The 57,671-nt window shown below is 34.4% G+C and carries 55 protein-coding genes (1 of these 55 running past the window's edge); 33 read left to right on the top strand and 22 right to left on the bottom strand.

Annotation, left to right across the window (positions count from 1 at the left end):
* Positions 1-2,548 carry the 5' portion of a glycoside hydrolase family 2 protein gene (locus ACIDC4_RS00275; protein ID WP_412043846.1) on the bottom strand. The gene continues 311 nt to the left of window position 1, outside the view, so the window shows 2,548 of its 2,859 coding nt (coding positions 1-2,548); the start codon lies at positions 2,546-2,548; the stop codon falls past the left edge of the window.
* Between the two features lie 28 nt (positions 2,549-2,576).
* Positions 2,577-3,872 carry a rhamnogalacturonan acetylesterase gene (locus tag ACIDC4_RS00270; protein WP_412043845.1) on the bottom strand — a complete coding sequence of 432 codons (1,296 nt, stop codon included), beginning with the start codon at positions 3,870-3,872 and terminating at the stop codon, positions 2,577-2,579.
* 617 nt (positions 3,873-4,489) lie between these two features.
* Between ACIDC4_RS00270 and ACIDC4_RS00265 the strand changes: the two genes are divergently transcribed.
* Both ACIDC4_RS00265 and ACIDC4_RS00260 read left to right on the top strand, forming a co-directional pair.
* Positions 4,490-5,860 (top strand): glycoside hydrolase family 28 protein, encoded by a 1,371-nt coding sequence (locus tag ACIDC4_RS00265; protein WP_412043844.1) that lies wholly within the window; start codon positions 4,490-4,492, stop codon positions 5,858-5,860.
* A 39-nt stretch (positions 5,861-5,899) separates the two neighbouring features.
* A complete protein-coding gene (locus ACIDC4_RS00260; protein ID WP_412043843.1) occupies positions 5,900-7,510 on the top strand; it encodes a family 43 glycosylhydrolase in 1,611 nt (536 codons plus the stop codon).
* Here ACIDC4_RS00260 and ACIDC4_RS00255 read toward each other — a convergent pair whose 3' ends face one another.
* The 3 genes from ACIDC4_RS00255 to ACIDC4_RS00245 all read right to left on the bottom strand — a co-directional run bounded on the left by ACIDC4_RS00255 (position 7,511) and on the right by ACIDC4_RS00245 (position 9,819).
* Positions 7,511-7,795: a hypothetical protein gene (locus ACIDC4_RS00255; RefSeq protein ID WP_412043842.1), complete on the bottom strand. Its 285-nt coding sequence runs from the start codon at positions 7,793-7,795 to the stop codon at positions 7,511-7,513.
* 19 nt (positions 7,796-7,814) lie between these two features.
* Positions 7,815-9,095: a M20 metallopeptidase family protein gene (locus ACIDC4_RS00250; RefSeq protein ID WP_412043841.1), complete on the bottom strand. Its 1,281-nt coding sequence runs from the start codon at positions 9,093-9,095 to the stop codon at positions 7,815-7,817.
* Between the two features lie 73 nt (positions 9,096-9,168).
* Positions 9,169-9,819, bottom strand: a complete 651-nt coding sequence (locus tag ACIDC4_RS00245) for a DUF1349 domain-containing protein (RefSeq protein WP_412043840.1) — start codon at positions 9,817-9,819, stop codon at positions 9,169-9,171.
* A 162-nt stretch (positions 9,820-9,981) separates the two neighbouring features.
* Between ACIDC4_RS00245 and ACIDC4_RS00240 the strand changes: the two genes are divergently transcribed.
* The 7 genes from ACIDC4_RS00240 to ACIDC4_RS00210 all read left to right on the top strand — a co-directional run bounded on the left by ACIDC4_RS00240 (position 9,982) and on the right by ACIDC4_RS00210 (position 15,220).
* The gene (locus ACIDC4_RS00240) at positions 9,982-10,749 is read left to right on the top strand and encodes a helix-turn-helix transcriptional regulator (RefSeq protein WP_412043839.1); all 768 of its coding nucleotides are present in this window, start codon (positions 9,982-9,984) and stop codon (positions 10,747-10,749) included.
* Between the two features lie 420 nt (positions 10,750-11,169).
* On the top strand, positions 11,170-12,150 hold the full coding sequence (locus ACIDC4_RS00235; RefSeq protein WP_412043838.1) for a helix-turn-helix domain-containing protein: 981 nt from the start codon (positions 11,170-11,172) through the stop codon (positions 12,148-12,150).
* Complete coding sequence (locus ACIDC4_RS00230; RefSeq protein ID WP_412043837.1) at positions 12,150-13,166, top strand: helix-turn-helix domain-containing protein; 1,017 nt, start codon at positions 12,150-12,152, stop codon at positions 13,164-13,166. The genes ACIDC4_RS00235 and ACIDC4_RS00230 overlap by 1 nt, the downstream gene beginning before the upstream one ends.
* A 254-nt stretch (positions 13,167-13,420) precedes the next feature.
* On the top strand, positions 13,421-13,759 hold the full coding sequence (locus ACIDC4_RS00225) for a hypothetical protein (RefSeq protein WP_208686621.1): 339 nt from the start codon (positions 13,421-13,423) through the stop codon (positions 13,757-13,759).
* A gap of 62 nt (positions 13,760-13,821) precedes the next feature.
* A complete protein-coding gene (locus ACIDC4_RS00220) occupies positions 13,822-14,607 on the top strand; it encodes a sensor histidine kinase (protein WP_412043835.1) in 786 nt (261 codons plus the stop codon).
* A 13-nt stretch (positions 14,608-14,620) separates the two neighbouring features.
* Complete coding sequence (locus ACIDC4_RS00215; protein WP_488381120.1) at positions 14,621-14,848, top strand: hypothetical protein; 228 nt, start codon at positions 14,621-14,623, stop codon at positions 14,846-14,848.
* 177 nt (positions 14,849-15,025) lie between these two features.
* The gene (locus ACIDC4_RS00210) at positions 15,026-15,220 is read left to right on the top strand and encodes a hypothetical protein (protein WP_065449850.1); all 195 of its coding nucleotides are present in this window, start codon (positions 15,026-15,028) and stop codon (positions 15,218-15,220) included.
* Between the two features lie 64 nt (positions 15,221-15,284).
* Here the strand turns inward: ACIDC4_RS00210 and ACIDC4_RS00205 are convergent, their stop codons facing one another.
* Positions 15,285-16,505: a DUF763 domain-containing protein gene (locus ACIDC4_RS00205; protein WP_412043834.1), complete on the bottom strand. Its 1,221-nt coding sequence runs from the start codon at positions 16,503-16,505 to the stop codon at positions 15,285-15,287.
* Positions 16,506-16,625: 120 nt separating this feature from the next.
* On the opposite strand from ACIDC4_RS00205, the gene ACIDC4_RS00200 reads away from it, so the two are divergent.
* Complete coding sequence (locus ACIDC4_RS00200) at positions 16,626-17,150, top strand: PPC domain-containing DNA-binding protein (protein ID WP_412043833.1); 525 nt, start codon at positions 16,626-16,628, stop codon at positions 17,148-17,150.
* 241 nt (positions 17,151-17,391) lie between these two features.
* Positions 17,392-17,997, top strand: a complete 606-nt coding sequence (locus tag ACIDC4_RS00195; RefSeq protein ID WP_412043832.1) for a hypothetical protein — start codon at positions 17,392-17,394, stop codon at positions 17,995-17,997.
* Here ACIDC4_RS00195 and ilvN read toward each other — a convergent pair.
* From ilvN to ACIDC4_RS00180, 3 genes are all read right to left on the bottom strand, one after another.
* Positions 17,994-18,500, bottom strand: coding sequence for an acetolactate synthase small subunit (gene ilvN / locus ACIDC4_RS00190; protein ID WP_412043831.1), 507 nt, complete (start codon positions 18,498-18,500; stop codon positions 17,994-17,996). The two genes, ACIDC4_RS00195 and ilvN, sit on opposite strands and share 4 nt — an antisense overlap.
* A 389-nt stretch (positions 18,501-18,889) precedes the next feature.
* The gene (locus ACIDC4_RS00185; RefSeq protein ID WP_412043830.1) at positions 18,890-19,657 is read right to left on the bottom strand and encodes a LytR/AlgR family response regulator transcription factor; all 768 of its coding nucleotides are present in this window, start codon (positions 19,655-19,657) and stop codon (positions 18,890-18,892) included.
* Entirely contained in the window at positions 19,654-20,757 is a 1,104-nt protein-coding gene (locus ACIDC4_RS00180; protein ID WP_412043829.1) for a sensor histidine kinase, read from the bottom strand. Before ACIDC4_RS00180 ends, ACIDC4_RS00185 begins: the two co-directional genes overlap by 4 nt.
* Positions 20,758-21,057: 300 nt before the next feature.
* Here ACIDC4_RS00180 and ACIDC4_RS00175 point away from each other — a divergent pair, with 300 nt between their 5' ends.
* From ACIDC4_RS00175 to ACIDC4_RS00150, 6 genes are all read left to right on the top strand, one after another.
* On the top strand, positions 21,058-21,816 hold the full coding sequence (locus tag ACIDC4_RS00175; protein WP_412043828.1) for a hypothetical protein: 759 nt from the start codon (positions 21,058-21,060) through the stop codon (positions 21,814-21,816).
* A gap of 95 nt (positions 21,817-21,911) precedes the next feature.
* Positions 21,912-22,478, top strand: coding sequence for a porin family protein (locus ACIDC4_RS00170; RefSeq protein ID WP_412043827.1), 567 nt, complete (start codon positions 21,912-21,914; stop codon positions 22,476-22,478).
* Between the two features lie 384 nt (positions 22,479-22,862).
* Complete coding sequence (locus ACIDC4_RS00165; RefSeq protein WP_412043826.1) at positions 22,863-23,498, top strand: hypothetical protein; 636 nt, start codon at positions 22,863-22,865, stop codon at positions 23,496-23,498.
* Between the two features lie 178 nt (positions 23,499-23,676).
* Positions 23,677-24,132, top strand: coding sequence for a hypothetical protein (locus ACIDC4_RS00160; protein ID WP_065449857.1), 456 nt, complete (start codon positions 23,677-23,679; stop codon positions 24,130-24,132).
* Positions 24,133-24,889: 757 nt separating this feature from the next.
* Complete coding sequence (locus ACIDC4_RS00155) at positions 24,890-28,084, top strand: SusC/RagA family TonB-linked outer membrane protein (RefSeq protein ID WP_412043825.1); 3,195 nt, start codon at positions 24,890-24,892, stop codon at positions 28,082-28,084.
* Between the two features lie 12 nt (positions 28,085-28,096).
* Complete coding sequence (locus tag ACIDC4_RS00150) at positions 28,097-29,521, top strand: SusD/RagB family nutrient-binding outer membrane lipoprotein (RefSeq protein ID WP_412043824.1); 1,425 nt, start codon at positions 28,097-28,099, stop codon at positions 29,519-29,521.
* A gap of 141 nt (positions 29,522-29,662) precedes the next feature.
* On the opposite strand, the gene ACIDC4_RS00145 is transcribed toward ACIDC4_RS00150, so the two are convergent.
* Positions 29,663-30,481, bottom strand: coding sequence for an alpha/beta fold hydrolase (locus ACIDC4_RS00145; protein ID WP_412043823.1), 819 nt, complete (start codon positions 30,479-30,481; stop codon positions 29,663-29,665).
* A gap of 372 nt (positions 30,482-30,853) precedes the next feature.
* Here ACIDC4_RS00145 and ACIDC4_RS00140 point away from each other — a divergent pair, with 372 nt between their 5' ends.
* On the top strand, positions 30,854-31,288 hold the full coding sequence (locus ACIDC4_RS00140; protein ID WP_412043822.1) for a hypothetical protein: 435 nt from the start codon (positions 30,854-30,856) through the stop codon (positions 31,286-31,288).
* 34 nt (positions 31,289-31,322) lie between these two features.
* Here ACIDC4_RS00140 and ACIDC4_RS00135 read toward each other — a convergent pair whose 3' ends face one another.
* Positions 31,323-31,664 carry a winged helix-turn-helix transcriptional regulator gene (locus tag ACIDC4_RS00135; protein WP_412043821.1) on the bottom strand — a complete coding sequence of 114 codons (342 nt, stop codon included), beginning with the start codon at positions 31,662-31,664 and terminating at the stop codon, positions 31,323-31,325.
* 123 nt (positions 31,665-31,787) lie between these two features.
* Between ACIDC4_RS00135 and ACIDC4_RS00130 the strand changes: the two genes are divergently transcribed.
* The 4 genes from ACIDC4_RS00130 to ACIDC4_RS00115 all read left to right on the top strand — a co-directional run bounded on the left by ACIDC4_RS00130 (position 31,788) and on the right by ACIDC4_RS00115 (position 34,446).
* Positions 31,788-32,327 (top strand): YceI family protein, encoded by a 540-nt coding sequence (locus ACIDC4_RS00130; RefSeq protein WP_412043820.1) that lies wholly within the window; start codon positions 31,788-31,790, stop codon positions 32,325-32,327.
* Between the two features lie 275 nt (positions 32,328-32,602).
* Positions 32,603-33,172, top strand: coding sequence for a Crp/Fnr family transcriptional regulator (locus ACIDC4_RS00125; RefSeq protein ID WP_412043819.1), 570 nt, complete (start codon positions 32,603-32,605; stop codon positions 33,170-33,172).
* A gap of 127 nt (positions 33,173-33,299) precedes the next feature.
* Positions 33,300-34,091: a type 1 glutamine amidotransferase domain-containing protein gene (locus ACIDC4_RS00120; protein WP_412043818.1), complete on the top strand. Its 792-nt coding sequence runs from the start codon at positions 33,300-33,302 to the stop codon at positions 34,089-34,091.
* A 49-nt stretch (positions 34,092-34,140) separates the two neighbouring features.
* The gene (locus ACIDC4_RS00115; RefSeq protein ID WP_412043817.1) at positions 34,141-34,446 is read left to right on the top strand and encodes a putative quinol monooxygenase; all 306 of its coding nucleotides are present in this window, start codon (positions 34,141-34,143) and stop codon (positions 34,444-34,446) included.
* 90 nt (positions 34,447-34,536) lie between these two features.
* On the opposite strand, the gene ACIDC4_RS00110 is transcribed toward ACIDC4_RS00115, so the two are convergent.
* Positions 34,537-35,010, bottom strand: coding sequence for a hypothetical protein (locus tag ACIDC4_RS00110; RefSeq protein WP_412043816.1), 474 nt, complete (start codon positions 35,008-35,010; stop codon positions 34,537-34,539).
* A gap of 212 nt (positions 35,011-35,222) precedes the next feature.
* On the opposite strand from ACIDC4_RS00110, the gene ACIDC4_RS00105 reads away from it, so the two are divergent.
* From ACIDC4_RS00105 to ACIDC4_RS00095, 3 genes are all read left to right on the top strand, one after another.
* Entirely contained in the window at positions 35,223-36,182 is a 960-nt protein-coding gene (locus tag ACIDC4_RS00105) for a YheT family hydrolase (protein WP_412043815.1), read from the top strand.
* A gap of 199 nt (positions 36,183-36,381) precedes the next feature.
* The gene (locus ACIDC4_RS00100; RefSeq protein WP_412043814.1) at positions 36,382-37,575 is read left to right on the top strand and encodes an outer membrane protein assembly factor BamB family protein; all 1,194 of its coding nucleotides are present in this window, start codon (positions 36,382-36,384) and stop codon (positions 37,573-37,575) included.
* Between the two features lie 245 nt (positions 37,576-37,820).
* Positions 37,821-38,012, top strand: a complete 192-nt coding sequence (locus ACIDC4_RS00095) for a cold-shock protein (RefSeq protein ID WP_194614810.1) — start codon at positions 37,821-37,823, stop codon at positions 38,010-38,012.
* Between the two features lie 279 nt (positions 38,013-38,291).
* Here the strand turns inward: ACIDC4_RS00095 and ACIDC4_RS00090 are convergent, their stop codons facing one another.
* Positions 38,292-38,516, bottom strand: a complete 225-nt coding sequence (locus ACIDC4_RS00090) for a hypothetical protein (RefSeq protein WP_412043813.1) — start codon at positions 38,514-38,516, stop codon at positions 38,292-38,294.
* Between the two features lie 242 nt (positions 38,517-38,758).
* Here ACIDC4_RS00090 and ACIDC4_RS00085 point away from each other — a divergent pair, with 242 nt between their 5' ends.
* Positions 38,759-39,133 (top strand): DUF4440 domain-containing protein, encoded by a 375-nt coding sequence (locus tag ACIDC4_RS00085; RefSeq protein ID WP_412043812.1) that lies wholly within the window; start codon positions 38,759-38,761, stop codon positions 39,131-39,133.
* 120 nt (positions 39,134-39,253) lie between these two features.
* Here ACIDC4_RS00085 and ACIDC4_RS00080 read toward each other — a convergent pair whose 3' ends face one another.
* Complete coding sequence (locus ACIDC4_RS00080; protein ID WP_412043811.1) at positions 39,254-39,466, bottom strand: hypothetical protein; 213 nt, start codon at positions 39,464-39,466, stop codon at positions 39,254-39,256.
* Between the two features lie 477 nt (positions 39,467-39,943).
* On the opposite strand from ACIDC4_RS00080, the gene ACIDC4_RS00075 reads away from it, so the two are divergent.
* The 4 genes from ACIDC4_RS00075 to ACIDC4_RS00060 all read left to right on the top strand — a co-directional run bounded on the left by ACIDC4_RS00075 (position 39,944) and on the right by ACIDC4_RS00060 (position 46,311).
* A complete protein-coding gene (locus ACIDC4_RS00075; protein ID WP_412043810.1) occupies positions 39,944-42,793 on the top strand; it encodes a TonB-dependent receptor in 2,850 nt (949 codons plus the stop codon).
* Between the two features lie 356 nt (positions 42,794-43,149).
* The gene (locus ACIDC4_RS00070) at positions 43,150-44,448 is read left to right on the top strand and encodes a DUF5690 family protein (protein ID WP_488381119.1); all 1,299 of its coding nucleotides are present in this window, start codon (positions 43,150-43,152) and stop codon (positions 44,446-44,448) included.
* 18 nt (positions 44,449-44,466) lie between these two features.
* Positions 44,467-45,627 (top strand): TIGR03364 family FAD-dependent oxidoreductase, encoded by a 1,161-nt coding sequence (locus ACIDC4_RS00065; RefSeq protein WP_412043808.1) that lies wholly within the window; start codon positions 44,467-44,469, stop codon positions 45,625-45,627.
* Positions 45,628-46,311, top strand: a complete 684-nt coding sequence (locus ACIDC4_RS00060) for a phosphonatase-like hydrolase (RefSeq protein ID WP_412043807.1) — start codon at positions 45,628-45,630, stop codon at positions 46,309-46,311.
* 38 nt (positions 46,312-46,349) lie between these two features.
* Here ACIDC4_RS00060 and ACIDC4_RS00055 read toward each other — a convergent pair whose 3' ends face one another.
* Entirely contained in the window at positions 46,350-46,928 is a 579-nt protein-coding gene (locus ACIDC4_RS00055) for a helix-turn-helix domain-containing protein (RefSeq protein WP_084074400.1), read from the bottom strand.
* Positions 46,929-47,029: 101 nt separating this feature from the next.
* Positions 47,030-47,596 carry a helix-turn-helix domain-containing protein gene (locus ACIDC4_RS00050; protein ID WP_412043806.1) on the bottom strand — a complete coding sequence of 189 codons (567 nt, stop codon included), beginning with the start codon at positions 47,594-47,596 and terminating at the stop codon, positions 47,030-47,032.
* A gap of 433 nt (positions 47,597-48,029) precedes the next feature.
* Between ACIDC4_RS00050 and ACIDC4_RS00045 the strand changes: the two genes are divergently transcribed.
* Positions 48,030-49,115, top strand: a complete 1,086-nt coding sequence (locus ACIDC4_RS00045) for a zinc-binding dehydrogenase (RefSeq protein ID WP_412043805.1) — start codon at positions 48,030-48,032, stop codon at positions 49,113-49,115.
* Between the two features lie 187 nt (positions 49,116-49,302).
* Positions 49,303-49,977 carry a carbonic anhydrase family protein gene (locus tag ACIDC4_RS00040; protein WP_412043804.1) on the top strand — a complete coding sequence of 225 codons (675 nt, stop codon included), beginning with the start codon at positions 49,303-49,305 and terminating at the stop codon, positions 49,975-49,977.
* Between the two features lie 356 nt (positions 49,978-50,333).
* On the opposite strand, the gene ACIDC4_RS00035 is transcribed toward ACIDC4_RS00040, so the two are convergent.
* From ACIDC4_RS00035 to ACIDC4_RS00015, 5 genes are all read right to left on the bottom strand, one after another.
* Positions 50,334-50,852, bottom strand: coding sequence for an SRPBCC family protein (locus tag ACIDC4_RS00035; RefSeq protein ID WP_412043803.1), 519 nt, complete (start codon positions 50,850-50,852; stop codon positions 50,334-50,336).
* A gap of 67 nt (positions 50,853-50,919) precedes the next feature.
* Positions 50,920-51,123, bottom strand: a complete 204-nt coding sequence (locus tag ACIDC4_RS00030; protein WP_412043802.1) for a hypothetical protein — start codon at positions 51,121-51,123, stop codon at positions 50,920-50,922.
* 291 nt (positions 51,124-51,414) lie between these two features.
* Positions 51,415-51,846, bottom strand: a complete 432-nt coding sequence (locus tag ACIDC4_RS00025) for a hypothetical protein (RefSeq protein ID WP_412043801.1) — start codon at positions 51,844-51,846, stop codon at positions 51,415-51,417.
* A gap of 19 nt (positions 51,847-51,865) precedes the next feature.
* Positions 51,866-52,564, bottom strand: a complete 699-nt coding sequence (locus tag ACIDC4_RS00020; RefSeq protein WP_412043800.1) for a response regulator transcription factor — start codon at positions 52,562-52,564, stop codon at positions 51,866-51,868.
* Entirely contained in the window at positions 52,561-53,886 is a 1,326-nt protein-coding gene (locus ACIDC4_RS00015; RefSeq protein WP_412043799.1) for a sensor histidine kinase, read from the bottom strand. Before ACIDC4_RS00015 ends, ACIDC4_RS00020 begins: the two co-directional genes overlap by 4 nt.
* Positions 53,887-54,172: 286 nt before the next feature.
* Here ACIDC4_RS00015 and ACIDC4_RS00010 point away from each other — a divergent pair, with 286 nt between their 5' ends.
* Positions 54,173-56,569: an outer membrane beta-barrel family protein gene (locus ACIDC4_RS00010; protein WP_412043798.1), complete on the top strand. Its 2,397-nt coding sequence runs from the start codon at positions 54,173-54,175 to the stop codon at positions 56,567-56,569.
* A gap of 93 nt (positions 56,570-56,662) precedes the next feature.
* Here ACIDC4_RS00010 and ACIDC4_RS00005 read toward each other — a convergent pair whose 3' ends face one another.
* Complete coding sequence (locus ACIDC4_RS00005) at positions 56,663-57,454, bottom strand: polysaccharide lyase (RefSeq protein WP_412043797.1); 792 nt, start codon at positions 57,452-57,454, stop codon at positions 56,663-56,665.
* Between the last annotated feature and the right edge of the window lie 217 nt (positions 57,455-57,671).

Below are 57,671 nucleotides of genomic sequence, written 5' to 3'. Positions count from 1 at the left end.
TGAATTCAGGATAAATGAGGTTCTCAAAACTTTCACCAGTAATGGTATTATTGTATTCTTTTTCCCAAATGCCGTAAGTCGTTCCTTTTATTCTGTTTTTCCAGACATGGTACGGACCTCTTCCAAACCATTTAATTCCTGTAACTTCTTTTTCAGGAAAACTGAAAGTGATTCCGAAAGAGTTGATTTTATCTTCAAAAAAAGCACCATCAAAACCTTCTCCGCCAGAAGCATTTTTTAAGGCAACCAATTCCATTTTGAATCTTCCGTCCGGTTCCATAATCCATTTTATAGAAGATAATCCGCCTGAATAGTTGACTTTACAAACAGCTTTGTCACCTTCCTGAGAGACCTGAATGTCTTTTAATTTCGCTTTCATGCCAATCGGGCGAGGACCATTGGTAAGCGGAATAGTTGCTGTTTTGTTTTTTATTGTTACAATTTCGCCCGTTGCAGCATCTATAGTAACCGTTATATCGTTTCCTTTTAAAGTAATTTCGTTTCCTGTTTTAATTCCGGATGCTTTGGTTTTGGTGTCTTGAACAGCTAAAAACTTATCCGCATAAAATTTTGCTTTATGAATTGGCCATGTCCAGGTATAAATTTCTTTATTGAACTGATCGTAAGCAGTTATTGATAAGATATCTCCTTCGGCAAAATTGTTAGGAACAGTAAATTGAATTTTACGTGTTTCTCCAGGATCAATACTCGGAATTTCAATTTTACCTGTACTAATTTCCTTCGCAACCCCATTTGTATAAAGTACGTCGTTATCTGATTTTAATACTTTAAATTCCATTTTGCAGGAATTCAGATTACTAAAAAGATAATCGTTTTTGATTAAAAAAGAACCGTCAAAAGTTGCTGTAACTTGTTTGGGCTGAAACTGAATAGGCGCCCAAACTTCTTTTACCGTATAATAACTTCCTTCTCTTTCACGATGCGGTCCCAAAATTCCATCAGCGGCAAGCGAACCTTTCGAATCAAATTTTACATCGCCCGTCCAGTCAGAGCGTTTTACTGCTTCATCGAGCATGGCCCACATAAATCCTCCGGCAAACAACGGACTTTCTTTATAACGATTCCAGAAGTCCTCTAGAGCGGCTCCGTGTCCGTTATCGTACGTTCCGTGCATGAATTCGGTAGGGAAAAATACATTTTCACCTGCATTAAAACGGTGCATTCCCGTTAAATAAGTCGGATAATGGTGTGTATCCCAACCATTAAAATCGGCCCACGGATGAATCACAATTCTTTTTTGAGGATCATTATCAGCAAAAACTTTATCTACATCGTAGTTCCAGCCGCCTTCGTTACCGTTATCCCATATAATTACCGATGCATGATTGACATCGCGCGTCACCATTTCCTTCACCAGTTTTGTTCCTGTCTCTGTATCATAAGAGTTTTGCCAGCCCGCCAATTCATTCAAAACAAAAAGTCCTAACGAATCGCAAACCGCCAGAAAGTGATCGTCCGGCGGATAATGGCCACGAACCGCATTCATATTCATATCTTTCAGTAATTTACCGTCTAATTCGCTGATACGCTTGCTGGTGCTTCGTCCGCCTTCTGGCCAGAAGGAATGACGATTGATCCCTTTCATGATAATTTTAGTGCCGTTTACATAAATCCCGTCCTGTTTTTTAAACTCTAAAGTTCTAAAACCAATTCGTTTGTTGTATTGATGCAGAACGGTTCCGTTTTGTTTTAAAACCAATTCCAGATTGTATAAATTAGGATTTTCAGGATCCCACGGTTTTACTTTATTCCATTGCGCGGTTATACTTTCTTTGGTACTTTTTGCTTTAACAGGAAAAGTAAAAGTTTGGAAACTTTCTCCGTTTAAACCTTTTAGCGAAGCTTCGAGAGTAGTGTTTTTTGGGATGTTTTTCAGGTTAAGATCAACTGTTATCGAACCGTCCATTTTTGGGTTTACGGCGATATTTTCGATATGGGATTTCGGGGAAACTTCCAGCCAAACCGGACGATAGATCCCTCCAAACAACCACCAATCGGCTCTTCTTTCGGCAGCATTTACGGATTTATTGGCAGAATGTTTCCAGACATGAACTTCTAATATATTTTTGGTACCAAATTTTAATAACGATGAAATATCATATTTAAATTCATAAAAACCGCCCTGATGAATGGCTCCGGCCAGTTTTCCGTTTACTTTTACTTCAGTATCTGTCATCGCGCCGCCAAAAGCAATTACAACGTCTTTATCTTTATAATTGGCAGGAACTTCAAATTCATATTTATACAAACCTTCTTCTTTGCTGGGTTCTTTTTGGTTCAGCTCCTTGTACCATCTTCCATAGGTATATTCGCCAAAACCTTCTAATTCCCATTGCGAAGGAACATTTATTTTAGACCAGACTTTACTGTTATTTCCGCCGGTACAATAAAAATCCCATTGTACGGGATGTTCGAAATCTTTTCCCGAAAGATAGATTTTATCGGTTTGCTGCGCCGTATTATTTTGGGATATAAAAAGCGTAAAAGCAATAATACTAAACTTTTGAATGGTGTTTTTGAGCATCATAATTGGTTTGAATTCTTTGGTCGGTTAGTTAGTTGCCATCTGGTTTCGCAATTTCGAAACGAGCACTCATAGGTAGTGTCCAGCTGGAAATAAAATTAGGTTTATTTGGATTGTAATCCGAAGTTTCTTTTTTAATTTGTTTTTGTAACGGAATATCAAGTTCGCGAATTCCTTTGACTACGCAAAGTGCAATTTCGTTGGCTCCAAAACTATTAAAATGAGTATTATCGTCCAATGCTTTTTCCTGTCCCGGAAAAGTATTCGCGGGATATTGTACAAAAGCTTTTCGTGAAACTTCGTCGCCCCAGGCTTCGTATAATACAGTTGTCATTTTGGTAATATCGATAAGGGCAATGTTGTTTTTTTGAGCCACAGCGCGCATTGCAACGGGAAATTCGCCGTGAGTTTCTTTTAAAGTGCCATTTTCATTAAAGAACCTTCTTTGCGTAGGCGTTACCAAAACAGGAATCGCTCCTTTGTCTTTGGCCGATTGAACAAATTCCTTCAATAATTCCGAATAAGATCCCCAGGCTCCATTTCCTTCGCCTTTGATTTTTTCGTCATTATGTCCGAATTCAACAAACAAATAGTCTCCTTTTTTAATTTGCAAAAGTATCTTTTTTAAACGATTTGCTCCTTTAAAAGAACTCAATGAAGATCCTGAATACGCATAATTGGCCACCACAACAGTATCATCAAAATAATTGGTAATAAATTGTCCCCACGATGCCCAGGGTTCAACATCCTGATCGGTAACCGTTGAATCTCCGGCCAGATAAACAACTGTGAGATTGTCTTTTGGAGTGATTTTTATACTTTGAATACTAACTTCGCCTAAAAATTCAAGAGTCAGTTTATCATCCCAATTAAAAATTTCTTTTTCTCTGTCTTTCAGACTGATATTTGTTTGATCATCGATTTTAATGCTTCTTACATTCACATTAAAAGTCTTGGTTATTTTTTGTCCTTTTTGTATCGGGAATTCCCTTAGCATTAATCTTCTTGATTCGGCTTTTATGGTGACATTCGATGGAGTTTCAGTGCTTCCTAAAACTATTTCTATCTGATAATTTCCTTCAGGAACTTTTACAGAAAAGTAGGTTGGTTTTGTGGTAGAAAAAGAATTTGGGTTGATGTTGACATTCGAAACTGAATTAGAATCAAAGCCATAACCTATATTAGAATCATATGCAATCGCACTCTTAACTATTGTTCCTTTTGAAGTTTTTGCGGCAGTGCCAAAATAAAACAACAAAGATTTTGCGTCCTTATCATTAGCTGTCGAATTTACTTTTGGCTGCATGGCAAATAAAAAAGCCGGCATACAAAAACAAAATAAAAGGGTTCTGATTTTTATCAATTTTTCAGGGTTTTAATTTATTTGATTTTCAAATCTAAAATTTCTGTTTCGATAAAGTATCCTGTACTATGATGTTAAAAAGAAAACGTATTTATTTTTTTGTTTGAAAGTTTATCAGAATTTTAAAATTATGAAATCGTTTGTTATATTGACTGTTCTTGAGATATACTTTTGCAATTTGATTGTTTATTTAATGAAATCTTTGATTTTTAATATAAAATTGATCAATAAGAAAGGATAGTACAGGATAGTTTTCTTTTTTTGATTGTATTATTTTACAAAAGCAAATTACAGAGCATAATTGCTACTGTATAAAATGCATTTGTTGAAAATGATATTGCCTGAAATTTGATAAGGCAATTAAAGATAGATTGTTTAAGTTTTTAAGTTTGTTTAAAGCAAAAGTGGTTTTTTGTGGTCTAATGCCCGATATCCTTCGGGCATTATATTTTTTAGCAAAGCGTTAAAAATTTTTTCTCGCAGATTTTGCAGATTAAGCAGATTTTACTTTTTAGTCCTTTATCTTGATAGTTTGTGTTTAGATAATAGCATGTTTCATTAAAAAAAAATAAAACTCCATCATGAAAAAAATAACGTTTTGCTGTTGCCTTTTAGTCTCGCTTATTTTTTTATCCTTCAAAAAAGATCCAACTTCTGTAACACAAACAGAAGTCGTAGTAAAAGCGCCTTTTGAAATGCCGGCAATAAAAATTCCTGATTTCAGTAAATGCAAAAAATTTTCGATTGCAGATTTTGGAGCCATTAAAGGCAATAAAGAAAAAACATCAGAAGCGATTAATAAAGCCATTGCAAAAGCCAATAAAGCAGGCGGAGGAATTGTGGTGATTCCGGAAGGGGAATGGCTTACAAAGAAAATCCATTTTAAAAGTAATGTCAATCTTCATCTCAAAAAAGGTGCGGTATTACTGTTTTCAGAGGATCCAAATGATTATTTGCCAGCCGTTCGCTCGACTTGGGAAGGATACCAATGTTACAATTATTCGCCTTTGATTTATGCGTACCAATGCAAGAATATTGCGATTACCGGCGAAGGCGAATTGAAAGCAAAAATGGACGTTTGGAAAGAATGGTTTGCCCGCCCAAAAGCGCATATGGAAAGCCTGAAGCGATTGTATTATCTGGCTTCGTACAACAAACCAATGAAGGAGAGACAGATGGTCAATGATTCGGCGCATTTTCGTCCGCAGTTTATTCAGTTCAATCGTTGCGAAAATATTTTGATGGATGGCGTTACGATTACCAATAGTCCGTTCTGGACGATTCATCCTTTTTTGTCGAAAGATGTGGTGCTTAGAAACCTAAAAGTCTACGCACACGGACATAACAACGACGGAGTTGATCCTGAAATGAGCCAAAATGTGTTGATAGAAAACTGTGTTTTTGATCAGGGAGATGATGCCATTGCCATAAAATCAGGAAGTAATCAGGATGCATGGCGATTGAATACGCCTTCTAAAAATATTGTAATGCGCAATTGTATCGTTAAAAACGGACATCAATTAGTAGCAATAGGAAGTGAACTTTCGGGCGGAATAGAAAATGTATTTATAGACAATTGCACGGTTGTGGATGGGGCAAAACTCAATCATTTGTTATTTATAAAAACCAATGAACGAAGAGGCGGTTACGTGAATAATATTTATATGAGTAACATAACATCGGGCAAAATCGACGAAGGAATTCTGGGAATCGAAACGGATGTTTTGTACCAATGGAGAGATTTAGTACCCACAATTGAACGCAGATTGACACCAATAAAAAACGTCTATCTCGAAAATATAAAAGCAACTAATGTCAAGTTTGTTTCCAGGATTTTGGCGCAAAAAGAACTTCCGGTAGAGAATGTCTTTCTTAAGAATGTTACTGCTGATAAGGTTTCGGGTGAAAAATCCATTCATGAAAATGTAGTAAATTTTGTCGCTAAAAATTAATTGGTTTAAAATTTCTATTTTAATAAAAAGCTTAAAAAAATGAAAATCAAAAGAAAATATTCCCTAAAAGTCATATTGATTTTTTTGTGTATGATCAATCTGTGCAGTATTTATACGGTTTCAGCGCAATTGTTGAATATTAAAAATGATGTTTTTAGGTACACCAAAGACGGACAACCTATTAATAGTCAGGGTGGAGGGATATTTAAATTTGCAGATCCTGTTACGGGAAAACAAAAATACTATTGGTACGGCGTTCATTATGTCGAGGCTGATACGTATCGTAATGATCCATCGGTAACTTTACCCAATGCGACTTTTCAGTCGGTTACGTGTTATAGTTCTAATGATTTAGTCAATTGGGTTTTTGAAGGAGATGTTTTATCGAAAGAAAAAGTCAATCAAAATGGCAAAACGTGGGTCGGCCGTTTGGGAGTGGCGTATATCAAAGAATGGAAAAAATATGCCATGTTTGTTCAGCATGATAAAGAGGTTTTAATTACTGTTTCAGATACTCCAACGGGTCAGTTCGAATGGCATCAGAAAATAAATATGGAGAAAATGATCGGGACGAGTAATACGGGCGATCAAACGGTTTTTACAGATGAAGATACCGGAAAATCGTACCTTATTTATTCTTACGGAAGAGGCAGAAATAAAATATACGTTTCGGAAATTGGCATTAAAGAAGGAAAAATTAATTTATTGGATTGTACCGAAGTTTTTAAAGGAGAAAGCCGTGAAGGAAATTGCCTGTTCAAGTACAACAATAAGTATTATATGTTTGCCTCTAATATTTATGGCTGGGATGGATCATTTGCTTATTACTTAGTGGCTGATGATATCAGAGGGCCTTATCTTCCAACAAATGATATGTTGGTGATGAATGGAGCTTCGGAGGATTTTGCGCATGTTTCGCAAACCGGATTTTTCTTTTCTGTAAAAGGAAACAAACAGGAAACCATCGTTTTCTGTGGTGACAGATGGGCCAATTTTGCCGGAAACGGATTAGGATATAATCAATGGTGTCCGCTTTCATTTGAGGGTACAACTCCTTATTTTAATTCATTAAGTTCGTGGAATCTGGAAGAAAAAACCGGTATCTGGAAAGTAGCCGATGATAACAATTATATCAAAAACGGAAGTTTCGAAGCGGATCGCAGGCATATTCCAAGCCCTGTAAAACCGGTGCAAATACAACTAACGGGCTGGGCAAGTGAAGTTATTGAAGGAAATTCGATAGGATTGGACAGTATTAACTCGCCGGTTTTAAATCATTTTAATACTCAAAACGAAAGAAAAGTAGTTATTGGCGAAAAAAGCTTGAATATCAGTGATAAAATTAATTTTAAAAGAAAAACATTTCAAACTATTACATCTTCGGCCTACGTAAAACTCGAAAATGGTTTGTATACCTTAACAGCCAAAATAAAAAACAGTGATGATTTCAGCAATCTGGAAATGTACGTTTTAAGTAACGGTAAAAAACTGCAATACAACATCAAAGAAAAAAATGAATCCTGGAAAACAATTACAATTGTAGATATTCCGATAGAAGGAGGAAAGGCGGAAGTTGGTTTTCTGGCAGAAGGTAAAGCAAAGGCTTTTTGTTATGTCGATGATGTTACTTTGGTCAGGATGAAAAAGTGATTACTTATTCGCTTTTTTAACCCGATTTTGACTTCTCATTAAACTGTAATCGCAAACTCCGTTTAAGGCATATTCTATTTTATGCTCAGCGAGAAGCTGTGTCACTATTTGCATAGTGGCATTTTCGTCAAGACCAATTTGCGCACCAAGATCTATAACATTATGGTGTCCGTTACTTTTTATTAAAGCGTTCAGGAACCGATCTTTATCTCTCATTGTTTTTATCTTTTTTTGAAATGCAGCTGTTATTTTTACAAAACGATACATTAGCGGTTTGCTTTTCATGTTAATTGTTTTATGCGTTTTAATTTCCATTCGCTTTTTCGAAAATTAAAGAAGAAAAACTTCGTACTCCGGTTTTAATACATTCTTCATCTACAGTAAAATTAGGCGCATGATTCATAGCAATAATTCCTTTTTTGAAATTAGAACCTCCAAGAAAAAAGTAAACACCCGGAATTTTTTGCTGGAAAAAAGCAAAGTCATCATTAAAATAAGGAACCTGACCATAATCTGTCACTACGAATCCTTTGCCGTAAATAGCGTCAAGTGTTTTTACTGCGCCGCTGGTTAATTTTTTATTATTAATAACGGTTGGATTTTCCTGTGTAAATGCAATCGAAAGCAATTTATCCTTAAGATTATTAGCTTCTATTACTTGTTTCACTTTAGGAATAATATTTTTTAAGTTTGAAGCATTCGTTTCATACAAATAAGCATCAAGAATCATTTCATTATTTTTAGAATGAATAGCAAATTTCTCGTCCATTATTAAGTAATCTTTAAAAATGGTATTTGCGTTTGAAAGCCCAATCTTTGGGTCGGTCATATTTTGTATTTCCCATGGTTTAGTTCCTGCTGCATATCGGGATAAAGCATCATAAATCTTTTTGGTAAGTGCTGTTGTCTGCTCTTTTGTGAGATCTTCTTTAAATTTAATTTGTATTCTTTTTTGGTACGCAAACATTTCATTTGGCTTGACCATTATTTGATCGAATGGCAAGGCGGTTATATGCAGTCCGTAAATTTCATCTAGGTGTATTGTAGCAAATGAACTGCTGCTGAGCATGTTTTTTGCCCCCACAAATGTTTCTTCTTCCGGTTGAAAAATAAAATAAACAGTTCCTTTAAGGTCTTTTTTATGCTTCGAAAGAACTTCGGCTATTCCTAATGCGATTGCCATATGTACATCATGTCCGCAACCATGCTGAATGCCTTTTGCTTTAGATTTAAAAGCAACATTATCAGCGAAGTCATTTGGGAGTGCATCCATGTCGGCACGCCAGGCGATATTTTTTCCTTTTTTGGCACCTTTTAAAATCCCTACAACGCCGTGACCATAAATGTTGGTTTCGACATCGAGTCCAAGATCAAGTAAATATTGTTTGATTTTTTGTTGTGTGCGAATTTCATTTCCGGCCAATTCCGGATTTTCATGTAAGTCTCTTCTAATGTCAACGAGTTTATTAAAAATATGATCTGTTTCGGTTTTTATCGATTCATGAATTACATTCTCCTGGCAAAAAGCCTTTTGGCAAAGCGCAAGAATGCTTAATATTATGTATACTATAAATTTTAAATTCATGATTTCGGTTTATTTTGGCTTGTTTAAGAGTACAATAGAAGAGACGACATTTTCTGAGAAATGTTACATTATTTTATTGATTGTTTTTCAGCCACTCTAAACGTCTTTGATCCGGAAGATGCGTAATTTTAAAATCTTCAAATGTAGCAGTAAAGCCTTTTCCGTCAGGACTTGCCGCCATCATACCTACTTGTACCGTTTTATGTTCCGGAAAATAAACCGTATTGGTCATCGTATAATTGACTCCGTCTATCGAATAAAAAATTTCTACTGCGTCCAGTCGGCGTACGGCTTTCATCCAGACATTTTTTGGTTTTTCTTTTAATCCCATTACACTCCACGAACTTTTATCAATGGTGTGTACAGTACTAATATTATAAACGCCATCTACATATTCGACACCGGTTTTGATATAATTGTTTTCATCAATTCGCAGCATTAGGCAAACCTGATCGAATCTGGTTTTGTAAACGCCACTCATTTTTACAACAGTTTCAAATTCACCGCTTCTTTCTGTATACAAAAATGGCCCGTCGTAAACTGTAAATCCGTAATGACTTTTGTTCCAGTAATCAGATTGAGGCGTAACCTGCATCGTGAGTTTGTTGTCTTTTATTTCCCACTCAGCGGGCTCATTAAGCCAGTTCATTGAATTTAATTTTTGAGCATTTCCTTTTACTGTCATAATACCTATAAAGATTAAAACTAAGTGCATTCTCTTCATGATTTCTTAAATTTGAATTTTATTAATAATCTACAAAGTAGGCGATTCGTTATTTTTACTGCAATAGTTATTTATAACCATTTTGAGGTTTAATGAAATAATTGTCTATTTTTAGCCCTCTCTATGGTAGTTTCATACTATTAGATAAAATGAAGTAGTGTTATGAATCCCATTTCCAAATTAGAAGATCAATTTTCTTTTGAATCGATTGACAGCCTGGACAAGCGCAAAGAAGCTTTGCAGGAGGCCATTTGTACCATGAAAGAGTTTGTGAAAATCGATCATTCGGTAGCGGTATTATCAGATCTGGCCGATAATAAAAGCTATATTTTTACGGGTGATTTTGGGAGCTTTTTTGAAATGGACACTTCCGGTTTTTTGACCATTGATTCTATTTGGGAAGAAGATATTTACCAGCGCATTCATCCTGAAGATCTTTTTGAAAGGAATCTTCTGGAACTGGAGTTTTTCAATTTTTTGAAAACAATAGAACCCAACGAAAGACTGAATTATGCTACTAAATGCAAAATCAGAACTTTGAACAGTAAAAACGAATATCAGCGTATTTTACATCGTAGTTTTTATCTCAAAAACAGTTCAGAAGGTGGTTTATGGCTGGCGGTTTGCCTCTACAATTATTTATTTGAGAAGAAAGAAACGCTAACCGGTATCGACGGGAAAATTATTAATACTAAAACGGGAGAAAGCTTTTATGTGGATACGTATGTAAACTGTATCAATTTGCTGACATCGCGCGAAAAAGAAGTTTTATTGTTAATAGGTAAAGGTGTTATCAGTAAAGAAATCGCGGATCAGCTCAATATAAGCATAAATACAGTAAACCGACACCGACAGAATATCCTCGAAAAATTGAATGTAAGCAATTCTATTGAAGCTGTACGAACGGCGGATGCTTTGAATTTGTTGTAGGTCAATTTTAATTTGTAATTTTAATATAATATTTCAGCCATTTTTTTATAGAAAAGAAGATGACAAATTGCTGTTGGTAAGTGTTTTCATGGCTGTTCTTTAAAATAGTAAGAAAAATACCTGATTTAAAGCTATTTGTAGATAAAAAAAGTCCTCATGTGCTATTATTGTGGCTCAGTTGATTTGAAAAAGGTTTTTAATTTGCATTATTGTTATAAAGTGCCGGATTTACTTTTCTTTATAGAAGTTGTACGGATAAGCTACATTTAAATATTGGAAGATCTCAAATTTGCTTTAGATAGAATTTAAGCTATTTTTTTAGCTATATATTTAATCCTGACACTTTAAAATCATTGCCACGCAATTTAATTAATTACTTTATTTAGAGGTTTTTAATTATCAACTTTAGTAAAGATATCTATGAAAAAAATTACACATCATTATGGCGTAACGCTGGATTGGGTCGAACCTTTGGCTTTTAAGCTTGAAGGAAAAGTCGAGGGAAATTTTATTACCGTCCCGGAGCATATCCATACTGGCGACAGATATTTTCTCGAATGTGGTTTTGGTATTTCAGTATTGTATCTAGATGTTGTGTATCATTCTGATATTCATTTTAGACAGGAAAATAAAAATGATGACTTTATAGGGATTTATTATAATTTAACCGAGGGCGAAGCAGTTCTGATGTCTGATGAACTCGCTAATCCAATAGGCCGTTGGAATTTTAATTTAGCAATTGTAGACAGTGCACTAAACTCTGATTATATCGTAACGGCTGGCAGTCATACATTTGCTGTTTGTATCTTTATTAAGAAGAAAGCAATAGAGAACTATCTTCTTGCAAATTCTTGTCTTCAGGAAAAAGTTGATCTTATTTTAAATTCAAAAAAGAATACAATTATTGAGTTTACCAGAATGAGTAATGAAAGTTATCATCTTTTAAATAAGTTAAAATCCAAAAATATCAGAAGCATATCTTTCAATCTTTATTTAAAAGGTACTGTAAATAGTTTACTGGCAGATTATATTGAGAAACTAAGTGTCGAAAAAGCTATAATAGATAATGTAAACGATAGTGATTTAACTTATATTATTCAATCTCAATCCTATTTAATTGAAAATTTATATCAAATTTTCCCCGGCATAGATTTTTTGGCTGATAAAGTAAATATGTCACAAACAAAATATAAAAATCTATTTCGAAAAATTACCGGGATGACGCCAAATTCGTTTTTTATCGAAAATAAACTGACAGAGGCTAAACGGCTTTTGAGCGAAGGACAGGCTATTTCCCAAATTTCAAAAGATTTAAATTTTACCAGTAGTTCTTACTTCGCTTTAAATTTTAAAAAATATTTTGGAATGCTGCCAAAGGATTTCGTAAAACAATTAGAGTAATGATAGTGCTTAAACATACCTATACTGTAACACCAGTATGGCATCGCAAATTCGTAAAGAAGCTTGTTAAAAAATACAAGGCAGAACTAATAAAAGAGAAATTGCTTATCATGCCCGAAGATATTGCTTCTGGAGGTTTTTTCTATACAGAGGTCACAGAAGGATTGTCGGTTGTGATATGGGATCTGATATTCAAAAAGCCAATTATCGTAAAAAGAGGAGCATTAGAAAATGAATTGTATGTTATTCATTTCGATTTTAGTGATGATATGAATTTGATACATTTACAGGGGGAAAAACATAAAATAGGATATAAAGCTAATTTAGGTCTCGGCGTTTTTGATAATGGTATTGCGAATGTTTTTGAGCCTGTTGTAGGAGAACGTGTTTATGCTATGAGACTTTTGGTAACCAGCGATTTGCTGGGGTTTGAGATCAATAATAAAAGTTTAAAAAAGTTATGTGATAATAAAAAAGAACACAGAAAAGCGCTTTTCTTTAACGATCACATTGATAGTGAAAGCAAACTAATAATGCATTCTATAAAAAATAAATCTTTTCAGGATCCTGCATTTGAAATTTATTTAAGAGGTGCCGCTCTTAGGTTATTGGCAAACTTTACAGATCGCTATTCAAATTTCACTCCAATTCATCATTATATTACAGAGAAAGAAAATGAATCTTTAAATGCTGTGAAGGACTATTTGCTTGAAAACCTGATGAAAAAATTTCCCGGAATTCCTTTTTTGGCAGAAATGGCCGGAATGTCTAATACCAAATTTAAGATCATATTCAAAAAGAAATTTCTCATTACTCCTAATGATTTTTTCTTGAGAGGTAAGATGATTTTAGCAAAAGAACTATTAAATAGTGGCGAATTTAATTCTGTAAGTGATGTGGCTAATGAGTTGCATTATAAGGGTTTAAAAAGCTTTTCAGCAAAATATTTTGAACAATACAGAAGTTATCCACGGTATGATTTGGTCCGTAACACAAAATATTCCGTATCTCTATAATTTAATTTTATCATTTTAATTTCTCAATTTCTGAATTAAAACATTTATAAGCCTTTGCAAAAAAAAGTCTTATTGTGATATTATTTGGGCGTGGAAATTTTAAAAAAAGCAGTCTCTTTGTATCCTTAATTAAGATGTGATACGGGTATAGAAATGTAGTTTAGTTATGCCTTAAATAAATAATCTTTTGAATTGACAGATTGAAAATTTAGACATGAAGGTACTAATGATCAAAAGAGTATAAAGTGAAAAAAATGATAAAAAAAGGATTGGTATATGACAGTCAAAAAGGGTTTTCAAGATTTTTAAAGTATGAATTTAAAGAAGACTACACGTTTGATGTCTATAAGAATTTTAAAAAATTTGATGATGTAATTAAGGATTACTATGTGATCATATTTGTGGTGTATTCTGATAATGAACTTCTTGATTTGATGAGAATATATAAAAAAGGTGTTCCACTCATTGTTTCGACAGTAAACAAGGAAATTAAATCAAAGTTGGAAAAGATTGAGGACCTGCTAATTTTTGATCCAACCAAAGTAAAATCAGAAATGAGATTACAATTAAAGTTTTATTTTAATATGATCTAGTTTCGGGTTGATTTATAATAGGCATAAAATGTCATGATTTAAAAATCATTAAAAATAACCCCATGGCAGAACACGATTTTCAAGGAAATTCCTGGCGCCCGGCAGGAACTCAAATTGACATTTCTTTACATAGAGAGAAGGAGATGAGTTTGATGAAAAAAAATGAAAAAATGTATGATCAGCAAATGAATAGGCTGATAAATTTTTCGAATATAATTTCTCATAATTTAAATACACATGTTGGTAATATTAAAATGCTTCTGGATATTACGGATATAAAAGAAGATCAAAGTAATGCCGAAATTCTAAAAACGCTTCGCATTGTATCAAATGATCTTAATGATACTATAAGTGATTTAACCCAGATTGTTAAAATTCAGAATAATACCAATATTATTGTAAAACCTGTAGATGTAAATTTTTACCTTAACAAAGTAATAGATCTGGTTAATGGTTATAATTACAATGTTAAGGCTGAAATTATAAATAATGTAGCCGAAGGTTCAATCGTACATTTTAATCCTGCTTATCTTGAAAGTATTTTGTTGAATTTTAGTACGAATGCGATAAAGTATGCTCATCCGGAGCGAGTACCTAAAATTACATTCGATTTTTTTATTAAAAACGGAATAAAGACCTTAACAGTGACTGACAACGGTGTAGGTATTGATCTTAATAAGTATGGTGATGTGCTGTTTGGTCTTTATAAAACTTTTCATAAAAATGAAAAGGCGAGAGGTTTGGGGCTTTACATGGTAAAAAATCAAATCGAAACAATGAAAGGAAAAGTAAGTGTTAAGAGTAAAGTTGGAGAAGGAACAGTTTTTAAAATCAAATTTAATGAATAAAACTGAAGTTAATATGAATACGAAAAAAAGTGTTACAATTGAACCTATTGTAGACAAAGAAAAATATAGAGTTAACGGACATTTAGTTTATAAAAACCAATGGAGTAACTGGTCTTGCGAACAGGATTTGTCTGATGGTGAACTTTGGGCTTTTACTATTTACGAAAAGTTGATCATCAAAAATCCAAAAATAAAAAAACATACCAAGGCTTTGTATAGTATGCCTATTAAGAACAATTAGATTTCTGAGTTGATTTCTTTTTTAAGATTAAACAGCTGATGCTTTGAATTTGCTGTAGAATCTCATTTTAATATTAGCCTTATAATTTAAGTGTTATTTTGTAACTTTTAGAAATGATTGTATAAGCATTGATGCAGGTCTTTTAAGTAATTTTAATACAACTTAAAAACGCATCACATGAAAACAAATAATCAAAATCAGAATACTGCTAAGCAAAGTGGTACTGATAATCGAAGTGACATGAGAAAACATCAATATAAGGATCATGATGAAGTTTTAACAAACGATGAAAATTATGATGTTGATACACACAAATTTAAAGGTGAAGAACCTGATTTCGACGATAAGTTGGATAATGAAGAAAAAAAGTAAAAAAAGAAAAACGTCTCAAACCCTAAAATTTGAGACGTTTTTTTTTTTGATTATATGCTGAGTTTTAAAACAATTCGAGTTGATTGCCCGGATTTGGTGGTCTTTTTTTGGGAGGTTTAGCATCGCCAAAAATAGTTCGTCCTCTGTATTTGTGCGATTCGTCCCGTTCTCTTTGTATGAGGGCATCAAAGTTATCATTGGGCGTGAAACTTTCTTCTGCTTTTCGCGAGATTTCAGATAATTTACGAATAGCATCGATCTTATCATTGTTGCCAATTTTTGCACGATTAATGGCTCTTTGCAAAGTATCAATGGTCTCGTCGTAGATTTTTACCGGAACAGGAAACGGATGTCCGTCTTTTCCTCCGTGAGCAAATGAAAAACGCGCAGGATCTTCAAAGCGGGTAGGAGTGCCGTAAATTATTTCACTCACCAATGCCAATGACTGCAAAGCTCGTGGTCCCATTCCTTTTAAAAGTAATAACTCCTCAAAATCTTCAGGCTTGTTTTCGTGAGTAGCCCAAAGCATGGCGCCGAGTCTTTTCATATTAACATCTTCCATGCGTACATCATGATGCGCGGGCATCGAAAGATATTGCATCTCTTTTATGATTTTAGCTGGAGATTCTTTGGATAATTCTAAAATACCGTCTCTGGATTTTGCTGCCGTTTGAGCAGTAAGGTTTAAAATCGTACCTTGATTTTCACCATATATAAAGGTATGAGGTTCCTCGACAAAAGATTTTAAATCCTGCGAATGCCAATGGTATCGTCTGGCAGTCTTAGAATTTGGATTCATTCCTTGCTGAATAACAGCCCATTGTCCTTTATTGTCGACAATAAAATTATGCTGGTACAATTGAAATCCGTCCTGAATGGCTGTGTTATCAACTTTAGCTGTAAGTCGGCTGCAGTTGGCAAGATTCATGCCGTCGAGACCTGTTTTTTCGCCCACAAATAAAAGTTCCTGTGGCGTTAGCATCGAATGTTTTCCTTTTCCTCCGCAGATATAAATTCCAAGTTCTTTAGAATGCGGATTTACGGATTTTTTTAAAGCTCCAAGTACCGAAGTTGTAATTCCGGACGAATGCCAGTCCATTCCCATTACAGCACCAAAGCTTTGAAACCAGAAAGGATTACTGAGTTTGCTGATTACTTCGGCAGTAGAAAATTCCATTGCAATAGTTTCTACAATAGCAAAACCGAGTTTAGACATACGTTCGGCGAGCCATAAGGGAACATGCCCATAATGCAAGGGAAGATCTGCTGTACCGGAACGTTTCATGTGATAGGATTGAATTTATACAAAAATACGAAAAAAATATCCGTAAATTTAGAGTTGCTTGATGGTGGCAGTCTTCATAAAAACCATTTATTCAATAAATTAAATTTAAAATTCAATACTATGTTTTTATCCTCTAAGAAAATGCTGGCTATACTACTTCTTTGTTTTGGAGTACATTCGATATACGCTCAACAAAAAGACGACAGCCAAAAATGCCGTTATGCCAAAACCAATTATGGCTATTTGATGGTAATGCGCGAAGGCGATAATGTTCTGGCCTTAATCGAAAATCTGGCAAAAGAACAGCAGATTCCGTCGGCCAACTTTACCGGAATTGGTTTCGCGCAGGAAGTAACGTTTGGCTTTTATGACTTTAATCAAAAGAAATTTAACCCCAAAACCTTCAATAAAGTAGAGATGGGAAGTTTAACGGGTTCTATAGCCTGGAACGAAGGGAAACCATCCATACACATTCACGGAGTTGCAACAGATGATAAGTTTGATGCTTATGGCGGACATATTCTCGCCCTGAAAGTAGGAACGGGTTCTATGGAAGTTTATATTACCGTGAATAGCGAAAAGCTGGAAAGAAAAATAGAACAGCCTTTGAATGCTAATGTGCTGCAATTGCCTTGTTTAAAATGATATAAAGCGCTTTTTATATTTTAAACGAATCCCGATAGCTATCGGGGGCTAAGGGTTACGCAAACTTCGCAAAGTTAAACATAAAGCTTTGCGAACTTTTTATTTAGTAAAACCACAGTAATAAAATCTTTGCGCGCTTTGCGGTTAAAATTAAAATAAGCAGCAAGAAATTACCATGAAATCAGGTATTGTTTTAAGTACTGCGCGTTACTAAATTTGTTGTGAATCAAAACTCATTATAATGAAAAACAACAACAATAGTAATCGTTCTTTAGCAGTAAAATCATCATCTTTCAAAAATAAAGCCGCGAGATTAGTGCAGCAGCTGTTTTATGCATCGGCATTTATCTTGTTATTTTCAGCATGTTCGAGTGATGATGGAGGATCTGATGAAAATAAATCAGACTATTACTTTAGAGCAAGTGTTGGCGGACGAAAAATTGATTTTCGTACGGCGAAATTTCAGGGCGGAGGTAACGACGATCGTTTTGAAATGATTGTAGTGGGAGGATTTGACGGACCGCATCCGACTAAAACTGGAGAAGTAATGCCGCCATCATTAGATTTTGAAATATGGAGAGTAGGCGGCAACATTACAGCAGGCACTTATTCAACACCTGCCGAGTTGGAAATGATGGGTCGATATGCTATTCAGACGAAAGACGGAACCATACTTTATAACACCGCTATAGGCGACGATCTTTTTACAGTAAAAATTGAATCTATAAGTAAAAAAGGTATCAAAGGCACATTTGAGGGAACAGTTCGAAATGTGTCATCAGGTGAAACGATTAGTATTACCGAAGGTACTTTTAATCTTCCGTATGATCAGATCGTGAATCCTTAATCAGTTAATTGGAAAGATCCACTGTTCATAGTAAGGGCAATTCTGGCACTTTTTATAAATTCTATTAATTCATATTGCTTTAATGCGACAATTAGATTATTAATTTCTTCTTCTTGTCCTGTAACTTCAAATATGGTGTAATCCTTTTCGATTGTTATGTATCGGGCGTTGTATTTTCGAAACAACAAATCTGTATTTTCGGGATGGATTACACTAGAGGTTTTTACTTTAAATAATGCTATTTGCTTCCAGACGATTTCTTCGTTTGTGCTGTAATAACACTGAAAAACCTCAATAACTTTTTCGATTTGAAGCGCTACATTTCTTACAACTTCGAAAGTCTCGTTTAGAACAAGGGTAAAAAGATACATTTTATCCATTTCACAGGTAGAAATATTAAGGCTTTCCAAAGTTATTTTTCGTCGGGAAAGGATTACGATGATTTTATGCAGTACTACCATTTGATCTTCTGTGTAAACGGTTAAGGTGTATTCTTTTTTCATTTGAAATCTAGTTATTATTGGAGTTTATTGGTTTGATATTTTAATGCCTGAGTTTGCCGGAAAATAAAAAAGCCTTTCTCATTTTGACTGAGAAAGGCTTTTTATTAGTATACAATAGAATCCTGTCCCGTCATAAAAGACGAATAATAATAATTATGCTAATATTATTTTGTACTGAATTTTTCATGTTTATTTTAAATAAAAAAACCTCCCAAAGAGGGAGGTTTTAAATGTATCTGTGTACTTATTTATATAACATCCCTGATCATTATCGAATGATAATAATGCTGCTAATAATAGTGATGTTAATTAAGTTTTTCATTTTTCTTATTGATGAGCGACAAATGTATTGATTTTTATTAAACAGTTTACTTTGAAAGAAAAAAATATTAATAATCGAGCCATAATTTCAAAAAAGAAGCTTTTGTCCTGCTTACAATAACAGCTTCGTCCTTGCTGTGTTTGATTTTTAGTTTCAATTTACCATTAAAATAGTTATCGATTTTTTCGATAGAATTTATATGTATAATATACTGGCGATTTGCCCTGAAAAAGCTTTTAGGATTTAGTTCCTGTTCGAGAGCTTCAAGCGTATACGGTACGACAACTTCTTCACCATTAAATAAATAAGCATAATTAATATTCAGGTTCGAGTAAAAGCAGGCAATGTCTTCTACATCAATTTTTCGATATCCATCTCTGTACGGTATAAGAAAACGATTCCTGTATTCTTTAGGCTGCATGTAGGCTATCAGTTCTTCAATCTGAGAATTGGGTTTGACAGACTGTTTCAAAGAGTTTTCTAGTTTAATGATAGCTGCTTCGAGTTCGGTTTTTTCAATTGGTTTTAGCAAATAGTCGACGCTATTGTATTTAAAAGCTTTAATGGCATATTCGTCATAAGCTGTAGTAAATATAATAGGACAGGTGACATTTGTGAGATTAAAGATTTCAAAGCTTAGTCCGTCTGCCAATTGCACATCCATAAGGATGAGATCGGGAGATTGGTTTTCGGATAACCAGGAAACGGTATTTTTAACACTTGCCAAAACGCCCACAATTTCGGCATCAGGTTTTATTTTAAGAATCAAACGTTTAATTCTCTCGGAGTTCAGCTTTTCATCCTCAAGGATTAATATTTTTTTTATTGTATTCATTTAATGAGTGGTACTTTGATGGTAAAAGTCTCCTTATTTTCTTCGATAGAAACTTTTCGATCGCTTAATAAAGCATAACGATTGATAATATTTTTTAATCCAATTCCTGTAGAAGGCGCTTTTTTTATGAGCGGTAAAATAGTATTTGATACTACAATCTCTTCATTGTCATTAGAATAAATCTTAACCTGTAATGGATTTTCTTCTTCGGTGCGGTTGTGTTTCAGGGCATTTTCGATAAAAAGCTGTAACGTAATGGGCGGGATCTGCATGCTGAGTTTCGATTTATCAATGTCAATATCAAAAGTACAGCCATCGCCCATACGGTTGTGAATCAGAAAAAGATAAGCCTCCAGAAACTGCAGTTCTTCCTGTAACAAAACCAGTTTTTTTCTTGAATTAATTAGTAAATACCGATAGACTTTTGCAAAGTTTTCGGTGTATTCATGTCCTAATTGCTGATCTTTTAGTATCAATTCTGAAAGTACGCTTAGGTTATTAAAAACAAAATGGGGATCAAGCTGTAATTTGAGGGCTTGCAGTTCGATTTCGGCTGCTATTTGTTTACTCTCGGCTGCTTTTACTTTGTATTCTGCCGCTTTTATGGTGGCGTTTTTCCAGTTTTTTAATAAAAAATCACCTGTATTAAGTGCGCTTACCATTAATGCCCACAATATGATCGAAATAATGGTATAAAATGTTTCCCGCAAACCTATTTTAACTGGAGGAGTAACGGTTAAATACTCTCCGTACATATAATAGATAATACATAAACCAATAATTACGAGCAATGCGCCAAAGCTTTGAAATATTATCTGAATGATGAGTCGTTTTACAGGATTTACCATCCAGGATATTTTCCTGTTTAAAACCCTGTCAATAAAAAGGCTAACAATCAATATAATAGCGCAGAAAATGATATTGGTTAGTACATCCAACAGCATTAAATGTGATGGTAAGTTAAAATAATCCCGCCAATACGAAAAGGGGAATAAGATAAATAGGGTCGAGTAAGAGCCTAAAAATAAGAACGTAAAAAGAAGCAGACTCTTTTGGTAGCTCTTTTCTACAGGACCAGTTATTTCTTCGGTATGATTCACAAGATTGTTTTTTATAAGAGATCAAAAGTGGGATGATTTCTTTTTGAGTCTGCAAATAAAAGAATTTTGATGGAGTTTTAGCCGAAATAAAAGTTTTTTTTGACTATCGAGTTTATATTTTTTGTGATGTGAAGTCACTGTCTATAAGGGTTTTTGATTTGAAACAAGGTTCGGTTTTTAATTCAACAGATCAAATTGACGGTTCACCCTACAGATTCGTCAGTTCACTTAATAAATCCCCGGAAAAGGCACAGACGGAGAATATTTTTGCACCATAATTATAACAAATAATCTAAAACAATGAAAAAAACAATGGTAATGACACAAGAAGATTTCTGTAATGCAAAAACGAATTCGCAAGTAGAGCAGTATAAAAAAAATGCAGTAATTTTTCTTTTTATGGTGCTTTTTACTTCTATGGCTTCGGCACAAAAATCAAAGGTATTAGATGCCTTTTTTAAATACGGAATCGATTCCAGCATTTTGAATCCGGAGAAAACAAAACGACCTGATAATCTTGCTTTCGATTTTAAACAAACCATCATAACGAGTGCGAGCGAAGCCGTAACGATTGCTAAATTCGATCCGTCTGCTTCCGGACCAGAGCAATGGAGTGTGGTTTCTATAGACGGAAAATCGCCTTCTAAATCAGCAACAAATTCTTTTAGAAAAAACCAAAGCAAAACTTCGCCAACGCCTCCTACAGATGATACAAGTTATAAAATCGAGAAAGAAACAGCAGATCAACTGGTAATTAGTTACAAAGTCGAAACAGCTTCTCTTACCAAAGAAAATGCTTTTGTAAAAGATTGTAGATTTTATATGACGATTAATCTTAAAACCAAAAAGATGGATCAAATACAAACGCTTAACGAAAAGCCTGTAAAAGTGAATATTCTTACTGCAGATAAATTTGATATTGTAGTGAAGTACAAGTGGAATGACGAGGCAAGACAATATGTTCCTGTAAATGAAAATCTTAATATGGAGGCTAAATTTATAGGACAGGCCACTAATATAAAAACGATTACAGAATACTCCAATTACACGAAGAAATAATTTAAGAAGCGGCAGGTTTTTTAGATCTGCCGCTTTTACAAAAAAAAACAGTAGTGCGGGATCGTATTATTTTCAAATTAAAAAAATATTAAAAAATGAAAAAAATTATTACAGCGACAGCTTTATTCATGTCCATATTAGGTTACAGCCAGATACATGTTGGCGTGAAAGGCGGTGTAAATATGAACAAACTCGATGGTAAAAATTTTGATAGTGATTTTGAGCTGGGTTATCAGCTGGGTGGTTTTGCTTACTACAATTTTACAGATTTTGTAGGGGTGCAGGGAGAAGTATTATTCAATCAGACGAATACTAAAATCACGGATAATTATAAGGATGTTTTTAATGATGCTTTCAAAAAAGACAAAACGCTTAACTATATTAGTGTGCCGGTATTACTGCGTTTAAACAGCGAAGGACTGATTACTGTTGTTGCGGGTCCGCAGTTTAGTTTTCTTGCCAGTGGGAATGAAACGGTTTTGAATAATAGTAAAAAATTGTTCAAGAAAACTGATTTTGCCTTTGTTGCCGGAGCAGAGGTAAATATAAGACCGGTCACTATTTTTACCAGATATGTATGGGGATTTTCTGATGTGAGCGACTTTGGCGCAAAAGCCAACAGTCATCAAATTCAGGCAGGATTGTCTCTTCGCTTGCTTTAGTATAATGGATTTTTATAAAATACTAAAAGGCCTCCTTATCACTTTAGCAATCTTGTTTATCTCCTTATGCGTCGTAATTAGTATCGCAATTACTTTTGTTTTAAAGGCAAGAACAGAATTAAACGAAAAGATAAATAGTAGTTTAGGTATTGATAAATGATGAAAAAGGTTCGCTACAAAAGCGAACCTTTTTTAGTTTAATGTTATTGTTTTGATCAGGTTGAGTGCTTTTTTATTTCATTGTACCTTAATAATTAAATTGTTTGATAATTTTTAATAAAAGTGAAGAATCAAAAAACAACTATGAGGTGATTTTTATAGATTTGTAAAATCTATATATTCGCCAAAAAATCATTGGGGAAACAATTATAAAATTTAAAGACAATGAAATTAGTTACTTCAACATTTTTATTTTTCATTTTTATTTGTTCTAATTCATATGGGCAATTGAGCTCAGATCAAATATTTGAAAGCTTTAAACAAGGAGAACGCACCAACTGTTCATCAATAGCTTTTATCAAGGCTTCGCTGAATGTTTATGGATTAGACAATCTTTTTGTAACCGAAAAAATAAACGATAATTTACAAAAGATAACGCTAAAAAATGATGCATCATTTGAGTTGAATAATGAAGAAATAAATAAAGCCAAAATATCTGCAGGTTTTATATTTATCAAAGACAATTGCGAAAGTGAAAAAATAACAGACTATGCCGTATTGACCTATGCAGTAATGGCAAAATACAAGCAGATTATTGATAAAGAAGCAACTTTTGACAGGGCATTAGAGGATTTAGAAGATGGTGCAGTTTATACGCCAACCATCTATAAATATTTAGGATTTAAACTAGGCAAACAAATACAAAAGCTAAAGCGACAATCAGGCAGTGAATTTTGCGGTGTTGTTGCATGGTCAAAAGTGCATGCGGTTTTTGTGTGCGAAGAATTTATGGACTATTATGGTAACAAAAAAAGTATCTGGATTAAATATCCGGGACGTTTTAGAATAATAAAGACGTAAAAATTAACAGTAATAGTGGTGAAATTTCAGCATCTCACAAAAAATAATTAAATAGTTAGAATAGAGCTCCATATAGTAAGAAATTACGACTATTAAATAAAAAAAGGAAGTAATAAAGTTGTATTTTAAGTTAATTTATATATTTTTGTTTTTATCAACAACCAATTACATTTATACAATGAAGAGAAAAATTACTTTATTATTATGCGTACTTTTCTTCTTGACAACCGGTGCAATTTCTGCACAGGCAAAAAACGCCCCAAGAAGTATTATTAGCACAACAGCCTTAATCCGTAAATACCATGATCAGAAAGAACTAAGCGGTATGCAAAAAGGAGAACTTCTGGAACTATACATCGAGCGTATTAAAGTTTTAGTAAAAACTCTGCCTTACATCGCTTTGGTTACTAAACCAGGTGTTACTATGGCAGACTTAGGAATTCCAGACGATGGAGTTCACAAGAAAATATTAGAGAACCAGGCACTTGGTACTACAACTTTCTTAGATACTACAGTAGAGTTTCAAAGAAAAATGATGCCATACTCAGACAAAGGAAATCTTGTTGCGGCAATCTTATTTTACGAAAACACATTAAAATCTTTACACGAGTTCAATGAATTGAACGAAATGTAATTTATAATTTTAAAGCAAAAAAAGTCTGTACTGAGAAGTATAGACTTTTTTTTTGCCTTAAAGTGAGTTTCTTCATTAGCCACTTTTAACTTCCGTTTTGCTTTTTTTAATGCAGGCACTTTCTCGTTTTTTAATATAAGATCATTTTCTTCTTCATTTAATACACTTTCCTAATAGATTTTTTGTGATTAGTAACCGCTAGGAATAATTGCCAAAACAATCCAATTATCGTCATTAATTCTGTCGTAATGCCTTTCTTGCATTTATATTAGATTTTAAATACACTTAAAATTTCTATTTTATTTTTATCTGTTTTAGAAAAATTCCTACACGCTATAAAAATTCCTAAACTGTTTAACTGTTTTGTTTTTAGTGTTTTAAAAAATCGACTTGATTTAATTAACATTATTTTTTCAAAAAATTCGGTTAAAATTTTGGAACTAGTAATTTTAATTTACCTTTGTTCTATCGATTTAGTAGAACTTATAGTAAAATAAGGCTTTAATAGTAATTTACGTAATTATTTTCAGAATATCAGAGCTTAATTTTGGCATTAAAATCTTTATAAGTTTAATACAAATAACAATAATCAAAAAAAAATAAAAATGAAAAGACGAATGCATAGCTGAAAAAAAAAAAGACCATTTCTGTTGCAGCAGAAATGGTGAAGCTTAAAGAAATTGTACATCTCTATAAGGAAGCTGGATTGAAGTAAATCTTCCAGGGCTCGCCTTATTTATTAAACTAAAACAAAGTAATGAAAAAAAAATTAAATAGATATGCATTTGTATGCATTTTGTTGATTTCCATAGGGATTAAAGCTCAAGAAACCAAGCCGTTAATTCAATCTAAACTCGAAGGAATAGTAGTTGATGCTGTTACAAAAGAGCCGGTTATTGGCGCTTCGATAAATATAAAAGGTACTACACACGGTGCTGTAACAGATTTTGATGGAAAATTTTATTTCCAGACAGGTCAAAAATTTCCTTATACACTTGTAGTAAGTTATATGGGGTATAAAAGAACAGAAGTAGTAGTTAATTCAAATCCTGTTACGGTTAGTATTACTCAGGAACAGAATGCATTGTCAGAAGTAGTAGTGACAGCGCTTGGTATTACTAAAGAGAAAAAATCTTTAGGATATACTACCCAGTCTGTAAAAGGTAAGGATTTGGAAACTACAAAGGAAACCAATTTTCTAAACGGTCTTAGCGGAAAATTAGCAGGAGTTCGTATTACCAATTCACAAGGAGATATGGGATCTTCACGTATCGTTATTCGTGGTGAAACCTCTATCGCCGGAAACAACCAGCCGCTATTTGTGGTAGACGGAATTCCGGTAGATAACTCGCAGTTAGGAAGTGTTGGTGGAGCTACACGTGATTTCAAAAATGCGATTGCCGATTTGAATCCACAGGATATTGAATCAATAAATGTACTAAAGGGGCCTAATGCTGCCGCGCTTTACGGATCGCGTGCTGCACATGGAGTTGTTCTTATTACTACAAAATCAGGAAAAGGTCAGCAAGGATTAGGTGTAACCGTTAATACTGGTATAACGATTACTGAAGTTTCTCTTTTACCTACTTATCAAAATACATTCGGACAAGGTTCAAACGGAAAATTCAGTTATGTTGATGGTAAAGGTGGCGGTATTAATGATCAAACGGATGAAAGCTGGGGTCCTAAAATGGACGGACGCCTTATTCCTCAATTCAATTCAAATGGGGTAGCAGTGCCTTTTGTAGCTCACCCTAATAATGTAAAAGACTATTTTAATGCTGGTCTTACTTATGAAAATAGTATTTCTGTAGCAAAATCAGATGAAAAATCAGATTTCCGTTTGGGAGTAAACAATCAAAAACAAATAGGGACAGTTCCTAATAGTGAAGTGACCAAAACAAACTTTAGTGTAAATGCCAATTACAAATTGTCAGACAGGGTTAAGGTAGGTGTAACAGGGAATTATATTGTTACAGATGCTCCAACATTACCTGGAGGACCATCAGGTAATCGTGCTGCGGGCGTGATGCTTCAGTTTACGTGGTTTGGACGCCAGGTCGATATGGATGCGCTTAGAAATAACAGAGATAACAACTGGAACAACAGTTATTACAGCAATCCGTATTGGACTGCTTATTATAATACCACAAGTCAGCAGCGTAACCGTTTAATAGGAGATATCCATTTGGATGTAAAACTTACAGATGACCTTAATTTTAGATTCCGTACCTCTGTTGACAATTATAACGACCGAAGAAAATACACGATAAAATATGGTACAAACGGAACTCCTTTTGGATCGTATGCTGAAGATGCTTATACGGTAAACGAACAAAATACAGAGGGTATTTTTACGTATACTAAAAAAATAAACGATGATTTTACTGTAGATGCTCTTGCCGGATTCAATATTCGTAACCATAGCGATGCAAACAATTATCAAAAAGCACCGCGTTTGGCTGTACCTGATTTATATACATTGACGAATTCAAGAGATCCGTTAACTTCATCAAATACATTATCAAGATTAAGAGTCTATAGTGCTTATGCTTCAGCGCAATTTGGTTATAAAAATTATGCTTATTTAAACGTTACGGCTCGTAATGACTGGTCATCGACATTACCAAGCAGCAACCGATCTTATTTTTATCCTTCCTTTAATGGTAGTTTGATTTTATCCGAACTACTTAATCTAAAAGGTAACACACTTGATTTTTTAAAGCTTCGTGGTGGATGGTCTGAAGTGGGTAATGATGCAGATCCTTATCAATTGAATACGGTTTACGATTTTCAAACGGCATTCGACGGAAATCCAATTCAAACTTCTTCTAAGAGAAAACTTAATGAGAATTTGAAACCCGAAACAACCCGTTCTACCGAAGTTGGTTTAGAAGCTACTTTCTTTAAAAACAGACTTCATTTTGATGTTGCTTATTATAATACGAATAGTTTCGACCAGATTCTGGAAATCAAAACAACTGCAGGAAGTGGTTATACATCACAATTGATCAACGCAGGTAAAATAAACAATAGAGGTATCGAAATTCAATTGGATGGAACTCCTGTTCAAACTGAGAACTTCAAGTGGAATATTGCCGGAAATTATTCAAAGAATACAAGTAAAGTAGATATTCTTGATTATGATAAACAAATTCAAAATTATACAATTGGTTCTTCAGGTGGTGTTGATGTTTTGGCATCTGTAGGGCAAGCTTATGGAGCTCTTTACGGAGTAGCTTATCAGCGTGATGCCAATGGAAATATCGTAGTAGGTTCTAATGGATTGCCACAAGCTGCAACGGATAAAAAAGTATTAGGACATTATACTCCGGATTATATAGCAGGTATTACAAATACATTAACCTATAAAAATCTTGAACTTTCGTTTCTTGTTGATGCTAACGTAGGTGGAGAACTTTTTTCAGGAACAAACAGAGTAGGGAATTATACAGGTGTACTGGCTCAGACTCTTCCGGGTCGTGATGCAGCAAATGGCGGATTAAATTATTACGTAACAACTGGCAGTGACGGAAAAGAGGTAAAAAATTTGGTATCAGGAGGAAATGCCCCGGCCGGATTACCAATATATGATGATGGAATGATCTTTAAGGGAGTATATGCAAACGGAACTCCAAATACTACGGTGCTTAGTGCGCAGGAATATTACAAAGCGTCATACAATATTAGTGAAGCTTATATCTACAGTTCTACTTTTGTAAAAATGAGAGAAATTAAGTTGACTTATAATGTAAACAAAAGCTTAGTAAGGAAACTGGGATTGCAATCAGCAAGTATAACTGCTGCAGGTCGTAACTTGTTTTTTATCTACAAAGAGGTACCCAATATTGATCCTGAAACGGCTTACAATACCGGAAATGCACAAGGATTAGAACAGTATTCCCTGCCATCTACGAGAAATTTCAGCCTTAATGTTAATCTTAAATTTTAAAAACACAAACTCATGCTAAAAAAAATAGCCTATATAACGCTTTTTGCATTGACATTTAGTTCTTGCAGCGATGCATTGGATGATATAAATAAAAATCCAAATGCAACCGAAACTCCATTGGCGCCATACCTGTTGACAGGATCACTAAAACAGGGTGCGGATTTATATTGGGGTTCAACAAATAACTTTGATTCCTCATTATTATTTGTTCAGCATTGGGCAAAAATCCAATATACAGAACCGGACACGTTTAATTTATCAAACAGTTCTTTTGTCACTTTATGGAATACCGGGTATTCGACTTTAATTACCGATTTAAATACGATTATTAATTTTCCGGAGGCTCAGGCAAATTCTAATTATAAAGGAATTGCACTTGCTTTGCGTTCATGGACTTTTTTATTGTTGACAGATGCTTACGGCAGTGTTCCTTATAAAGAAGCAGGCCTAAAAGTAAATCCGGCGTATAATACTCAAAAAGAAATATATACAGGATTATTGGAGGATTTGAAACAAGCTCAGTCTTTGTTAGGTACAGCAAACGGAGCTGTAACTGGTGATTTGTCTTATAAAGGAGACATTACAAAATGGAAAAAACTGGTAAATTCGCTTCGTTTGCGTATAGCGTTGAGAATTTCAGACAGGGAGCCTGCATTGGCTAAACAAACAGCTATTGAGGCAACAACAGATGCCGGAGGGTTAATTAGCAGTACCAATGATATTTTTAAGTTTACTTACATCAGTTCACCACAGCAAAATCCGGCTTCGGCCTGGTTTGAAACACGTGATGATTACCGTATTTCGAAAACAATGGTCGATAAGTTATATGAGTTATCAGATCCGCGTTTGCCTGTTTATGCTCAATTACCAACAGATGCTAGTGTGGGTAAATATGTTGGAGGTGGCAACGGGTTATCAGCTGCTGCAGCCAATGCGCAGGGACTTGCTAAAACATCAAGGCCAGGTAGTTACTTCCTGACTTCTCAATCGCCGGCTGTATTTGCGTCTTATTCAGAAACATTGTTTAATGTTGCAGAAGCAGTTGCACGTGGTTATATTGCCGGAGATGCAGAAGCGCTATATAAAAGTGCTATTACAGCATCATTCAACCAATTTGGTATTACAGATGCGACCGTTATCGCCAACTATCTTAATCAGGCAACTGTAAAATATGATGCAACTAACTACGCCAAATCGATAGGTACTCAAAAATGGATTGCGTTTTACGGGCAAGGTCTTGATGCTTTTGCAGAGTGGAGAAGACTTGACTATCCGGTTTTGGTTGCTGGTCCAAATTCGCTTTTGGAAGGAAAAATTCCTTCACGTTTCTTTTATCCTGGTACAGAGCAATCGCTAAATGGAACTAGTTATAAAGCCGCAGTAGACGCGCAGGGAAAAGATTTACTGACGACGAAACTATGGTTTGATGTGAAATAAAAACAAGTCCTGAAAAGATATGAAGTTGATTCTTGAAAAATACAGATCAGAAATGATTTTTATAATTAATGAATCAGCCTTATAAAATAAAAACCTCCAAAAATTTTGGAGGTTTTTTGTAAAAAAGCATTTTGTAATTCCTTACGATTTTAAAAATTCTAAAATGTCTTTATTAATAGTATCTGCTTCTGTTGTTGGCATACCGTGTGGGAATCCCGGATATGATATTAGTTTTCCGTTTTTTAATAATTTTGCAGCTTTAGGTGCTTGATTATAAGGTACAATTTGGTCATCTTCTCCGTGCAAGACAAGAACCGGAATATCTAAACTCTTAAGATCTTCTGTAAAATCCGATTCTGAGAACGCTTTTATTCCTTCATAATGAGCCAGTACAGAACCCATCATTCCCTGACGCCACCAGTTGTGTTTAATTCCTTCCTGAACGGTTGTTCCTTCACGATTCCATCCGTAAAACGGAATAGGGAAATCATAAAAATATTGTGCTCTGTTAAATCCGGTACCTTCTCTTATTTCATCAAAAACAGATAAGGGAACACCGTCAGGATTTGCTTCATTTTTTATCATTATTGGCGTTACGGCACTAATGATGATCGCTTTTGCAACACGGGCTTTTCCGTATTTTGCTGCGTAGCGTATTACTTCTCCGCCACCTGTAGAGTGTCCAATATGAATCGCATCTTTTAAATCCAGAGCTGCAGTCAATTCAGCTACATCTGCAGCATAGGTTTCCATATTGTTGCCTTCTGAACTCTGACCGGAACGCCCATGTCCGCGTCTGTCATGTGCAATAACGCGATATCCCTGTTTCAGGAAAAACATCATTTGTGCATCCCAATCATCAGCAGATAATGGCCATCCGTGATGAAAAACAATAGGTTGTCCTGTTCCCCAATCCTTGTAATAAATTTCTGTTCCGTCTTTAACTGTAATTGTACTCATCTTATTTTGGTTTTAGATTAATATATTTTAATTCAATCTAAGTTTTTGATCTTTTTATCTGACTTAGATTTCTTGTACAAATTTATATAGGATGAGAAAACCTATCCGTTAATCTAGATTAAGTAATGACATTCTCAAAATTATATTACACCTAATGACGTAAATAGTGCTTGATTTTTTGTCTTTCAAATTTAATTATATTTTTGTAAATATCTGTAAATTATATAATTACAAAATTAATTAAATGTAAAATATTTTTTTGAGCATTCTGTTATATTTATCGCCTAAATAATGATCGTAGAAAATAAAATGATACTAAATCATAAAATTGCTGTTGTGCTATGGCAACTTTAAATAATTAAACCAAATACTATGACTACAATAGAGGCAAGTAATTTCAGCAGACTTATTGGAATTTGGGTAACCAAAGGGACGATATTCACCAAGAGTGATAATGTAGCATTAATTGGTATTGATACTTACGAATATATTTTAAACGGAAATTATATTCTGCACAAAGCTGATGTAAAGATGGGTGATGAAAGAACTCAGACTTTCGAAATTTTTTCCTTGACTAATTCTAAAGAAAGAGCAAAAATGCAATATTATAATTCGAAAGGCGAAAGCGGATCTATGACGAGTTATCTGTCCAAAAATGTATTTAAAATTAAAAGCAGTATCATGAAATTTGAAGGTAAATTTAATGATGAAAATACAGAACTAATAGGGAAATGGTTTGTGAAAGAAAGCGATAAATGGATTGATTTTATCGATCTTAAACTTAAAAAGCAAAAAGAGTCGATTTAGAAATTACTCCATAATAAGTATCGTTTTCTTTCATTTATTTTTCTAAAATTTCTTTTCTAAAAATAACACCCCAATTCAGAATTTCTTCTAATAATTTTCTCATCGTCAAACCCAAAGGTGTAAGAGAATATTCTACTGTTACCGGCATACTGTCGTAAAGCGTGCGCGTAACAATTTTATTTGTTTCTAAAGCTTTTAGCTCCTGCGATAGCATTTTGGGTGAAATATCTGCGATATCCCGTTGTATTTCTCCAAAGCGTTTGTTGCCATGAGTTAATGAAATAATAATTGGCAAACGCCATTTTCCCTGAATTACTTCTAAAGTATCCCTTGCAACCAGCAATCGATATTGGCAAACATCCTCTTTCTGACTCATAATTATTTGATTTTAAAAACATACACTTACGTTAAGGTAACTACTTACTCAAAGGTAACTACTATATTTTGTATAGCAAATCTACATAATTTTGTCCTGATAATAAACATTAAAAAAAGAATTATGATCAACAAAACCACCTGGGTAATAGACCCATTGCACTCCGAAGTTTTCTTTAAAATTAAGCACTTAGTTATTTCTACTGTGACGGGTTCTTTCAGAAAATTTGAAGGAAATATAATTACTGACGGTACAGATTTTAGCAATGCAAAAATAGCAATCGCCATCGACGTAAAAAGTATCGATACCAACCAGCCGCAAAGTGATGAACATTTAAAAAACGGTGACTTTTTTGATGCAGACGCTTACCCGAAAGTTACCTTTGAATCAACATCTTTTGTAAACACCGGAGGCAGTGATTATAAAATGGCTGGAAATCTAACATTGAAAGGTGTAACTAAGCCAATTGAATTAAAAGTAGAATATGGCGGATCAGAAAACGATGGGCATGGTAATATAAAGCATGGATTTGAAGTTCTTGGAATAGTAAATCGAAAAGAATTTGGGATGACATGGAACAAAATGACAGATTCCGGAGGTCTTGGATTAGGTGAAGATGTTAAACTGATCGGAAACATTCAGGTCAGTCAATTAGCTGAATAAGCTAGACTTTTTTAATCTCGCAAAGACGCAGAGTCGCAAAGTTTTTTAGCTTTATGTTCTTAATTTCAATAAGATGAAATCATCAGAAAAGTACACTTTGCGCCCTTGCTCCCGAAAGCTATCGGGATTTCGAGATTATTTTACTCCAATAAAATATCGTAAGATGGTAAAATTATCCCCAACAATTTAAAATCTGAAATCAACAATCTAAAATCTAAAATCAGCAATATAAAATTAAAAACTAATCTTCTATCTTTGAAAAGGTAAAACAAACTATGGAAAAGCTGAGAAAACATATTGAAGAAATAATACCCGTTACTGACGAGGAGTTTGAATCTATCAAACCCTTTTTCACGATAAGAAGAGTATTAAAAAATCAATATCTTATTCAGCAAGGTGATGATGCAAAGTATGAATACATCATTATGAGCGGAATTTTCAGGGTTTTTTATCTGGATGAAGACGGCAAAGAACACATTGTGCAATTTGCTACAGAAAACTGGTGGATGTCTGATTACATCGCCTATTTCAATCAAAAACAAGCCAATATGTACGTGGTTTGTATGGAGCCCGGCGAAGTGTTGTGCCTGACACTCGAGGGCAGGGAACAACTCTCGGTTACGCTGCACAAAATGGAACACTTTTTTAGAATAAAGCTTACCAAAGGATTTATTGCGCTTCAGCAAAGAGTGATTTCATTGCTTTCTAATAATCCGCAGCAGCGATACAAAGAATTTGCAGACCTGTATCCCAATCTCATGCAAAAAATCCCCAAAAAATATATTGCAGAATATCTCGGGGTAAGCCGCGAAACCCTCAGCAGACTTTACTCCGGCAATAAATAATATACCTGTTTAACTCAAAGTGTGATTCCCGTCACACTTTTTTTGTGACTTTGCTCCTCGTATTGAGGAGTAGAGCCGGCATAAATTTGCCCTATAAATAATTCATAACAACCTAAAATTTATAGCCATGAAAAAATTGATGATCCTAACAGCAGTACTTGCCCTTTTTTCTTCTTATGCCCAAAATCAAAAAGAGAACAAAGCAGTAAAACAAAACACAACTTCTAAAAACGAAACAAAAATGAACAAGAAAATTTTAATTATCGTGTCGAATGCCAATGCCATTGGACCAAATAACAGAAGAACAGGAACATTTCTTCCTGAAGTAGCACATCCTTATGCAGAATTCGAAAAAGCAAATTACCAGATCGATTTTGCCAGCTTAACCGGAGATACACCTTATTTAGACGCTCTTAGTTTAGCAAATGATCCTGGAAATCTGGCATTTCTAACAGGAAAAGGCTGGGAAACTATGCAAAAAGCCGTTAAATTATCGACAGTAGATGTTACTCAATACGATGCCGTTTTTGTACCAGGCGGACTAGCCCCAATGGTCGATATGCCGGAAAATGAGTTGCTGAAAAAAGTAATTAAAGAAACCTACGAACGAAATGCAGTTGTAGGAGCTGTGTGTCACGGTCCGGTTTCATTATTAAATGTAAAACTAAGCAACGGAACTTACTTAGTAAACGGTAAAAACATTACTTCTTTTACAGATGAAGAAGAAAGAGGTTACGCCATTGCAGATGTGCCTTTTTTATTAGAAACTGCATTAACGAAACAAGGAGCAAAATTTCACGCTGCCGCAAATTGGTCTGCTCACAGTATTGCCGATGGTAATTTGGTTACAGGACAAAATCCTGCTTCTGCAAAAGGAGTGGCAGAAAAAATGATTGTTATTTTAGAATCTAAAAAGTAATACCATCTTAAGCTAGTTTGGTGTTAATTAAATAAAAGAACATATAAAAATGGAAAATCAAAATCCAATTCATGTTTTTGCAACATGGAAAGTTAAAGAAGGTCAGATTGAAAACGTTTTAAATTTACTAAAGCCAGTACATGACGAAAGCATTCAGGAAAAAGGAAATCTCTTCTATACCATTCATCAAAGTAATTCAGATTTGAATACTTTACTATTATTTGAAGGATATATCAGCGAAGAGGCTGTAACAGCACATCGAAATTCATCCTATTTTCAGGAGATAGTTTTGGGACAAATTGTGCCATTATTAGAAAATAGAGAAATTGTTTTAGCAACACCTTTAGATTATTAATAAAAGAAAACAAAAAAGTAACAGCCCTAAACTGTTACTTTTTCTATTAAGATCGATAAAACATTTTTATAGGTTTTACACCGCCAAAAATTATTCTTTTTTACTTTCCATTTCGACCCTGAATTTACCCCAAAAAGGACTGTCAGCCATTTGCGAATGTCCGATTACGATGATATAATTTCCTTTTTGTTTAAGAGGAACATTCAAATCCATTCCAAATGGGCCGTCTGAGGCGTTGTCAGGAGAGATAATCTGGTTGAAACGGATATTTCCTTTGCCGGTAGTAGGAACAATATTGGCTTTCAAATTGCCTGAATCTTCATTTTTAAATTTAACGTAAACTCTGGGATGAATAGAATCTATTACACCTTCGGCAATAAACAAATCTTTTTCATTTTTAAATTCCATGTAAATGGTATCGCCCACTTGTTTGTTCTCTTTTACTTCTTTCTTTGTGATATTTGTGGTAATTGAATCTGAAGTCGAAACAGGAGCAATTTTATTTTCTTTTTGTTGGCATGAAAAAAAGAGAATTGACAGTACAAGCATTGAAAAATTTTTCATAATAATATTTTTAGTAAAACATCTCAAATTTAATGCTTATTCGAGATGTTTTGTTATATAATAGCATTTGTATTTTGCAAGATCCAAATCAAATAAATTTTAATATAAGGAACTATAAATCAGTTTTTTTTAACTGAAATAAAAGAGACAGTTTTACACTATTTGTTGATTCATTTCTTAGCTTTGTACAACCACCAAAAACAAATCTTACCATGCCAGTAATTGAACAATCAGAATATAATTTTCCTTCTATTATTCATCGCAACAGGCACGTTTCTACTATTTATGCTGCCTTGTTTAAAAAGTTTGATGCTCCCGAATATACGAGAGAGAAGATAGAATTACATGACGGAGATTTTATCAATATTGATTTTATGATCAATGATCCTAAAAAAGCAGTTATCTTATGCCATGGTCTGGAAGGGGATTCCCGCAGAACGTACAATAACAGTTGTGCGGTTTATTTTCAGGAAAAGGATTTTTCGGTTTTTGCATGGAACAATCGAACTTGCGGAGGAGAAATGAACCGTTTGCCCAGACTTTATCATCACGGTGCAGTAGATGATCTTGATGAAGTGGTGCAGTTTGTTTTACAAAAAGGATTTGAAGAGGTTTATTTGATTGGATATTCGATGGGAGGGGTGCAGCTTCTGAATTATTTTGGATGGACAAAAATCGATGAACGTATAAAAGCAGGAGTTTGTATTTCAGTCCCTACTCATATTGCAACAAGTGCTGCTGTACTCAAACAAGGTTTTAACAGAGTGTATTTAAAGAATTTTACGATTGATATTAAAAGAAAACTGAAATACAAAGCAGCACAGTTTCCTGATTTTATAAACAGTGATCAAATTGACGGCATTACTTCTTTTGATGAAGTCGATCATTATTTTACAGCGCCACTGCACGGTTTTGCCAGTCGGGACGATTATTATCAGCGCGTTTCTCCTGAATTTTCTCTTAAAGATATTACTACTCCGGTCTTAATTATTAATTCTCTTGATGATCCTTTTTTAGGCGAAAGGTGTTATCCCAGAGCTATAGCGCAGGAAAGTGCCTATGTTTATCTTGAAATGCCAAAATACGGAGGACACTGTGCTTTTCCGTTACGTGATTCTATGTATTCGTACGCAGAGAAAAGAGCTTATGGCTTTTTCAAATCCTACCAATAGCGGGCAGAGAGACTCGAAAACTCCATAATAATTTTTTAGTATATTTGGCATCGATATTGGTTTTTATATTGAATTTAATGTTTTGAATTTTAATATTTTAATCAGTATTGAATCTGTCTTTTTTATTGTAAAGAGCTTACTTTGAAACAGTATTTTCATATAATAAAAGAGAAATAGAATGATCAAACCCCATTTTAAAATGAAAAAAAACCTAGGAATTCTTTTATTTGTATTGAATGTTATAAATATGTTTGGGCAAACGCCAACTGCATCAGGCAAAACTAATTATTCGAATAAAGCTTTAACCATTAATGATATGGTTACTAATAAAGTTATAAGTCCGCTTAAAAAAGTTCCGCTGGATGGACAATCGATCTTGATTTATGATTACGACGGTTCGCTGATGTCGTTTAATTTAGAATCCGAATCATTTAACTGGACTGTAAAAGCAACAGATAATCATACAGAAATGTGTGCCAATCAGGTAACGCTAAAAGATGGTGTTATATACGTTCCGTTTATTAATGGTGAAATTTTTGCAATTAATAATAAAACCGGTGAAATTTTCTGGAAATCAAGGTTGGGTAATATAACGGATCAAATCATACTGAAAAATCAAATTCCGGTTATTAATGATGGAAAACTGTTTATTACTACTCAGGATCCTAATAACAACATTTATGCTCTTGATCTAAAAGATGGAAGTTTAGTATGGAACTACAAACTGGATGCTACCAATAATGATATTCCGGTTCTCTTTTTTGATAACAAAGTTTTTACCCAAAGCGGAAACAATTTTTATAGTTTTGAAGCCAATACAGGAAAACTTCTTTCCCAAAAAAGCTTTGACGAACCCATACATGGAAAGGCCGTAACAGATGGTGAAAATATATTTGTAGCCAATGAAAAAGACGTGCTTTTTGCTTTAAACCCTAATACACTGGATGTTTTATGGCAGTTTAAATTAGACGAAGGTCAAGGTAATATCAAAGAACGTATATTTAGCAAAGACAAAAAAGTATATTTTGCAGGACAAGGCACGGAAGTTTCTTCTCTATATGCTCTGGATTCAAAAACCGGAACTCAGATTTGGAAAACGGACTTTAAAAATGACAATATTGAATATATTATTGAGGAAAGCGATAATGCGTGGGGATATACCCAAAAAGGAAAACTTTTTCAAATAGATATGGCAAATGGTGAAATGGCATTCGAAATAAAGCTGTCAACCTTACCCATTTCAAATCTTGAATTTGCTGAAGAAAATTTCTTGTATTATTATTCTGACGCCGCTTTAATTCAATTTGAATTTAGTACAAAAGACGAAAACGAAGTGTATTTGCGAACTTCTATTAAGGATGATGCTTATAGAGCTTATCTAAAAATACTTTGATAACAAAAAAAAGAAGCTGTCCTGATACTAAGGCAGCTTTTTTTTGACATTTAAGGATCAGGTTTTCATTAAAACTAATAATCCGTGACTTAATTTAAGTCGTAACAAATGGTTTCGTAAGTATGTTTAAGTCAGTGTTTTGCTGCTAAAATAAAAAAATGCAACTTTTTTTTAATCTAATTTACTCTTTTTCAGCATCGTGATGAAAAATGTAGTACATTTATGAACAATAAATAATTAATAAGATGCAAGAAGGTACAGTAAAATTCTTCAATGAAGAAAAAGGGTTTGGATTTATTACTCCAAAAAACGGTGGAAGTGAAATTTTTGTTCACGTTTCAGGTTTATCAGAAAATATTCGTGAGAACGACGAAGTGCGTTACGAAATAGCTGAAGGCAAAAAAGGGCCTAATGCTGTAAACGTCTCTGTCGTTTAATATATGATGAAAAATGATCTTAAGTACCTGCTGTGAAGCAGGTATTTTTTTTTATAAAAAGCGTGTCGAAATTGTGGCGATAATATACTGTACTTTAAATTTATACAAAGTAACAGCAATCTTGTCATCCTTGAGGAACGAGGGATCTCCGCAAGAAACTGACACAAAGCAATTGTTCTTTCGCCTCCTTCGAATAAAGATTTATTCAAAACAATGATGGATAAATACCGAAAGAGTTTACTGGATTTCTAACTTATAGAGATAATCCTATTTCGAATTCTAGTTTTCTGTTTTTGACTTTGCCTGTGATGATGCAGCATTTTTCATATTGTTCGGTTCATATGAATTTGAGCATGGAGCAGCATTATCAGCGAGGTCATCCCAGTGTCCCCAGTCGCCTTTATATTGTTTTCTGTAAACCATGTCGGTTTTATTGCCATAAATAAGGCTTTCATAAGGACATTTTTTTAGATTCTCGTTGTTGTTTGGGGTGGAGTTTTTCATGACGCTTATTTTTGAATGGTTAAGAGATTCAAAATTAGGTATATAAGGATGGATTATTTTATATTTAAAAGTCTATTTGTTGTCAAATTATCATGTTGGATAAATCTTTTAACGTGAGATCTAATAAATTGATATGCAATTTTTTAAAAAGTTTTTCCCAATTAAATCTTTGTTAAAAGTGTAAAGTCATTTTAATATTGATTTGAACTTTGTAAGAACTGTTTAACTAAAAAGAAATGATTATGGAAACGCAAATAATTGAACTGGAAAAAAAATATTGGCACGGAATGGAAAATCATGATTATGAAACGGTAAAAAATCTAACTGGTTTTCCGTGTATTATCGCCGGCAAAAATGGTGTACAAACTGTAAATGAGGCCAAGTTTAAAAAGATGTTTGAATCAGGAGATGGAGATAAAATACAAGTAGTGAATTTTTCTGATATAGAAGCGCAATTGGTTGCTGAAAATACTGCAATAATAGCCTATGTGATAGCATTAGGAATAACAGACAATAAAGAAAAAGCTCCCATGAAATGTGCCTGCACTTCGACCCGGATCAAAGAAAAAAACAACTGGATTTGTGTATTGCATACCGAAACAGAATTGTCTGAGTAATTTTTTAATTGAAAGAATGGGTCGCCCTGGCTAGTTCTTTCAATTAATTATTTGTGTATGCTCCATATTGTTGGCACACACTATAATTCACAATTTTTATAAAGTTACTATTGATCATCATTACAATAGAAAATCTCCATGAGCTTTTTCTTCAAGCGTACTGCAGAATTCACCATCAGGATAAGTAGAGTCTTTACTAAAGCACAATAAAGGTTCATTTACAGATTCGTAGGTGTGATCAAGATGGTTACGTTCATGTTTTTCCATAAATATTTGTGATCCTGAAAATAGAGATGTTTGCTGGTGATAATTATCGTATTGAGTTGTTATCATGTTGATTGTCTTTAAGTTTGATGATTTATAATTCAAATTTAGCGAGACAATACAGGAAATACTTATATGTTTTAGCTCAAAAGTTATTTAATTTTCAGTTTTTAAATCTCTCGAAATATCGAGATAGCTTTAAACTCAGTTGTTCATATTTGTCAATTGCATATTTGTCAATTGATGAAAAGTAGTCTTGAATACTGAAATATTTGAATATCCCGCTTTATATACAATTTCGGTACTTTTGAGATTCGTATCTTTTATTACTACTATCGCACGGAGCCCTTACTATTTCGCATATTGGACAAATTATACAGCTTGTTTTTAATTGAAAAAAAATCTGCCTAATGGTTTTTGGTAACATTAATTTGATGATTCAATAAAGACCTGTTAAAGATTTCTTAAAATCAAAAAGTTTACTATATGTCAATTTTTATTCATTTTTGCAGTGAAATATTTACTAATATTAATAATTTAACTGAAATGGAAAAAAATAGGTTTTTGATTTATGTGGTTTTCTTATTGGTTTCGCTGACAGCAGCAGGACAAAAAGGCGCTATTAAAGGTAAGGTTTTTGATGGTGCATTTCCGCTTCCGGGAGCGATTGTACAGTTGAATGGGACTCAAAAAAGCGCATCAACAGATTTTGAAGGAAGTTATAATTTTACCGGAGTCGACAGTGGTACTTATGAAATAAGTGTTACTTATGTGGGGTATCAAAAATACACACAGACCATTACAATCGAGCCGGGAAAGGTTACGGTTATTCCGGGTATATTATTATCAGCTTCATCAAATGACCTGGATGAAGTAGTGGTAAAAGAACATTCAAGAAGACTGAGCGAAGCAAAAGCATTAAATATTCAGAAAAATGCAATTAATTTAGTGAATGTTATTGCGGCGGATGGTATTGGAAAACTTCCGGACAGAAATGCTGCAGAGGCAGTACAGCGTGTTCCGGGTGTTTCTATCGAAAGAGATCAGGGCGAAGGCCGTTATGTAGCGGTAAGAGGTTTGCCTGCTGAATGGAGTTCGACTACGATGAATGGAAACAGGATTCCAACTGCGGCTGATGAAGGAGCGAGCAGAGCTACGGCATTTGATTTTTTTCCTACTGAAATGATTGGTTATGTGGAGGTTTCAAAAGCGCTTACGCCAGATATTGACGGTGATGCTTTGGGCGGAAGTGTGAACTTTGTAACTAAAACTGCTCCATCTAAATTTACTGTAGATGCGTCTCTTGGATTGGGATACAATGCAAAATCTGACAAAGGCGTTTACAGCGGATCGGTTTTAGTGGGTGATAAATCCAAAAACGGAAAATTTGGTTATATCGTGAATTTCTCTCAGTGGAACAGAAACTGGGCTTCGGACAATTTTGAAGCAAGAAGATCTGGAGACGAAGGTGTGTATCGTTTAGAATTAAGAGATTATACAGGAGTAAGAAAAACAACAGGTTTTAATGGTGGATTCGAATTTAATCCAAATGAAAGAAATAAGTTTTATGTAAAATTAAATTACGGAAAACTCCTTGATGAGGAAACTCATTTTAAACATCGTATACGATTTGATAAATTTAATACTGCAACAAATACGGGAAGAATCGAGCTTCAGAATATTTACAATGAATTGAATTTTGATTTTTACGGTGGAGAAGTAGGAGGAAAACACATTGGGAACAAAGGTGTTTTTACCTGGAGCTTGGCCACTTACAGTACTCAGTTTTATTATGGCAATGTTCCTGATAAACAAAATAACAGTTATTATTCAGTATTTTTTAAACAAGATGGCGTTGGATTCGATCCGGCGTATATTCAGAATAAAGGAAATGGGCCAAGAGCATATTGGAATTCTGATGGAGGATATATGAATCCGGATAATATGTTTGGTTATTTGTCTAATCCCAATTTTCAGGACAGTGCTAATTTGATGAATTTTACGACGCTGGAACTTTATAAAGTAGGCGTAAAGGAAAGAGACAATATTGTGGCCGCAGTAAATTATGAATTTGATGTAAATGAAAATCTGAAATTAAAAGTAGGAGGTAAATTTTTAGACAAAGACAGAATCGCTACTTTTTCTGATGAATTTTACAATTGGACGGGAGCCGCTGCAGTGCCAAAATTATCAGAGTATGGTCAGTACAATATATTGCAGCCGGGACGCACTGATTACTTAAAAGAGCTGAACACCAACATAGGAAATAGTTTTGGAGCAGTACTTTCGCCAACCGGAATGAATCAGTTTTATAAGGATAATTTCTTTAATGGTAATCTGACACTTTCTGAATCTGATTCTGAAATACTTGAAAACGGAGGAGGATTAGGGCGCAATTTTAATGTAGATGAAACTCATGCTTCTGCTTACGGAATGGCAACTTACAAAATTAGTGATAAACTAACGTTTCTTGGAGGTTTAAGAGCAACGAATACAAATACAAAAGTTAGCGGTTATCAATTTGATGTAACCCCTGAAAATCCTGATGGAGTACTTTCAAAAGTTACAAAAACAAAAAGTTACCTTTCTCTTTTGCCAATGCTGCATTTAAAATATACTCCCGAAGAAAATACAAATCTTCGACTGGCAGCTACAAGAACTTTTACGAGACCTGATTTTGGATATTTAGCACCGGGAGGAACTTATTTGGCGGCAGATAATGAGTATGATGGAGGAAATCCAAATGTAAATCCTACCTATTCTTATAATTTCGATGTAATGGGAGAGCATTATTTTGGAAGACTTGATGTGGTATCTGCAGGATTGTTTTATAAAGTGATTACCGATCCAATTTTTATGGATACCAAACAAGGTGATATCAACGGACATACCGGAGTAGAGATTTCACAGCCTATGAATGGTGATAATGCATGGCTTTTTGGAGCGGAAGTAAGCGGAAACAAGAAATTTGATTTCCTTCCGGGTTTTCTTAATGGTTTTGGAGTTCAGGCCAACTATACTTTTACAAAATCTAAAATGACTATTCCGGGAAGAGCAGGAACTACAAGTCTTCCCAGACAAGGTGATCATTTGGCGAATCTTCAGTTGTATTATGAAAAAGGAAGAGTAAATGTGAGAGCTGCTTACAACTTTAAATCAAAATATATTACAGAGCATGGTACAAGCGGTTTAAAGAGAGATGATGTATATTATGGTGCATACTCTGCGCTGGATGCCAACCTTACATTCAAAATATCGGATCACTTTACCATTTTTGCCGAAGCGAATAATCTGCTTAATGACAAATTGGAATATTATTATGGTGATGACAGCCGACCAAAACAAGTTGAGTTTTATGGAATAAGAGGCCAAATGGGAATCAAATGGAGCCTATAGAATTGTGTTTATTGTTTTTTTATTGGGAGCCGGCTTTATGCCGGCTTCCTTTATTAAGGGTTAATTCGTTTTTACTATTAATTTAAAAATTTTACTATTTGTAACATTTGTGTATTTTGATGAAACATCTTTTATTTTACTTTCTTCAAAATTATTTGTTGCTTATAAGCTGAACGCTTAGGTTCTTGTATTATGGTGGTTTAAGCTATTTAAATGGTGTTTTGGTACGCCAGGTCAGAGCTTTGGAGAAAATAAAATGTTTACTATTTGTAAATAATTTAATAATTAGTTTACTTTTGCTTAATATTAATCAGTGTTTTGAATGCTACTTTTGTACTTGTAAAAACGGATTAATCATGCGAGAAAAAGTAAATAAATTTACAAATAGTAAAAAAATGTCAACCGCCTTAATTATTGCAGCTGTCTTTTTATGTTATACAGGAATGTATGCCATTCGTAAGTCATTTTTGGCGGGACAGTACAATGATCTTTCTTTGGGTTTTGGACTTAATGCAAAAATCATTTTGGTTATAAGTCAGGTACTGGGATATATGGTTTCTAAATTTGTGGGGATCAAAGTGATTTCTGAAATGAAAAAAGAAAAACGAGCTTTGTGGCTGGTCTGTTTTATTACTTTTAGTTTGCTCATGTTGGGATTGTTTGCCATTGTACCGCCAAAATTGAAAGTTGTTGCGCTTTTCTTTAATGGATTGCCGCTTGGAATGGTTTTCGGAATTGTTTTCTCTTATATCGAAGGAAGAAAAAACACAGAACTTCTTGCTGCCGCTCTTAGTGCCACTTTTATATTCTCTACAGGATTGGTAAAAACAATAGGACTTCTTTTAATGCGTGATTTTAATGTGAGCGAATATAATATGCCATTTCTTACCGGTCTGATTTTCTTTCCGCTTTTTTTACTTTCTGTAGTGGTGCTCAACTATTCTAAAGGTCCCAGCGAAAGTGATATTATAGAACGTTCTGAAAGACAGCCAATGTATAAAAATGAGCGAAAAGATTTTATAAAAGCAAATTGGGTGGGTTATTTCGGTTTAGTAGCTGTTTATGTAGTACTAACGATTGTGCGCGATTTTAGAGATAATTTTATTGTTGAATTTTGGGCGGACCAGGGATATTCAGGAACTCCAAAAATTATCACCTTAACAGAAATTCCCGTTGCAATTTCGGTTTTGCTGATAGCCGCAGCAGGTACTTTGATACGTAAAAACAAAAAAGCATACAATATAGGTATGGGACTAACGGTTTTAGGATCTGTTATGGTTTTGATTTCGACAATTATGTTCAAAAATCATTTAATGTCTCCCGTGTACTGGATGATTGCCAGCGGTATTGGCGTTTATCTGCCATATATTTTATTTCACTGCCTGATTTTTGAGCGTTTGGTGGCGCTGTTGAGCTTTAAGGGCAATGTTGGTTTCTTATTTTACATTGCAGATGCGTTTGGTTACTTAGGAAGTGTTGTGGTTCTGGTGCTTAAAGAAATTACAGGTTTTAATCAGAGCTGGAGTGACTTTTTTATATCCTTAAACATAACGTCTGCTGTTGTAATAGGAATGCTGGCACTTTTTTCTATGTGGTATTTTAACCGACGTTTTGCTCAAAAAAAACTTAAAGCAGAAGTGATATTTTGTTCATAATCTTATATTAAAATAATAATGAATATTAAATACGATTTAATTGTTATTGGCGGAGGCGCGTTGGGTGCTTTCCATGCTTATCATGCACTTGAAGCAGGATTGAAGGTAGCTGTAATAGAAAAAGACAAACAGCCCATAAGTGCAACGGTACGTAATTTTGGTCAGGTAGTTCCCTCCGGAATGGATACCAAATGGCAGAATTACGGACGCGAGAGCCTTAGAATTTATGATGATATCCAGAGTCGGTTTGATATTTCTGTACGAAAAAATGGTTCCGTTTATTTTGCTTCAAATGATGAAGAAGTACAGCTTATAGAAGAGCTGAGTATTATAAATAAACACAATAGTTACGAATCTAATTTGCTTACAAAAGAGCAATGTCTTGAAAAATATCCCGGACTTAGAAATGATTATGTCAAAGCCGGACTGTTTTTTCCTGATGAAGTAACAGTGGAGCCAAGAATAATGATCAACCGCTTATTGGATTTTTTGATAAAGGAGAAGGGTTTGGATTATTTTGGTAATACAAAAGTGCTTAATTGTGATGCATCTTCAGAAGAAACCACAGTGATAACAGCGAGCGGGGAGATTTATAAAGCTTCAAAAGTGATCTTGTGCTGTGGTTCAGAATTCAAAATATTGTATCCCGACGTATTTGCAAAAAGTGATCTTGAAGTCACAAAGCTGCAAATGCTTCAAACCAAACCACAACCAGGTTACGAACTCAAAGGTTCTATATTGACGGGATTATCGATAAGACGTTATGAGGCTTTTTATGAATGCCCGTCTTTTACAGCAATTAAAGCAAAGGAAGATCTAAATAGTTTCGAAAAAAAATGGGGCGTTCATATTTTATTCAAGCAGGCAACAGACGGTTCGGTTATTATAGGCGATTCGCACGAATATGCAGATGCAGCGAATATAGACGATCTGGGATTTGATCTAAAAATGGAAGTGGATGATTTTATGATTGCCGAAGCTAAAAAGATATTTAATCTCCCAACATTCGAAATTCAAAATCGTTGGTACGGCATGTATTCCCAATGCAAAGAAAATGATATTTTTCAGCATACTGTTGACGAAAACATTCACATCATAACAGGAATAGGAGGAAAAGGAATGACAGGAAGTGCAGGATTTTCAAAAGAAAACATTAAGAATATATTTAATTTAAAATAGATGACAGATATTAAACTAGTAGTTTTTGATATGGCGGGAACTACCGTAAACGAAAACAATCTTGTATATAAAACCGTTCAAAAGGTGATTAATCAGGAAGGATTTTCGATTTCCCTTGATGAAGTATTACAACATGGTGCGGGTAAGGAAAAGCATAAAGCCATAACAGATGTTTTGACAGCCTGTACAACTAATATTGATATTGCAACGATTGCAGACAAAGCCTTTGGTAATTTTAAAACTACTTTAGAAACGGCTTATGAAGAAGCTCAAATATCGACATTTGACGGAATGCAGGACTTTTTTGATACGTTAAGAAAGCATGATATTAAAATCGTACTCAATACAGGTTACGATTCTAAAACCGCCAATAAGTTACTTGAAAAATTGAACTGGAAAGTAGGGAATCAGATTGATGCTTTGATTACATCTGATGATGTTGTAAACGGAAGACCTAATCCTGATATGATTCAGATGGCAATGGCAAGCTTTGGCATTACAGATCCTGCTCAGGTTTTGAAAGCCGGTGATTCTGAAATTGATATTATGGAAGGTAAAAATTCAGGATGTGCTATAACTGTCGGAGTTCTTAGCGGAGCCCAGAACAGAGAGCAGCTTCAGGTTGCCAATCCCGACTATATTTTGAATAATGTAATGGAGATTGAAAGTATTTTATTTCAATAAAAAATAGTAGTTGTAAAACCCGTCTGAAAAGGGCGGGTTTATTCATTTTTAGCTAGAAAGAAATAAAGAACCAGCATTTTTGATGGTACATTTCCTTTATTTACCGGAACGTGCGGAATCCTTCCGTCAAAAAATATAGAATCTCCTTCTTTTAGTAAAACTTCTTCCTGCCCGATGATATACCAGCATTCGCCGCTTAAAATATATTTAAACTCATAAGCATCCGTTTCTACTTTTCCCCGCTCAGAACCCGGCTGGACTTCCAGTAAAACAGCTTCAAAAGCAACAGACGATAATTGTTTACCAAAAATAGACTGATAAGCAAACCCCTTTGCTTCATCTTCTTTTTCAATTACTGCATTGTCTTCTTTTCTGGAAATTATAAAATTGCTTTTATCGGATTTAGGCAAACCGTTAAAAAAATCAGAAACTTCAATTCCAAGCGCTTGTATAATGTGTAATAGAACAGGAAGCGAAGGTATAGTTCGTCCGTTTTCAATTCGTGAAATAAGGCCATTACTCACATCGGCATCTGTAGCAACAGTGTTTATAGTGAGGTTATTTTTTTTACGAATCTCTTTAATTCTTTTTCCTAAGCCAATAAGATAATCTTCCATAAAATTTACTATAAGTAAAACAATTGTAAAAGTGCTAAAATTACTTTACAATTCAAAATAATCATTTTTGCAGTAAAATGCGCCAGTCAAAATGTATAATACTAATTGTCAAAGAAATAAATAATCAGCATTCTGGCTGGTTTTTTACCTTTATTAATGGGAACATGCATTATTCTTCCGTCAAAAAAAAGAGAGTCACCTTCTTTTAGTGTATACGTTTCGTTTCCTATTATATAATCGACTTCTCCTGAAAGAATGTATTTATACTCAAACGCATCAGTACTTACCTGTTCTCTGAAACTGTTGGGTTCCAGCGTTAAAAAAACGATATCAACGGTTGAATTCTTGATGCTTCGGGTTAAAAACCGCTCATACGAAAAACCATTTGATCCTTCTTTCTGGAAGTACTCATAATCACCTTTTCTTTTTATCAAAATCATCTCTTCTTCAGGGCTGATATCCTTAAAAAAGTCACTTAAATTAACCTGCAATGCCGAGACGATTCCCAATAATACACTTAAGGAAGGAATACTTCGTCCCTTTTCTATTTGCGAAATCATCCCTTTGCTCACGTCACTTAAATCAGCAAGCTCCTGAACTGTAAAGCTCTTTTCCAGACGGTATTGTTTTATTCTTTTACTGATTTCAAGTAAAATGGCTCCTTCCATGTTTAGTATTTGTACACAATGTTTAATGATAAACATTACTTCATATTATGTTTACATATAGTAAACAATTGTGTAGTAATATTGCGCTGTAAAAATAGATAAAAAAATGGAAATACTTCTATTTGGCCGATCTGGCGTGCAAGACAACACTAAAAATAATGTTGGCTTAACGTAAGGCGAAACTAAAAATGGTACCAAAAATTAAATAGTCGCTAATTTTCTGAAACAAAAAATAAAAAGAGCAAATTGTTGTACAAGCTTAATCCGCATATGATATATAATGATGTTGCAGCTCACGGATATTTTATTTTGAGTGTAACTAAAAAACAAATCACTATCAGTTACAAGTTTAATGAAGATATACTGTTGAGAGATAGTAAAGAAAGACAAGGACCCGATTTTGTCATCGATAACTCAAATAAATTAAAGAAAAATGTGTAGTTCATGCGTTATGCTGTTTAATGAAAAAAACGGCAGCATTCTTCCCGAATATACGGCTTTGCCTACCTTACAAAAAGGCGAAATTTTAGTAAAAAATAAATATACGACTTTGTGCGGCAGCGATCTGCACACCTTTACCGGAAGACGAAAAGAACCGTCACCAATTGTTTTGGGACATGAAATTGTGGGAGAAATTCTGGAATTGGCACAAAACGAACCTTTTTACGATTTAAATGGAAATATCTTAAAAGCGGGCGATCTGATTACCTGGACCATATTTGCAGCAACAGAAAGTGATGAATTCGTAAAAGACAAAATGCCTCAAAAGTCGGCAAGTTTATTTAAATACGGTCATGTTCAGTTTACCGAGAAAGAAAAATTCAACGGTGGATTAGGCACGCATTGTATCTTAAAAAAAGGAACGGGAATTCTAAAAGTACCATTATCAGTCGATGAGAAATTTGCTCCCATAATCAATTGCGCGGGAGCTACAGCAATGGCGGCTCATCGTTTAATTGACGAGATTGAAAATAAAAATGTGCTGATTCTGGGCGCCGGAGTTTTGGGTTTAATTGCTTCTGCGATTACCAAACAGAAAAAAGCGGCAACTGTTACGATACTCGATATTGATGATACCCGACTGGAAAACAGCAAATCTTTTGGTGCAGATAGTGTTTATAATAGTTTAAATCCTATTGAAGAGCTTACTGCGATAACTTCTAAATTTTATAAAAAAGGATTTGATGTTGTTATAGACATGAGCGGTTCAGTTGAAGCCATAAAAACTGGTCTAAAGTTTAGTGCAACAGGAGCACAGCATATCTGGATAGGAGCCGTCACGCCAACTGAAAATATCGAAATAAATCCGGAAGTAATGATTCGGAAATTGTTAAGTATTAAAGGAATGCACAATTATAATTATGAAGATTTTATCAACGCAGTAAACTTCTTTCAAGATCATTTTACCGATTATCCTTTTGGCACTTTCATAGAGAAAGAATTTACATTACAAGAAACAGAAAAAGCATTTCAGTATGCCATTAAATATAAACCTTACAGGGTTTTAATAACACTTTAAAGTTAGCAGATTCTCAAAAATAAAAAGGTAGCAATGCTATTTTATTTTAAATTTACCAATAGAATCTAAACTTAAATTAAAACACTTAATGCTGATTATAATGAGACAAAAGATATTTATCATTTTACTTCTCACAGTGATATCCTGCAGAACAGATAAGGCTTTAACACCAGAACAAAATACTAGTTTGGAAGAAGTCTCAATAAAAAAAGAAGATATCCTGGTATCTGAACCACTTTCAGCCGAACAACAAGCCAAGTTAAAACCAATTGAAGTACTGGAACGATTAAAAAGTGGCAATAAAGCTTTTGTAGAAGACAACCTTACGATTCGTAATACTACAGAAAGGGTTAGAAAAGCATCTTTAGGTCAGTATCCAAAAGCAGTAATATTGTCCTGTTTGGATTCCCGTGTTCCGGTAGAAGATGTTTTTCATAGCGGTATTGGAAATCTATTTGTAGCAAGAGTGGCAGGGAATGTTGTTAATGATGATATTCTGGGAAGCCTGGAATATGCCTGTAAAGTTTCTGGCGCAAAGGTAGTGTTAGTTTTAGGTCATGAATATTGTGGAGCTATCAAATCTGCTATAAGTGATGTCAAATTAGGAAATATCACAACACTTTTAGATAAAATACAGCCGGCAGTTAAAGAGGCAGGTTTAACTTTTAAAGGTGATAAGACAGCTTCAAACGAAGCATTTGTAGAAGCAGTATGTAATGCGAATGTTTTACTTGCTATTGATCAGGTTCGTAAAAGAAGCAGCATTTTGAAGGAAATGGAACAAAAAGGCGAAATACTAATAGTTGGCGCTGTTTATAATATGAAAACCGGTAGAGTGGAATTTTTGACTCAGCGAGATTAGTTTGACATAATTACATCTGTTTTCAGGTAATGATTGAGAAGAATTCCCATTGCGGCAAATCTAATAAAACGTTTTGGAATTTATTTTTTAAAGAACCAGGAGATTGCAGAAGGAATATTACACATTTACAATCTATTAGAAGTCAATATTCTAATAACAAAAAGCCTTTTAGAATTTTAATCTAAAAGGCTTTTCTATTGCTATAAAGTTTGAAATCAGACTTTGGTATTATGATTCGAGATATAATTTAAGGTTTTTGATATCATCGTTTACGATTTTCTCAAAATAAGGATTGAGCAGTTTCGCCGCACCTTCACCTGCCAATCCTAGCGGAGCGCGATATGAAATAGTGACATCTATTTCTGTATTTTTCCGTTGGCTTTGAAGATTACTTTTCCGAAGTTTTTAACCGAGGCATCTGCAAGAGATTGCCAGCTTAGCAGTTTTTCTTTTTGATCTTTAATAATCTCTGCGTTCCATGTAAGTGTTCCAATACCTCCCGGACCTTTTGCAGTCCACTCAGATTTAGTTTCGCTTATTGTTTTAACCGATTCTAAGTGATTCATGAATTTAGGCAGATTTTCGAGATTACGCCAAAAAGCATATACTTCACTAATAGGTTTGTTGATAATGGCGCTTGTTCTGATGTTCACATTCGAAGGCTTGTCATTTTTTAGATGATCTACTGCACTGTAAACGGGGCAATAACCGCTAATTCCTCTGGCAAGCATGGCGCCGCCGGAACTGATTTTAGCGATACTTTTATTTTCCTGCGAAAGTCCTTTATATAAAAGGTAAGATCCGCTCGTGATCATTAATATTCTCTCCAATGTCGAAACATTGGCTATGCTGTTGGATGCTGATTTAGTTCCCATATTGTATGTTTTTATAATTAAATATCTTAAGAATTAGGCGTTGTCTTTTTAATCTCTTTTTCGAAAATTAATCGGTTGCAAAATTTTCAGATTCACTGTAATTTTCATCAAAGTTCTCTTCCGGATTATTGGTCTCATCTTCCTCCTGAGTGTCTTGATTTAGATGATGATTCTCTTCACTATTAAAGTCTTCAGGTTGCAACTGATTTTGTAAATCCTGCATTAAATTACGATCTCCCGGATGGTAATTTTTGTTGTCGTCTGTTATCATATCAGTGTGTTTAAAATATATTAATTTTCAGATTCTTATTTCTTGCCAAATGATCGGCTACTGTAAATCAGATCTTATGGCTCATTCAAAATTAAGAACAACAGCATTATTTGTTCTTATAAAATTTTAAGTAAGAGTTCTTTAATTATCAGGGATTTATAAAAACAAAAAAATCCTATCTCGTTTAGAAATAGGATTTTTAATAGAAAAGATTTGTCTGTTAAGTTTTTTCTTCAGGATATTTTTAGTTTAAAACAACTATAGTTTTGCCTATCAATCCCAAAAAAGAACTTAACTTTTTGAAAGTGTTTCAGAAATTTTTTCACCCAGAGCTTTTAATTTTTCAAAAGTTTCTTTAGATACTAATTCTTTGTCAATACTAGCTTTTAGTTTTCCATCCTTTAATACAAAAGAATAAGCGGTTTGTTCTTCGTTGTCTTTTTTCCAAATTTTGCTTCCGGCTTCAGTTGATAAAATATTGTTATCTAAGTTATCAGACAATAATTTCTCCAGTTTTTTACTTTTCGAAGCATCAAAATTTGCCGATAAAGAATAATAAGTATCTGAATTTGAAATAGAAACAGATACAGAAGATCTCGTGGTTTTTGTTTGACCTGAAGGAGCTTTGGCAACCGCTGTTGTATTTCCCGAAGTTGCTTCTGCTGTTTGTGCCTGCGCTAAAGTGTTCCAAATTAGCAAGGTTAAAAATAAAATGATTTTCATAATGAGAAGTTTTAAATTTTTATTCGTTTTTCGTATTAAACTTAAATCCCAAACCTCTTACGCTGGGAATAGAAATGTCCGGATCTTCGCTAAAATATTTTCTGAGACGGCTGATAAAAACGTCCATACTTCGTCCGGAAAAGAAGTCGTCATTGCCCCAGATCTCTTTCAGAATATCTTCACGTTTGACCAGTTTGTTCTTATTGGCATATAAAAACCGAATTAGGTGCGCATCCTTTTCGGTAATTCGGTGCGTAATTTTTTCATGAGTAAGGGTATAATTTTCCCCATCAAAAACATAGCTGCCTATAGAAAATACCATAGTTTTTGAGGTATTGTCTGCAACAGGTTTTTGACTTCGCTTCAGGATATTCTGAATCCTTAAAATCAATTCCTCAACTTCAAAAGGCTTTACTACATAATCATCGGCCCCAAGGCGTAGTCCTTTTATTTTATCTTCCTTAAAGCTTTTTGCTGTTAAAAAGATAAAAGGTGTTTCAGGATATTTGTCGATAATATTTTCAGCCAGCGTAAAGCCATCCATGTGAGGCATCATGATATCCAGAATGCAGATATCCGGTTGGGTAGCCGAAAAAATTTTCAAAGCTTCCTTGCCGTCTTTTGCCCAGGTTACATTAAATCCTGAAAATTCAAGATATTGCTTTAATATAGAAGCGTAATCAAAATCATCTTCGGCTAATAAAATATGATGTTTCATATCGGAATTGTTATTGTGAATAAAGATCCTGTATGTTCTTCACTTTTGACACTAATTGTTCCGCCATACGTTTGTACCAACTGTTTAATATAGAATAACCCCAGGCCAAGTCCTTTGTTGTTATGAATGTTTCCTTTGTCGACTCTGTAAAATTTATCAAAAATCGAAGACTGCTCCTGAACAGGAATACCTTTTCCGTTGTCTTCTACAGAAAGAATAAAGTTTCCGGCCGTTATTTTTAAGTCGGTCACAATTCTAGTAGCGCCATATTTCACGGCATTGTCCAAAAGATTGATTAGAATTGTATTAAGGTGAAAACGATCCATTGAGATTGTGAAGGCTTCTTTTTGGCTAGTGAATTCAATAGTGATATCTGGTTTAAAAAGCTTAAAATCGTCAATCATATTCTTTATTTCTTCGCTCGTAACCTGAATACTGTCCTTATTGGCAATAGGAGCGACAGAGGCTTCTGTTACCTGTCGAAATAATTTTTGAAGTCTTTCATTTTGTCTTGCAATCATAGCGAGCGTATTACTGTAATGTTCCGGGCTCATTTGTTTGTCTTTTCGCTGCAATGTTTTTATTGCAATATCCATCGTAGCAAGCGGCGTTTGAAATTCGTGAGTAATATTATTTACAAAGTCCGTTTTGATATCAGCAATTCGTTTTTGGGAGATAAGATTTTTGAGCGACATATAATATAAGAAAACCACAAAAGCCATCAAAGCGACTGAAAATAGCAATAAACCAGCCATTTTAGAAATAATGATTTGCTGCAATTCATCAAAACTGTAGTAACGGTTGCTTTTTATAACCAGTATCAGTTCGTCATTACTATCCTTAGTTTCCCAACGCCCCATCGAAGAAAGAATTTTGTTTTTCTTTAAAGTATCATTGGCTAAGATTAGTATTTTTCCATCAAATAAGGTACTTTTTTTTCCGTCCTTTATTACTGTTATTGAATTAAGATAAACAGAATAATCAATATCATAATCTTCCGGCTGTGCCATCTTTTTCATATACGTTTTCATCGCTCCTGAAAGCGAATCTTTTTTGATGGTGAGGTATTTAGTAAAAGCTGGTCTGGTTATCTTTCCTTTTGCATATTCTTTTGCATACTTTTTTGAATGTATCGACCAGGTATCGTTTATTTTTTCCCATTCTTCTGTATCTTCCAAACGGGCGATTTGTTTTTTGATAGAGGTATTTATTTCCTTTTCGTATAATTTGTAAGTATTGTAGATAAAATAGCCTTGAATTGTGGCCAGAGCTATTACTGTAAAGATACAGGCACCAATTAAGAGCGTTATTTTTCTTTTCATTTGTTTTTAATGTTTTGATCCGTACAGCGAATCAGTTTGTTTTTGTGGATACAAATCTATTATATTTTAAGCTTTTTCAATTTAAAAACAAGACCGTTAACCGTACTTTAACCCAATTACTATTCGATAAATCAAGCCAACGCCCGAGAGAACTAAAAAGTCTTTGCCAAAAGCTTTTTTGTATTTACAATACGTTTTTTATCCTATGGTGTTTAACCCTTCGTTAACCCTGTGTTAACCATTTTCGGAAAATGATTTACAGAGATTTGCATCAAATAAATCATCAATGAAAAAATTAATCATGTTACTGTTGTGGGGTTCTTTTGCGGGTTATGCGCAAGAAGTTTCCTTGTCTGGAAAGGTAGTCGACGGCTCTGATCAAGCCGTACCTTTCGCAGATGTCCTGCTTTTGCAGGCAAACGATTCTGTTAGTTATAAGGCAGAACAAACAAATGAGTCCGGAGAATTTCGTTTTGGCGGTATAGTAAAAGGAGATTACCTGCTAAAAATGAAAGCAATTGGTTTTGAAGAGTATTACAAAAAAATTACCATTCAAAAAGATACACTTTTGGGTGTGCTTTCTTTAAAAGAAATTTCGAACAATCTTGAAGGTGTTACAGTTACCTCCACAAGGCCTATTGTAAAACGGCTGACTGACAGGCTCGAATTTTCGGTTGAAAACTCATCACTTTCATCCAATAATGCGTGGGAAATTCTAAGTAAAACGCCCGGGGTAATGACCAGTTCCGGAGGAGGAATAAGTATTCGCGGCAGTCAGAGTATACTGGTAACGATCAATGATAAGAAGGTTTATCTTAGTGGGGAAGAATTAAAGCAGTTTTTAGAAGGTACAAGCGGCGAGGAGGTAAAATCGATAGAAGTCATCACCAATCCGCCTGCAAAGTACGAAGCGCAGGGAAGTGCTGTTTTGAACATTAAACTTAAAAAGAATTTATCATTAGGTTATAAAGGCTCTGTAAATACCGCATATGTGCAATCTAAATACCCAAAAGGAATTGCGTCTGTAAATCAGTTTTATAAAGGAGAAAAATTGTCCTTGGCCGGAAGATATGGCCTTGGTTCTGGAGTATATGTCAATGAAGGGACAGATGTTGTGCATTATTTAAAAGAAGATGGTTCGATCGATTCCCGCTGGGAAAGCATCATGAGGCGTAAGTCAAAGTCGCTGGAGCAGCATTCTTACCGCATTCAGGCTTCGTATGAAATTGATTCGCTTAATACGATTTCTGCCGGAGCAACCGGATTAGTAACGCCTCAACAAAAAGGAGATTTTACAGTACCAACGTTTATTTATGGTTCGAATGGTGTTCTGGATTCGTTGTATGTAACCCGAAACAATCGTAGAAATCCGTTACGAAACAATGCTTACAATATGTCTTTTGATCATTTGTTTAACGCAAAAGAAAAAGTATCGGTAACAGCAGATTTTACACAATATTGGCGTCAGGAACGTCAGGATATTGTTTCTGCATTTTCGCTTCCTGAAGAAAGTCCTTATCGAACTACGCGTTTTATTAGCGATAATGTACAGGATATTCAGCTTTTTTCAGCCCAGACCGATTATTCGAATGAAAAGAACGGTACACTGGAAGCCGGTCTAAAATTCGGAAACGTAAAAGCCCAAAGCAATCTTGATTATAAAGACGAAATCAATGGTGATTTCGTGAACAATCCCAAGAGAACCAGTCTTTTTCTTTATGACGAATCTATATTGGCGGGTTACACGAGTTATAGCAAAGAATTTGGAAAGTGGAGTCTTAAAGCAGGCTTGCGCGGAGAATACACAAGTCTGGAAGGAAATTCGGTTACTACTTCTGAAATCAATGAACAGCATTATTTTAAGCTTTTTCCAACATTTTATGGACTTTATAAGCCATCAGAAGGTCATGAAATTGGTATTTCGTATGGCAAGCGAATTACGCGCCCGCAATACAGCAGGTTAAATCCATTTCGTTCTTATTATAATTCCTATTCCTATTTTGTGGGAGATCCTAAATTGTTGCCTACCATTAGCCATAATATCAATTTACTTTATACGCTTAAAAATAAATACAATTTTGATCTTTTTTACCGTCTGGAGAAAAATCCTTCAATGGAAATTTCTTATCAGGATTATGAAACCAATATGCTGGTGTATCATTTTACGAATATTAAAGAAGATTTTGCTTTTGGACTGGAGTTTAATACCAACCTTACTTTGTATGATTTCTGGGAATCCGGGATTCAGGCAGGATTAAGTTATGTCGAAGATAGTTTTCAGGGTAGGGATGGGAATTTCTATAAAAACGGAAAACCGACTTATAATACCAGCATTAGCAATCGTTTTGTACTCAACAAAAAGAAAGATTTAACCGGAGAACTAAATTTTCAATACAATTCCTCATCCGTACAGGGTACTTTTGTGATCAGTCAGACCTCAAATCTTTCTGCATCTATTCGCAAGAAAATATGGAAAGGCAATGGAGAAGTGTATGCCATCTTTTCGGATATTTATCGCGGAGAACAAGAAAAGGTCGTTACCAATTATGCAGACCAGTATAATTACTTCAAGTCATATGGCGATACCCAGAGTTTTAGACTAGGATTTCGTTATAATTTTGGAAATCAGAATTTGGTCAACAAAAAGAAAGAAGGGCAAACCGAGGAACAGCAAAGGTTATAATTTTAAAAATTTTAGAAAATCAATAAAAAGAAGCCCATTTCGTATGAAATGGGCTTTTTAGATGTTAATGTTTATGGAGCAATTACAAACTATTTATTGAGCATCCCAAGCTGCACTGGCATAATAAATAGAACTTGTTACAGGAGCTTTCCAGTATTCCTGACTACCGCCACGGAAAGTATGAAGACTTACTGCGTTTACATTTCGCTTAGAATCGTTAGTTACCCAACGAATAGTTTGATTTAATAACTCGGTACCATTTACATAATATTTGACATATCCGTTAGTATTTGATCCTGTATTTAGTTTAACAGATATTTGACAATTATATGTCACACCTTCTTGTATGAAATATTTTTTTCCAAAATCATTACCAAATTGTCCCGGCTGATCTTTATAATAAACGTAAGGCTGAAGGTAAGCGCCACTTCCTTTGGCGCTGTTTGATCCGTTTGGACAATACCACATAAATCGGGCACTACCGCCATTGCCATCCCATCCCGGATCGCCACCGGTGTTTTGATCGCCAATTAATATACCATATCCGCATTTACCGCCTCTGCTCCAATAAAATCCTGAATTAAATTTCATCTGGAACCAAACGGTGTAAATATCCCCTGACCAAACGCCATACGATGTGCACAAACCACCCGGACAGGATAGTGTATTGGTTTGCAATGTAATTGTTCTGGCTCCGGCACCGCCACCTGCTAAGGCAGCAGCTGCGGCGGCTTCTTTGTTCGTGTTTTGCGACACATCTTTTGCACTTTGTGCTGCTTCTTTGCCAGCGGCTTGTGGCTCGTTTAATTCTTGTTCCTTTTCACAGGAATTAAAGACTACTGCCATAATAAATAGCAAACTTGTTAATCTGAAGAATTTTTTCATTTGTAAAAACTTTAAGGTTAATAATTAATTAATGGTTAGTAAAATATGGATAGTAATATCAATGTATAAGCAATTAATAAACAGCGCATTATAATTGATACAGCAAAGTTGAATAATAACAATTTGAAAGGGGAGTAAAAAAGTACGATTTTAGGTATGTAAAAATCTTACATATGTGTTTTGTGTATTTTTTTGGTGTTTAAAAAGTGTTTTTATT

It is taken from the genome of Flavobacterium sp. C3NV (genome assembly GCF_046825355.2).
Classification (GTDB): Bacteria; Bacteroidota; Bacteroidia; order Flavobacteriales; family Flavobacteriaceae; genus Flavobacterium.
This window is presented reverse-complemented; position numbering and strand designations above follow the sequence as displayed.

Bases quoted from the DNA above. Each gene is read 5' to 3' on its own strand.
- ACIDC4_RS00045 (WP_412043805.1), top strand. From the start codon at position 48,030: ATGTGTAGTTCATGCGTTATGCTGTTTAATGAAAAAAACGGCAGCATT.
- ACIDC4_RS00070 (WP_488381119.1), top strand. From the start codon at position 43,150: ATGCGAGAAAAAGTAAATAAATTTACAAATAGTAAAAAAATGTCAACC.
- ACIDC4_RS00210 (WP_065449850.1), top strand. From the start codon at position 15,026: ATGAAAACAAATAATCAAAATCAGAATACTGCTAAGCAAAGTGGTACT.
- ACIDC4_RS00025 (WP_412043801.1), bottom strand. From the start codon at position 51,846: ATGAAAATCATTTTATTTTTAACCTTGCTAATTTGGAACACTTTAGCG.
- ACIDC4_RS00235 (WP_412043838.1), top strand. From the start codon at position 11,170: ATGAAAAAAATTACACATCATTATGGCGTAACGCTGGATTGGGTCGAA.
- ACIDC4_RS00110 (WP_412043816.1), bottom strand. From the start codon at position 35,010: ATGAAAAATTTTTCAATGCTTGTACTGTCAATTCTCTTTTTTTCATGC.
- ACIDC4_RS00270 (WP_412043845.1), bottom strand. From the start codon at position 3,872: ATGCCGGCTTTTTTATTTGCCATGCAGCCAAAAGTAAATTCGACAGCT.
- ACIDC4_RS00005 (WP_412043797.1), bottom strand. From the start codon at position 57,454: ATGAAAAAATTCTTCAGATTAACAAGTTTGCTATTTATTATGGCAGTA.
- ACIDC4_RS00095 (WP_194614810.1), top strand. From the start codon at position 37,821: ATGCAAGAAGGTACAGTAAAATTCTTCAATGAAGAAAAAGGGTTTGGA.
- ACIDC4_RS00050 (WP_412043806.1), bottom strand. From the start codon at position 47,596: ATGGAAGGAGCCATTTTACTTGAAATCAGTAAAAGAATAAAACAATAC.
- ACIDC4_RS00260 (WP_412043843.1), top strand. From the start codon at position 5,900: ATGAAAATCAAAAGAAAATATTCCCTAAAAGTCATATTGATTTTTTTG.
- ACIDC4_RS00115 (WP_412043817.1), top strand. From the start codon at position 34,141: ATGGAAAATCAAAATCCAATTCATGTTTTTGCAACATGGAAAGTTAAA.
- ACIDC4_RS00215 (WP_488381120.1), top strand. From the start codon at position 14,621: ATGAATACGAAAAAAAGTGTTACAATTGAACCTATTGTAGACAAAGAA.
- ACIDC4_RS00020 (WP_412043800.1), bottom strand. From the start codon at position 52,564: ATGAAACATCATATTTTATTAGCCGAAGATGATTTTGATTACGCTTCT.
- ACIDC4_RS00090 (WP_412043813.1), bottom strand. From the start codon at position 38,516: ATGAAAAACTCCACCCCAAACAACAACGAGAATCTAAAAAAATGTCCT.
- ACIDC4_RS00120 (WP_412043818.1), top strand. From the start codon at position 33,300: ATGAAAAAATTGATGATCCTAACAGCAGTACTTGCCCTTTTTTCTTCT.
- ACIDC4_RS00250 (WP_412043841.1), bottom strand. From the start codon at position 9,095: ATGAATTTAAAATTTATAGTATACATAATATTAAGCATTCTTGCGCTT.
- ACIDC4_RS00245 (WP_412043840.1), bottom strand. From the start codon at position 9,819: ATGAAGAGAATGCACTTAGTTTTAATCTTTATAGGTATTATGACAGTA.
- ACIDC4_RS00230 (WP_412043837.1), top strand. From the start codon at position 12,150: ATGATAGTGCTTAAACATACCTATACTGTAACACCAGTATGGCATCGC.
- ACIDC4_RS00140 (WP_412043822.1), top strand. From the start codon at position 30,854: ATGACTACAATAGAGGCAAGTAATTTCAGCAGACTTATTGGAATTTGG.
- ACIDC4_RS00255 (WP_412043842.1), bottom strand. From the start codon at position 7,795: ATGAAAAGCAAACCGCTAATGTATCGTTTTGTAAAAATAACAGCTGCA.
- ACIDC4_RS00170 (WP_412043827.1), top strand. From the start codon at position 21,912: ATGAAAAAAATTATTACAGCGACAGCTTTATTCATGTCCATATTAGGT.
- ACIDC4_RS00030 (WP_412043802.1), bottom strand. From the start codon at position 51,123: ATGATAACAGACGACAACAAAAATTACCATCCGGGAGATCGTAATTTA.
- ACIDC4_RS00200 (WP_412043833.1), top strand. From the start codon at position 16,626: ATGTTTTTATCCTCTAAGAAAATGCTGGCTATACTACTTCTTTGTTTT.
- ACIDC4_RS00205 (WP_412043834.1), bottom strand. From the start codon at position 16,505: ATGAAACGTTCCGGTACAGCAGATCTTCCCTTGCATTATGGGCATGTT.
- ACIDC4_RS00135 (WP_412043821.1), bottom strand. From the start codon at position 31,664: ATGAGTCAGAAAGAGGATGTTTGCCAATATCGATTGCTGGTTGCAAGG.
- ACIDC4_RS00010 (WP_412043798.1), top strand. From the start codon at position 54,173: ATGAAAAAATTAATCATGTTACTGTTGTGGGGTTCTTTTGCGGGTTAT.
- ilvN (WP_412043831.1), bottom strand. From the start codon at position 18,500: ATGAAAAAAGAATACACCTTAACCGTTTACACAGAAGATCAAATGGTA.
- ACIDC4_RS00085 (WP_412043812.1), top strand. From the start codon at position 38,759: ATGGAAACGCAAATAATTGAACTGGAAAAAAAATATTGGCACGGAATG.
- ACIDC4_RS00105 (WP_412043815.1), top strand. From the start codon at position 35,223: ATGCCAGTAATTGAACAATCAGAATATAATTTTCCTTCTATTATTCAT.
- ACIDC4_RS00075 (WP_412043810.1), top strand. From the start codon at position 39,944: ATGGAAAAAAATAGGTTTTTGATTTATGTGGTTTTCTTATTGGTTTCG.
- ACIDC4_RS00160 (WP_065449857.1), top strand. From the start codon at position 23,677: ATGAAGAGAAAAATTACTTTATTATTATGCGTACTTTTCTTCTTGACA.
- ACIDC4_RS00100 (WP_412043814.1), top strand. From the start codon at position 36,382: ATGAAAAAAAACCTAGGAATTCTTTTATTTGTATTGAATGTTATAAAT.
- ACIDC4_RS00055 (WP_084074400.1), bottom strand. From the start codon at position 46,928: ATGGAAGATTATCTTATTGGCTTAGGAAAAAGAATTAAAGAGATTCGT.
- ACIDC4_RS00155 (WP_412043825.1), top strand. From the start codon at position 24,890: ATGAAAAAAAAATTAAATAGATATGCATTTGTATGCATTTTGTTGATT.
- ACIDC4_RS00060 (WP_412043807.1), top strand. From the start codon at position 45,628: ATGACAGATATTAAACTAGTAGTTTTTGATATGGCGGGAACTACCGTA.
- ACIDC4_RS00220 (WP_412043835.1), top strand. From the start codon at position 13,822: ATGGCAGAACACGATTTTCAAGGAAATTCCTGGCGCCCGGCAGGAACT.
- ACIDC4_RS00150 (WP_412043824.1), top strand. From the start codon at position 28,097: ATGCTAAAAAAAATAGCCTATATAACGCTTTTTGCATTGACATTTAGT.
- ACIDC4_RS00130 (WP_412043820.1), top strand. From the start codon at position 31,788: ATGATCAACAAAACCACCTGGGTAATAGACCCATTGCACTCCGAAGTT.
- ACIDC4_RS00265 (WP_412043844.1), top strand. From the start codon at position 4,490: ATGAAAAAAATAACGTTTTGCTGTTGCCTTTTAGTCTCGCTTATTTTT.
- ACIDC4_RS00240 (WP_412043839.1), top strand. From the start codon at position 9,982: ATGAATCCCATTTCCAAATTAGAAGATCAATTTTCTTTTGAATCGATT.
- ACIDC4_RS00015 (WP_412043799.1), bottom strand. From the start codon at position 53,886: ATGAAAAGAAAAATAACGCTCTTAATTGGTGCCTGTATCTTTACAGTA.
- ACIDC4_RS00145 (WP_412043823.1), bottom strand. From the start codon at position 30,481: ATGAGTACAATTACAGTTAAAGACGGAACAGAAATTTATTACAAGGAT.
- ACIDC4_RS00080 (WP_412043811.1), bottom strand. From the start codon at position 39,466: ATGATAACAACTCAATACGATAATTATCACCAGCAAACATCTCTATTT.
- ACIDC4_RS00185 (WP_412043830.1), bottom strand. From the start codon at position 19,657: ATGAATACAATAAAAAAAATATTAATCCTTGAGGATGAAAAGCTGAAC.
- ACIDC4_RS00175 (WP_412043828.1), top strand. From the start codon at position 21,058: ATGAAAAAAACAATGGTAATGACACAAGAAGATTTCTGTAATGCAAAA.
- ACIDC4_RS00225 (WP_208686621.1), top strand. From the start codon at position 13,421: ATGATAAAAAAAGGATTGGTATATGACAGTCAAAAAGGGTTTTCAAGA.
- ACIDC4_RS00065 (WP_412043808.1), top strand. From the start codon at position 44,467: ATGAATATTAAATACGATTTAATTGTTATTGGCGGAGGCGCGTTGGGT.
- ACIDC4_RS00125 (WP_412043819.1), top strand. From the start codon at position 32,603: ATGGAAAAGCTGAGAAAACATATTGAAGAAATAATACCCGTTACTGAC.
- ACIDC4_RS00035 (WP_412043803.1), bottom strand. From the start codon at position 50,852: ATGGGAACTAAATCAGCATCCAACAGCATAGCCAATGTTTCGACATTG.
- ACIDC4_RS00195 (WP_412043832.1), top strand. From the start codon at position 17,392: ATGAAAAACAACAACAATAGTAATCGTTCTTTAGCAGTAAAATCATCA.
- ACIDC4_RS00165 (WP_412043826.1), top strand. From the start codon at position 22,863: ATGAAATTAGTTACTTCAACATTTTTATTTTTCATTTTTATTTGTTCT.